Origin of the sequence: Burkholderia pseudomultivorans (genome assembly GCF_902499075.1) — a bacterium.
GTDB classification, from domain to species: domain Bacteria; phylum Pseudomonadota; class Gammaproteobacteria; order Burkholderiales; family Burkholderiaceae; genus Burkholderia; species Burkholderia pseudomultivorans.
In genome coordinates this window covers 1-56,892 of record NZ_CABVPP010000046.1, presented here as the reverse complement: position 1 = coordinate 56,892, position 56,892 = coordinate 1, and the positions used below count along the sequence as shown (strand labels likewise).

The window sequence follows — 56,892 nt, the reverse complement described above, 5'->3', positions numbered from 1 at the left end:
CTCGCCGCCCGAGATGATGATGTCCTTCTTGCGATCCTTGATCCGGATATAGCCGTCCGGCATCAGCACCGCGAGATCGCCGGTATGGAACCAGCCGCCGTGGAACGCTTCGTCGGTCGCATGCGGGTTCTTCAGGTAGCCCTTCATGCAGATGTTGCCGCGGAACATGATTTCGCCGAGCGTCTCGCCGTCGGCCGGCACCTGCGTCATCGTGTCCGGGTCGAGCACGGTCGCGCCCGCTTCCAGGTGATAGCGCACGCCCTGCCGCGCATTGAGCCGCGCGCGCTCGTCGTCGGACAGCTCGTCCCAGTGCGCCTGCTTCGCGCAGACGGTCGCCGGCCCGTACACCTCGGTCAGCCCGTACACGTGCAGCAGGTCGAAGCCGATCTCCTTCATCTTCGCGATCACGGCCGGCGCGGGCGCCGCGCCCGCGACCATCGCATGCACCTTGTGGTCGATGCCCGCGCGCAGCTCGGCCGGTGCGTTCGCGATCGCGCTCTGCACGATCGGCGCGCCGCAGTAGTGCGTCACGCGCTCGCGGCGGATCAGGTCGAACACCGTCTTCGCGTCGAACTTGCGCAGGCAGACGTTCACGCCGCCACGCGCCGCGACGGCCCATGGGAAACACCAGCCGTTGCAGTGGAACATCGGCAGCGTCCACAGGTAGACGGCGTGCTTCGGCATGTCCCATTCGAGGATGTTGCTGATCGCCGCGAGATACGCGCCGCGATGATGGTAGACGACGCCCTTCGGGTCGCCGGTCGTGCCGGACGTATAGTTCAGCGCGATCGCGTCCCATTCGTCGGCAGGCGGCGTCCACGCGTAGTCGGGGTCGCCGCCGGCGAGAAACGTCTCGTAGTCGACCGCGCCGCCGAAGCACGCGGGATCGGCCGGCATCGCGTCGGCGACGCTGACGATCTTCAGCCCCGGCACCTCGAGCGCCGCGCGATGCGCGAGCTCCGCATACTCGGTGTCGACGATCAGCACCTTCGCCTCGCCGTGACGCAGCATGAACAGCACCGACGCGATGTCGAGCCGCGTGTTGATCGTGTTGAGCACCGCGCCCGCCATCGGCACGCCGAAGTGCGCCTCGACCATCGCCGGAATGTTCGGCAGCATCGCCGCGACGGTTTCGCCGCGCGCGACACCCGCGGCGGCCAGCGCGCTCGCGAGGCGGCGCGCACGCGCATAGGTTTCGCGCCACGTGCGCCGCACGTCGCCGTGCACGATCGCCAGGCGCTCGCCATAGACTTCGGCCGCGCGGACCAGGAAGTCGATCGGCGTGAGCGGTACGTAGTTGGCGTCGCGGCGGCCGAGCCCGGCCTCGAACATCTGCGTCATGATCCTGTCTCCCGTGTTCTGCTGACCGGCGCGCGCCGGTCGCGTATCCAGCCGGGGTGCGCGCACCCCGAATCGTTTTGATGTGGTTCAATTGCCGACAGCCTAACGGGCGCTATTGTGAGCCGTCTGTCATCGAAACGACAGAGTGCCTTTCGAGCGCCTCGCGTTATCCCTATCCTCGCAAACCCGCATCCATGCACGACGACATCGCTGCCCCGTCCGACACCGCGCGTCCCGCGTCCGAACCGACGACCGAACCGGGCCCGCTGCCGCCGCCGTCCGTGCTGTTCGGCCAGTGCGCGTGGTTCCGCGCGCTCGCGCCCGAACACCGGGCGCTGGTGCTCGCGCAGTCGCGCGCCGAAGTGCGCGAGGCCGGCGACGTGATCGCACACCGGCTCGCGCCGTCCGAGTACTGGATCGGCGTGCATCGCGGGCTGCTGAAGCTGGCGATCTTCAATGCGTCCGGGCGCGGCTGCACGTTTTCCGGCGTGCCGTCCGGCGGCTGGTTCGGCGAAGGCAGCGTGATCAAGCGCGAGCCGCGCAAGTACGAGGTCGTCGCGATCCAGCGCTCGACCGTGCTGTTCGTGCCGGCCGACACGTTCCATGCGCTGCTCGACACCAGCCTGCCGTTTACGCGCTTCGTGATCCATCAGCTCAACAACCGGATGGGCGAATTCATCGCGTCGATCCAGAACAGCCGGCTGCTCGACGTCGATGCGCGCGTCGCGCAGGCGCTCGCGCAACTGTTCAACCCCGACCTGTATCCGGACACCGGCCCGTCGCTCGCGATCTCGCAGGAAGAGCTCGGCATGCTGGTCGGCGTGTCGCGGCAGCGAATCAACCAGGCGCTGCAGCAGCTCGAGAAGCGCGACGTGCTGCGGCTCGCGTACAACCAGATCGAGGTCGTCGATCTGGCGGCGCTCGCGCGGGTCGGCATGGAACAGATCTGAGCGCAGCCCGATGAGCGAAACCGACGCCGAGGCCGCACCCGGATCCGTTCCGGCAGACGGTTGCGCAACGGCGCATCCGCGCGCATTTCATCTGCGGAATCGCCGGCCGTCCGCCGCGCCCGAAACTGACAATTCCGCCAGTTTCGCGTCAGTAACCCGTTCCAGCTCGACGCCTATCATTCGGGTTCCCTTTACCGCCGCCTGACCACGCCTGCCCCGCTGCCTCCATGTGGATCGTCAACCTCGCGCTCAGGCGCCCCTACACGTTCATCGTGATGGCCATCATGATCGTGCTGGCCACGCCGCTTGCGCTGATGCGCACCCCCGTCGACGTGCTGCCGTCGATCAACATCCCGGTCGTCAGCGTGATCTGGTCGTACACCGGCTTCTCCGCGAAGGAGATGAGCGACCGCATCACGTCCGTGCATGAACGCTCGCTGACGACGACCGTCAACAACATCCAGCACATCGAGTCGACCTCGCTGCCCGGCATCGCAGTCGTGAAGGTGTATCTGCAGCCCGGCGCGAACGTGCAGACGGCGATCGCGCAGACCGTCGCATCGGCGCAGGCGATCGTGCGGCAGATGCCGCAGGGCGCGACGCCGCCGCTCGTGATCACGTACTCGGCGTCGAGCATCCCGGTGATCCAGCTCGGCCTGTCGAGCAAGACGCTCAGCGAGCAGTCCCTCGGCGACGTCGCGCTGAACTTCCTGCGCCCGCAACTGATCACGATCCCGGGCGCGCAGATCCCGTACCCGTACGGCGGCCGCACGCGCGTCGTCGCGATCGACATCGATCCGCAGGCGCTGCGAGCGAAAGGCCTGACGCCGGCCGACATCGTCAACGCGGTCAACGTGCAGAACCTGATCCTGCCGACCGGCACCGCGAAAATGGGGCAGACCGAATACCGGATCGACACCAACGCGTCGGCCGACACGATCGCCGACATCACGCACCTGCCGATCCGCACCGTCAACGGCGCAACGACCTATCTCGGCGAAGTCGCGTCGGTGCGCGACGGCTTCTCGCCGCAGACCAACGTGGTGCGCCAGAACGGCCAGCGCGGCGTACTGGTGTCGATCCTGAAGAGCGGCGACGCGTCGACGCTGAAGGTCGTGTCGGACCTGAAGGCGCTGCTGCCGAAGGTGATCCCGACGCTGCCCGAGGGGCTCACGATCACGCCGCTGTTCGACCAGTCGGTATTCGTCGGTGCCGCCGTGCAGGGCGTGATCCACGAAGCGCTGATCGCGGCCGTGCTGACCGCGATGATGATCCTGCTGTTTCTCGGCAACTGGCGCAGCACGCTGATCATCGCGATCTCGATTCCGCTGTCGATCTTCACGTCGCTGATCGTGCTGTCCGCGCTCGGCGAAACCATCAACATCATGACGCTCGGCGGGCTCGCGCTCGCGGTCGGGATTCTCGTCGACGATGCAACCGTGACGATCGAGAATATCGAGCGCCACCTGCACCTCGGCACCAACCTGCACGACGCGATCCTCGAAGGCGCGGGCGAGATCGCGGTGCCCGCGTTCGTGTCGACGCTGTGCATCTGCATCGTGTTCGTGCCGATGTTCTTCCTGACGGGCGTCGCGCGCTACCTGTTCGTACCGCTCGCCGAAGCGGTCGTGTTCGCGATGCTCGCGTCGTACGTGCTGTCGCGCACGCTCGTGCCGACGCTCGCGATGCTGCTGTTCCGCCCGCAGCAGGCCGGCACCGGGCCCGACCATGCGACCGGGCGCTTCGCGCGCGCGCATCACGCGTTCAACAACGCGTTCGAACGGCTGCGCGCGTGGTACATCGTGCTGCTCAGCATCCTGCTGGTGCGCCGCCGCTTCTACGCGACGTGCTTCCTCGGCTTCTGCGTGCTGTCGACGGGCCTCGTGTTCGTGCTCGGCCGCGACTTCTTCCCGAATGCGGATTCCGGCAACATCCGGCTGCACATGCGCGCGCCGACCGGCTACCGGATCGAGGAAACCGCGCGCCTCGCCGACCAGGTCGAGCGCGTGGTGCGCGAAATCGTCCCGCCCGACGAACTCGGCACGATCGTCGACAACCTCGGGCTGCCGGTGAGCGGCATCAACCTGTCGTACAGCAACACGGGCACGGTCGGCTCGCTCGACGGCGAAATCCTGATCGCGCTGAAGCCCGGCCACCGCGACACGCAGCACTACGTGCAGGCGCTGCGCGCGCAGCTGCCCGAGCGTTTCCCGGGCATCGAGTTCTTCTTCCAGCCGTCGGACATCATCACGCAGATCCTCAACTTCGGCCAGCCGGCCGCGATCGACGTGCAGGTGCTCGGCAACGATCTCGCGAGTAACATGGCAATCGCGAGCAGCCTGATGAAAAAGATCAGGCAAATCCCCGGCGCCGTCGACGCGCACGTCCTGCAGCGCAACGACGAGCCGACCCTGCTGGCCGACATGGACCGTACGCGCATGCAGCAGCTCAACCTGTCCGCACAGAACGTCGCGCAGAACATGCTGATCTCGCTGTCCGGCAGTGCGCAGACCACGCCGTCGTTCTGGATCAACCCGAAGACGGGCGTCCAGTACCCGCTGCAGATCCAGACCCCGCAATACAGCATCGCGTCGGTCGACGACCTGCTCGGCACGCCCGTGTCGGCGAGCGGCGCGGCAGGCACGCCGCTGCAGCTGCTCGGCAACCTCGTGCAGGTGCGCAGCACCGAGAATCCGGCGATCGTCACGCACTACAACATCCGCCCGGCGATCGACCTGTACGTGAGCGTCGAGGGCCGCGACCTCGGCTCGGTCGCCGGCGAGATCGACCGCATCGTGTCGGACGCGCGCGCGACGCTGCCGCGCGGCACCGACCTGACGATGCGCGGCCAGATCGAGACGATGCGCACGTCGTACGTCGGCCTCGGCGCGGGCGTCGCGATGGCGATCGTGCTGGTCTACCTGCTGATCGTCGTCAATTTCCAGTCGTGGCTCGACCCGCTGATCATCATCAGCGCGATGCCGGCCGCGCTCGCCGGCATCGCGTGGATGCTGTTCATCACCGGTACGCACCTGAGCGTGCCGGCGCTGACGGGCGCGATCATGACGGTCGGCGTCGCGACCGCCAACAGCATTCTCGTCGTGTCGTTCGCGCGGCAGCGCCTCGCAGCCGGCGCGCCGCCGCTCACCGCCGCGCTGGAAGCCGGCGCGACGCGGATCCGGCCGGTGCTGATGACGGCGCTCGCGATGATCATCGGGATGGTGCCGATGGCGCTCGGCCTCGGCGAAGGCGCCGAGCAGAACGCGCCGCTCGGCCGCGCGGTGATCGGCGGGCTGCTGTTCGCGACCGTCTCGACGCTGCTGTTCGTGCCGCTCGTATTCGGCGGCGTGCATTCGCGGCTGGCCCGCCGGCGCGAGCGCCGGGCCGCCGGACACTGACCCCTGCTACGCATCCTGACCGGTTGAATTCATGGAAGAGAAACATCACAGCACCGTCGGCATCCACGTGGACGAACACGGCATGCACCTGCCGCCGCGCGCGGCCGTGTCGCGGCGCGGACGCATCGTGCTGATCGTGATCGGCGTGCTGCTGGCGGCCGGCGCCGCGCGCACGATCGTCGTCAACGTGCTGAACCGCGGCCGGCTCGACGCGATCGCCGAGCAGAATGCGCGGCAGTACGTGAACGTCGTGCATCCGGTCGACGCGGCCACCGGCGGCCACCTGACGCTGCCCGGCACGCTGCGCGGCTATGTGGAGGCGCCGATCTACGCGCGCGCGAGCGGCTACCTGCTGCGCTGGCAGGCCGACATCGGCGCGCACGTGAAGCAGGGGCAGCTGCTCGCCGAACTCGACACGCCGGAGCTGAACCAGGAGCTCGCGCAGGCGACCGCGCAGCGCCAGCAGGCGCAGGCGGCGCTCGCGCTCGCGAAGACGTCGTTCGATCGCGCGCAGCAGTTGCGCCAGCGCGATGCCGTGTCGCAGCAGGAACTCGACGACCGGCAAGGCGCATTCAATCAGGGCACCGCGAATCTCGCCGCGGCCGACGCGAACATGCGCCGGCTCACCGAGCTGAAGGGCTTCCAGCGCATCGTCGCGCCGATCGACGGGATCGTCACGCAGCGCAACGTCGACGTCGGCGACCTCGTCAATTCGGGCAACGCGGGCCGCGCGCTGTTTACGGTCGTGCAGGCGGACCGGCTGCGCCTCTACGTGCAGGTGCCGCAGGCCTATGCGCAGCAGGTGAAGGTCGGCCAGCACGTGAGCGTCGCGCAGGCCGAGCTGCCGGGCCAGACCTTCGACGGGACGATCACGCGCACCGCCGAGGCGATCGACGTCGCGACGCGCTCGCTGCAGATCGAGATCACGCTGCCGAACCCCGACGGCCGGCTGCTGCCCGGCGCGTACGTACAGGCGACGCTGCCGATGACGCCGGTCGGCCGCCTGCAGATCCCGGCCAGCACGCTGCTGTTCCGCGCCGAAGGCCCGACGGTCGCGACCGTCGACGCGAACGGCCGGATTCGCCTGAAATCGGTCACGATCGTGCGCACGATCGGGCAGACGCTCGAAGTCGACGGCCCGCTCACGCGGAACGACCGTCTCGTGTCGAACCCGAGCGATTCGCTCGCGAACGGCGACCAGGTCGTCGTGTCGACGCCGGCCGCGAAACCGGCGTCCGCCGCCGCGGGAGCGAAGTCGTGATCGCGATGCACGCGCGCCTGCGCCCCGCCGCGCTCGCTGCGATCGTGACCGCCGCGGCCGCCGTCGCCGGCTGCACGGTCGGCCCCGACTACCGGCGCCCCGCGGTCGACACGCCGGCCGCGTGGCGGCTCGATCCGGCCGACGCGTACTGGCACCCGGCCGCGCCGGCCCGCGCACCGCTCGATCCGGCATGGTGGACCGCGTTCGGCGATCCGCAGCTCGACGCGCTGGAGGCCGAAGCGCTGCGCAACAACCAGAGCCTGAAGGTCGTCGCGGCGCGCTACGACCAGGCGAAGGCGACGCTCGCGTCGGTCGCGTCCGCGCAATACCCGGCCGTCGGGCTGAACGCAAGCGGCCAGCGCTTCAAGATCTCGGCCGACCGGCCGCAGACCAACTACGCGATGCCGAACCAGTCGACCGTGCAGAACGACATCCAGGTCGGCGCGAGCGTCAGCTACGAGCTCGACCTGTTCGGCCGCGTGCGGCGCACTGTCGAATCCGCGCAGGCGAGCACCGAGCAGGCGCGCGACGATTTCGCGAACGCGCGCCTGGTGCTGAGCGCCGATCTCGCATCGAGCTATTTCTCGCTGCGCGAACTCGACACCGAGATCGACGTCGTCAAGCGCTCGATCGACCTGCAGCAAAAGGCGCTCGACTACGTGACGTCGCGCCACGACCTCGGCGCGGTGTCGGGCCTCGACCTGCTGCAACAGCGCGCGCAGCTCGACGCGACGCGCACGCAGGCGCAGCTGCTGATCCAGCAGCGCGCGCAGGTCGAAACCGCGATCGCGACGCTGGTCGGCACGCCGGCGCCCGCGTTCTCGCTGCCGCCGCGCGTGGTGCCGATCAACGCGCCCGCGCTGCCGACCGGCCTGCCGAGCGACCTGCTGCAGCGGCGGCCCGACGTCGCGTCGGCCGAGCGCGCGATGGCCGCCGCCAACGCGCAGATCGGCGTCGCGCGCGCCGCGTATTTCCCGCGCATCGCGCTGTCGCCCGACATCGGCTGGGACGCGACGCGCTTCTCGGGCCTGTTTACGGTGCCGGCGCTGCTGTGGTCGATCGGCGCGTCGGTCAGCCAGCCGCTGTTCGAGGGCGGCAAGCTGAAGGCCGGCGTCGATTTCGCGCAGGCCGGCTATGTCGCCGCGCAGGCGAACTACCGGCAGACCGTACTCACCGCGTTCCAGGAGGTGCAAAATGCGGTGACGGGCCTGTCGGTGCTGGCCGAAGCCGCGCAGCAGGCGTCCGCCGCCGTCGACGACGCGCGCAAGCTCGTGTCGCTCGCGCAGGATCGCTATGCGGGCGGGCTGACGCCGTTCATCGACGTGCTGACGGCCGAACAGCAGTTGCTGACGAGCGAGCGGCAGGCCGTGCAGATCCAGGGCCAGCGTGCGGCGCTCGTCGTGTTTCTCGCGAAGGCGCTCGGCGGCGGATGGGACGGCCGCGCAACGGACGGCGCCGCGCCGTCCGAGGTCGCGGCGGCGGGCCCGCAGCGCGCCGCGGGCGTCAGCCCCTGACCGGTTACGCGGAGAACGGATCCGAACATGAAAGTGCTGATCGTCGAAGACGAACCGAAAGTCGTCGAATACCTGAAGAGCGGCCTGACCGAGGAAGGCTGGGTCGTCGATACCGCGCTCGACGGCGAGGACGGCGCATGGAAAGCCGTCGAATTCGACTACGACGTGGTCGTGCTCGACGTGATGCTGCCGAAGCTCGACGGCTTCGGCGTGCTGCGCGCGCTGCGCGCGCAGAAGCAGACGCCCGTCATCATGCTGACCGCGCGCGACCGCGTCGACGACCGCGTGCGCGGGCTGCGCGGCGGCGCCGACGACTACCTGACCAAACCGTTTTCGTTCCTCGAGCTGATCGAGCGGCTGCGCGCGCTGACGCGCCGCGCGCGCGTGCAGGAATCGACGCTGATCTCGATCGGCGACCTGCGCGTCGACCTGATCGGCCGCCGCGCGACGCGCGACGGCACGCGCCTCGACCTGACCGCGCAGGAATTCCAGCTGCTCGGCGTGCTTGCGCGGCGCAGCGGCGAGGTGCTGTCGAAGACGACGATCGCCGAGCTGGTGTGGGACGTGAACTTCGACAGCAACGCGAACGTCGTCGAGACCGCGATCAAGCGATTGCGCGCGAAGCTCGACGGCCCGTTCGCGGACAAGCTGCTGCACACGATCCGCGGCATGGGCTACGTGCTCGAGGCGCGCGAGGACGGCGACACCGAGAGGCGCGCATGAAACGCTCGATCACGCTGCGGCTGTCGGCGATGTTCGGCATCGTGTCGCTGCTCGTGTTCACGCTGGTGGGCTGCGGGCTGTTCGTGATGATGGAGCGCCAGCTGTTCGCCGAATTGCGCGCGACGCTCGACACGCGCACCAAGGTCGCCGAGATGATCGTGTCGCATGCGCTCACGCCCGAGCGCGGACGCCTGATGAAGGAGAAACTGGCCGACCTCGAACCGCCCGACGGTTCGACGCGCTATCAGGTCGACACGCCGAATTCGGACTTCCGCTTCGGCCATCCCGTCGACGGCGTGCCCGTCGGCGCACCGTTCGGCGCGTTCCAGCGCTACGCGCTCAACGACAGCAGCTACGACGTGATGACGAAAACCGTCACGGTGGCCGGCAGCGGCGCGCGGCCGACGCTGAAGCTGATCGTCGCCAGCTCGTGCGAACGCACGCAGCGGATGCTGCGCCGCTTCGGCTGGACGCTCGCCGCGCTGATCGCGACCGCGACCGTGGTCGCGCTGCTGCTGAGCCGCGCGGTCGCGCGCTTCGGGCTCGCGCCGCTCGATCGCCTGTCGCAGGACGCGGCCGCGGTGAGCCTCGCGAACCGCCGCCAGCGGCTGCATACCGACGCGCTGCCGGCCGAGCTGCGCGAACTCGCCGCGTCGTTCAACGGCGCGCTCGACCGCATCCAGCAGACCTACGCGCGGCTCGAGGCGTTCAACGCGGACGTCGCGCACGAACTGCGCACGCCGGTCAGCATCCTGATCGGCCAGACGCAGGTCGCGCTGACGAGCCGCGATCGCTCGGTCGACCGGATGCGCCAGACGCTGCAATCGAACCTCGAGGAGTTCGAGCGGCTGCGCGTGATCATCAACGACATGCTGTTCCTGTCGCGCAGCGACCGCGGCGAACGCGCGACCGACCTGAAGCGCGTATCGCTCGCCGACGAGGTGCAGCGCATGCTCGACTTCCTCGAAATCCCGCTCGACGAGGCGCAGCTGCGCGCCGAACTGCACGGCGACGCACGCGCGGCGGTCGATCCGTCGCTGTTCCGCCGCGCGATGACCAACCTGCTGATCAACGCGATCCAGCACTCGGCGCCCGGCAGCACGCTGCACGTGACGATCACGCGCCGCGACACGCTGGTCGACGTGTCGGTCGCGAACCCCGGCGAGCCGATCGATCCGGTACGGCGCTCGCACGTATTCGAGCGCTTCTACCGGCTCGAGGAAGCGCGCGCGAACAGCAAGGAGAACCACGGGCTCGGACTGTCGATCGTCAAGGCCGTTGCGGAGATGCATGGCGGCAGCGTGTTCGTCGCGTGCGCGGGCGGCATCAATACGTTCGGCTTCTCGGTGTCGACCGAGCCTTGCGCGGGCGGCCCGCTGCGCGCGTCCGATGCCGCCGACTCACCCGCCCCGGCCGCGCCGCCGGCGCGCGCGACGCGCGTGCTGCATCACTGACGCCGCTCCTGCTCCTGTTCATGGAAGGCGGCCGCGCGCCGCCGAGGGCAGTTTTCTTCAATACGCGTGCGTGCCGCGCCTTTAGTCTCCATGCGAGTTCAGACATTCGCATGGAGACATCCGATGAGCATGCTGGTTTCGATGGCCGCGTTCGCGCTGGCGTCGTCGATCACACCCGGTCCCGTCAACATCGTCGCGCTCGGCGCGGGCGCACGCTACGGGCTGGCCCCGAGCCTGCGCTACGCGGCCGGCGCGACGCTCGGCTTCGTCGCGCTGTTCCTGCTGATCGGCCTCGGGCTGCACGCGGCGCTCGCACACTGGCCCGCGCTGACGACGGCCACCCGCTGGTCGGGGATCGCGTTCCTGCTTTACATGGCGCTGCGGCTCGCGCTCGACGACGGCAGGCTGCCGACCGATGCGAAGGCAGCCGGCCCGTCGGCGGCGACCGGCGCGGCGATGCAGTGGCTGAATCCGAAGGCGTGGCTGGCCTGTGTCGCCGCGATGGGCGCGTATGCGTCCGACGGCGACCGGGCGCAGGTCTGGCAATTCGCGGCGCTGTACCTGGTGATCTGTTTCGCGTCGATCGCGTGCTGGTCGTATGCGGGCGCGTCGTTGCGGCACCGGCTCGCGAACGCGCGGCGCATGCGCGTATTCAACCGCGCGATGGCGCTGCTGCTTGCCGGCAGCGCGTTGTTGCTGCTCGATGTGTAGGCGCTTCCGTTCACGCCGATAACGGGCCGCCGCCCTGCCCGTCAATTCGCCGCGCAGCGATACTGCCCTGGCGTCGCCGCGGCGATCCGCCGGAATGCGCGCTGGAAATGCGCCTGGTCCGCGAAACCCGCGTCGAGCGCGACCTCGGCGATCGGCCGGCCGCGGCGCAGTTCCTTGCGGCCGTACTGCACGCGACGGTCGATCAGGAACGCATGCGGCGTCATCCCGTAGCGCGCGTTGAACGCACGAATCAGGTACGACGGCGACAGATCGGCCGCCGCGCAGATCGCATCGAGCGTGACAGCCTGGCGGCAGTGCGCGGCGATGTAGTCGGCCGCGCGCGCAAGCTTCGCGTTGTCGTCGCCGGGCCGCGCGGCGGGCGGGTCGCGATCGAGCGCGCCGTGCAGCTGCGTGAAGAATTCGACCGCCGCGCTCTCCTTGCCGAGCGCGTCGATGCCGGGCGACACGAGCGTGCGATAGAAACCGCCGAATTGTACGAACAGGTCGCGGCGCTCCGTCAACTTCGGCGAAAAGCCGTGAAAATCGGCGTTCGCGTCGCGCCCGAGCGAATGCTGCAGCCGCGCGAGCCACGGCACGTCCACGTACACCATCCGGTATGCCCACGCATCGGGCCCGTACGGATTGCATGCGTGCACCTGCTCCGGATCGATGATCACGAGCACGCCGCGCCCGACGTGCGCGTTCGTGTTGCCGTTCACGTAGGTGCTGGTGCCGCCGACGATCGCGCCGAGCGAAAACGTGTCGTGCGTGTGCTTCGCGTAGCAGATCGCGCGCCCGTCGTCGACGGTGCGCGCCTCGATGAACGGCAGCGCAGTGTCGCGCCAGAACGGCGACGGCATGGCGGTCTTGCTGGCGGAACGGCTCACGCGGCGGGCTCCCGGAACGGATATCGAACGCACACCGTACAAGACTGCGCGGCGCCGCGCAACCGGCGCACGGCGCTGCGCTGCCGACTCGCGCGGTTTCGCCTAAGCTTGGAGTTCCGGCCGTCGCGGCCAGCGCGGCGGCTTCCGTTCAACCCTCTCCCGTCAAGCTCATGCACATCGATCTGAAAGGCAAGACCGCGGTCGTCACCGCCTCCACCGCCGGCATCGGACTCGCGATCGCCGAAGGGCTCGCGCGCGCCGGCGCGCGGGTCGTCGTCAACGGACGCAGCGATGCGTCGGTGCAGTCCGCGCTCGCGCACCTGCGCGGTGCGGTACCGGGCGCGGACCTCGACGGCATCGCCGCCGACCTGTCCGGCGCGGCCGGCGTCGCGCGCATCGCGCAGCACACGGCGAATGCCGACATCCTCGTCAACAACGCGGGCATCTACGGGCTGAAGCCGTTCTTCGACATCGACGATGCCGAATGGACCCATTACTTCGAGATGAACGTGATGTCGGGCGTGCGCCTCGCGCGGCACTACATGAAAGGGATGCTCGAACGCAACTGGGGGCGCGTCGTGTTCATTTCGTCGGAGTCGGGGCTGAACATCCCGGTCGACATGATTCACTACGGCTTCTCGAAAACGGCGCAGCTGTCGATCGCGCGCGGTCTCGCGAAGCTCGCGGCCGGCACCCGCGTGACCGTCAACTCGGTGCTGCCGGGGCCGACGCTGTCGGAAGGCGTGCGCACGCTGCTGAAGGAGACGGCCGACGAAACCGGCCGCAGCGTCGAGGACGTCGCCGTGGACTTCGTGCGCAACCAGCGCGCCAGCTCGATCATCCAGCGGCCGGCGACGCCCGAGGAAGTCGCGAACCTCGTCGTCTACACGTGTTCGCCGCAGGCCTCGGCGACGACCGGCGCCGCGCTGCGCGTCGACGGCGGCGTGGTCGACACGATCGCGTAACGACGTTCACGCGACGACACGCGCGGGCGCATCGCCGCCGCAGTCGCTACGACGCATCGCCCTTGCCCGTCCGGAACCGGCCGCTGCGGTCGGCGTCCATGCACGTGTCGAAGCCGTACTGCGTGACGACGCCGGCCTTGTCGAACACGACGAAGTAAGGCCGGCGATCGTTGCCGTGCTCGAGCAGATAGTTGTAGCAGACGCCGCTGCCGTTGCGGACCATCCATACGCTGCGCGGGTTGCCGCCCGCGCGCACGACGGCCTCGCGCGTCGCGCCGTGCCGCGACGCGGTCTTCGGCAGCGGCATCCGCGAATAGGAGAAAGGCAGCCACGAGTCGAACCACGCGCAGCCGTGCAGCATCAGGCAGCTCGCCGCCAAAGACAGCGTCGCCGCGGGACGGGACATCGGAATCAATCGCATGCTGGGGAAACTCTGCTGCGCCATGCCGGCGCGACCGAAAGCCCCATGCTACTCGACCTTGGGGTTCGAATCGAAAAGAAATGTTGAGATCTGTGTGCGAGCGGGTGTCCGGCGCAACGTCGATCGGCATGCGTCGCGGCCGGCCCGACGGCTCGCACACGGACGATGCGCACGCCTTCCGGCCGTCGTGCCGATGACGCGCATCGGCGCCGGCGTCCATTTACGCGACCCATTCGGCCCACAGCATCGTCAGCACCGTCATCAGCGCGGGGCCGACGAACAGCCCGATCAGCCCGAAGGTCTCCGCGCCGCCGAGGATGCCGAACAGCACGAGCAGGAACGGCAGCCGCGCCGAACCGCCGATCAGCACCGGCCGCACGAAATGCTCGGCGACGAACACGACCACGAAGCCGGTCACGGCGACCACGACGGCCCAGGTCGTCGCGCCCTGCACGAACAGCCACAGCGCGGCGCCGCAGAATACGACCGGCGCGCAGAACGGCAGCATCGCGGCGACCGCCGTGACGAGACCGAGCAGCGCCGCGTGCGGCACGCCCGCCAGCGCATACGCGACGCCGAGCAGCGCGCCTTCGCCGAGCCCGACGACGACCAGCCCCGTCACCGTGCCGTTCACGGCGCCGACCATCCGTTCGATCAGCTGCGCGCCGTCCGCGCCGAACGCGCGCCGCGCGCCCTGCAGCAGCGCACCCGACAGCTTGTGCCCGGCGCGCAGGATGACGAACAGCGTGACCAGCATGAAGCCGAATTCGAGCAGCGCATGCGCGAGCTTCGTGCCGAACAGCCGGCCGAACGCGATGAACTTCTCGCTGTTGACGCCGTGCATCGCCGACGCCGCATGCAGCGGATGGCCGAGATTGGCCTGCCACCAGTCGGCGATCTGCGCCGAGCCGTACGGCAGCCGGCTGACGACGTCCGGCAGCGGAATGCCGTTGTCCTGGATCGTGCGCAGCCACACGCGCATGTCGTGCGCCTGCGCGATCGCCTGGGTCAGCGCGACGGCTACCGGCAGCACGACCAGCAGCGAGATCGCGACCGTGATGACGGTCGCGACGACCGTCGGCCGGTCGCGGAACAGCCGGTGCGATTCGAAGCGCTTCAACAGCGGCCACATCGCGATGGCGATGACGCAGGCCCATGCGATCGCGGGAATGAAGGCGCGGATCACCCACAGCGCGAGCACCAGCAAGACCGCGTACAGCACGGCGCGGGCAATCCGCTGGGCGCGCGGCCGCGCGGCGGAATCATCGTGAGACGGCGAAGCGTGTGCGCGCATGGCACCTCTGTCGAAAGAAAAATGGCGGTTCGCGCGGGCGAAATGCCTGCGCGAACCGCCATTCTATCCATCGAAACTCGGAACGCACGCCGCGGCGGCCGCGCGCGTCGTGCGCGCGCACCGCGAGCGGACGGCCGATGCGGCCGTCACGCGCGCTTCAAGCCGCGCGACCGGCCGTGTGTCGTCAGGCGGCCTTGTCGGCGACGCGATAGCGTTCGAGCCAGTGCGCATACGGCGCGGGCAGCGTCCACGACGGACGCTCGACGCCGAGCTGCTTCGCCGCGTAGTACGGCCAGTGCGGATCGGCCAGGTGCGCGCGGCCGACCATCACGAGATCGAGCTGCCGGTCCGCGACGACGCGGTTGGCCAGTTGCGGCGTATCGATCCCCCATGCGGACGACACCGGCAGTCCGGCCTCGCGGCGCACGCGCTCGGCGACCGGCGCGAGGAACGCGGGGCCCCACGGAATCTGCGCATCGGGCGTCGAGAAGCCGACCGACACGCTCAGCATGTCGAGCCCTTCCTGCTTCAGCCGCTGCGTGAGCGCAATCGATTCGGCGAGCGTCTCGTCGTCGCGACCGTCGTACTCGATCACGCCGAAACGCGCAGTCAGCGGCAGATGCTCGGGCCACACCTTGCGAACGGCCGCCAGCGTCTCGACAAGGAAACGGCCGCGATTCTCGGCGGAACCGCCGTATTCGTCGTCGCGCCGGTTCGAGTGCACCGAGAAGAAGCTCTGGCCGAGATAGCCGTGCGCGAAGTGCAGTTCGAGCCATTCGAAACCGATGTCGCGCGCGCGCTTCGCCGCCGCGACGAAATCGGCCTGCACGCGCGCGATGTCGTCGCGCGTCATCGCGTGCGGCACCTTCGGCAGATGCGCGCCGAACGGCACGGCCGACGGCGCGATGGTCTGCCAGCCGCGCGGGTCGCCTTCGGCGATATGGTCGTCGCCTTCCCACGGACGGTTCGCACTCGCCTTGCGGCCCGCGTGCGCGATCTGGATGCCGGGCACCGCGCCGGCCGCCTTGATCGCCGCGACCGACGGTGCAAACGCGGCAGCCTGCGCATCGGTCCACAACCCCGCGCAGCCCGGCGTGATGCGGCCTTCCGGCGACACGGCCGTCGCCTCCGCGATCACGAGGCCCGCACCGCCGCGCGCGATGCCGGCCAGATGCACGTGATGCCAGTCGTTGACGACGCCGTCTTCGGCGACGTACTGGCACATCGGCGGCACCGCGATCCGGTTGCGCAACGTGACATCCTTGAGTTTGAACGGTTCGAACAGGGCAGACATCCACGACTCCTTTGCTTGGTTCTGCGAAACGACTGGATGAGCCGCGATGCCGTTGCAGCGCGGCCCGATCCTGGGCGTCGCCGGGGCCTGCGCGCCCGACGACGGAAACGTGACGGCGCGGTCCCGCGCCGTGTGCTTACTGGTGGCCGAGCCTGGCGAGCAGCGCCTCGGCGGCCGGTTCCGACGAAGCGGGGTTCTGCCCCGTGATCAGCAGCCCGTCGGTCACGATATACGGCGCCCAGTCGGCGCCGCGCTCGAACTGCGCGCCGTTGGTCTTCAGCATGTCCTCGACCAGGAACGGCACCACTTCCGTCAACCCGACCGCGGCTTCCTCGCTGTTGGTGAAGCCCGTCACGCGCTTGCCGCGCACGACCGATTCGGCGGTTTTCGGGTCCTTCACGTGACGCAGCACGCCCGGCGCGTGGCACACCGCCGCGACCGGCTTGCCGGCCGCGAGCGCGCGCTCGATCAGGCCGATCGAATGCAGATCCTCGGCGAGATCCCACAGCGGGCCGTGGCCGCCCGGATAGAACACCGCGTCGTAGTCGTCGATCGACACGTCGGCCAGCTTGCGCGTCGCCGCGAGCTCCGCCTTGGCCGCCGCATCGGCGTCGAAGCGGCGCGTCGCGTCGGTCTGCGCGGACGGATCGCTGCTCTTCGGGTCAAGCGGCGGCTGCCCGCCGTTCGGCGACGCCAGCGTCAGCTCGACGCCCGCATCCTTGAACGCGTAGTACGGCGCGGCCAGTTCCTCGAGCCAGAAGCCGGTCTTCTTGCCGGTGTCGCCGAGCGCATCGTGCGAGGTCAGGACAATCAGGATCTTCATGATCGACACTCCTTTCAAATTGACGGGAACAGGGCCGCACGGCGCGGCAGGCTGGCGGGCGCAATGGCCGTGCCGGACGCCGTACCTGTCCGTTAGTCAGCGATCGCGCGTCGACGTGCGGCCTGCGGGCGTCGAAATCTGCGCATTGTCCGGTATTAGACCAGTCGTCTAGGCCGAGGCGCAAAAAAAGATGCCCAAACCTGGCCCGTCAGGCCGCGCTCGCGGGTTTCACGAATCGCCGGCTCCTCGACGGAATCATCAGCATCGCAGCCGCATGTTGCAGTTTCAGGTCCGCGCCGGCTGAACCGGTCCTGCCCTGTCGAGACAACGAATCCGCCTGTCAGCGCGCGGCTTCGTTGCATCACCGGGTCGGATGATAGCCTCGGATTAGACCGGTCGTCTAGTAAACGCGCGTTCGACCATGCGATCCGCATGGGTTTCCTGTCGTTCGGCATGCTACGGAGATATACGACGCGGAAAAGAATTGCAGCGGTCCGGCGATGCGCCTCCTCACCGCCGGATCAAACCGGCGCGGCAGCCGCAGCCCGGGCCGGGCCGGCGCGTGATCGCGCCGCCCGGTCACGCGGCCGCCGCAGCGCGAGGCAGCGTCAGAGCAGCCCCATCCCGCCCGACGCGATGATTTCGGCGCCGACGATGAACGCCGACTCCGGCGCGCTAAGGTGCAGCACCGTCGACGCGATTTCGTCCGGCGTCCCGAACCGGCCGACCGGCACCAGCCCGCGGATCTTGTCCGCCGTCGCGTCAAGCGTCGCCGCGTCGAGCCCGAGCTTGCCGTACAGCGGCGTCTGCACCGGCCCCGGGCTCACGACGTTCACCCGCACGCCGTGCGGCAGCAGCTCCGTCGACAGCGTCTTCGCGAACGAGTTGACGGCCGCCTTGCTTGCCGCGTAGACCGACGAACCCGGCATCCCGACATGCGCGTTGATCGAGCCGTTGATCACGATCGACGCGCCACGGTTGAACAGCGGCACCAGTGCCTGGATCTGGAAATACGGGCCCTTCACGTTGGTGTCGAATACGAGGTCCCACAGCGCCTCGTCTGTATCCGCGAACGGCCCAAGCTTCGCGACGCCCGCGTTGATGAACACTGCGCCGAGCCGCGCGCCGGCGGCGGCGATCGCGTCCGCAAGCGCGCGGGCGCCGGCAACCGTGCCAGCCTCGTTGCGAATCGCGATCGCGTCGGCGCCGAGCGCCTGCCGCGCGGTTTCGAGCGTGTGCGCATCGCGCCCGGTGATGATGACGCGCGCGCCTTCGGCCGCGAATGCCCGGGCTGCCGCCAGGCCGATCCCGCTGTTGCCGCCCGTGACGAGCACGGTTTTTCCTTCGAAGCGTTGCATGATGTTCTCCTGTGAACCGGTGATTGACCGTGAACACAGGATGCGCGCGCAGCCGGCGCGTGCCGTACGACGGGCGTGAAGCACCCGTTCGAAATCGTCGAACGAGTTTCGCCGACGCTGTCGACGGCTTGCGCACCGCAGCTTGCACGCCCCGCCCGATGCATGTAGGCTGCATATATGCATTCCGCATATATCGAGGCGAAGCGATGTCGAAGACCCACCGTGCCGAAAACCTGCTGGGCGTGCTTGCGCTGCTGATCGGCGACGAAATGAACCGGCTCGACGTCGCGGCCGCGCCGTCCGGCCAGACCGCGCGCGCGATGCTCAACGCGATCGCCCAGTACCCGAATGCATCGATCGAACTGATCCGCGATGCGGTCGACCTGTCGCATCCGGCCGCGGTACGCGCGATCGCCGCGCTCGTCGAGGCCGGCCTCGTCGACAAGCGTCCCGGCGCGGACAAGCGCACGGTCTCGCTCGCGCTGACGCCGGCCGGCCGCGCCGAGATGCAGCGGCTGCGCGACGCGCGCGAACAGATGCTGTCGCGCATCACGGGCCGGCTCGACGCGCACGAGCGGACGACGCTCGAGCAGTTGCTGATCAAGATCCTGTGGCACGAGACGCGCGATCCGTCGCATTCGATGCAACTCTGCCGCTTCTGCGACGACGGTCCCTGCATCGCGGCCGGCTGCCCGGTCGAATGCCGGGAAAACGGCGAACCGATGCCGTCCGGCAGCGCATCATGACTTCGCTCTGGCGCACCGTCGCGTCGCTGAACGCGGTCTCGACATGCGCGCAGATCGCGCAGTTCGGCCTCGGCTTCACCGTGTTGCCGGTCTGGCTCGCGGGCCGCGGACTCGCCGCGTCGCAGGTCGGCCTGTTCTCCAGCGCGCAGTTCGCCGGCATGCTCGCCGGCCTCGCGATCGCGCCGATGCTGCTCGCCCGTGTCGGCGCCAAGCGCACGGTGATGCTCGCGCTCGCGACGACGCTCGCCGGATTCGGCGCGATGCCGTTCGCCGGCTGGCCGCTGTGGATCGCACCCGGCGCGCTGATCGGTCTCGGGCTCGGCCTGCGCTGGATCGGCAACGAGACCTGGCTGTACGGGCTGGTGCCGCCGGAAACGAGCGGCCGCGTCGTCGGCGTGCACGAAGCGCTGATCGGCCTGGGCGGCGTCGTCGCGCCGGCGTTCGCCGCCGCGTCGGGTGTCGACGGCCGCGCAACGTTCGCGGCCGGCATCGCGTTTACGCTGCTGGCGGCCGTGCCGCTGACGGCGACCGCCTATGACCCGCGCACGCATGTCCGGGCACGCAGGCCGGACATGCGTGCCCCGCGCGCCCCGCTCGGGCCGCTGGTCGGGCTCGGCATGGTGGTGGCCGCCGTCGCCGGCTTATGCGACGGCGCGCTGTACGGCCTGCTATCGTTTTTCGCCGCGGGGCGCGGCCTGTCCGGCACGCAGGCGGCCACGCTGCTGATGCAGTTCGGCATCGGCGCCATCGCGATGCAGGTGCCGGTCGGCTGGCTCGTCGACCGCGCGGGACTCGCGATCGCGATTGTCGCGACGGCAGCCATCGCCACGGCAGCCGCGCTCGGGCTCGCACTCCCGACGCTGTCGCCGTGGGCAACCACGGTCGCGGCAATCGCGCTCGGCGGCGCGAACAGCGCGTTCCTGACGCTTGCGATGTGCGCCGCCGCGGCCGCCAACGGCGACGCTCCCGGACGCGCGATGCGCGTGATTTCGCTCGCGTTCGGTTTCGCGTCGATCGCGGGGCCGCTCGTCGCGAGCGCGCTGATGAAGGCGTTCGGCAGCGACGTACTCACGACGCTGCTCGCCCTGTCCAGCGCGATGCTGGCGATCTACGTGCTCGGCGTGCAGGCGGGACGCCGCGATGCGACACGCCCGCGGCTCATGCGCTGAAACAGGCCAGCCGTCAGGTCGGCGCGCCGACGCGCCGGATCTCCGCCCGATGCGCATCGTCGGTCACCCGCGCACGTCGATCCCGTCGAGCAACCGTTGCGCGAGTCTCGGCTCGCGCAGCCGCTCCAGCCACCATTGCAGCGCACGGCCGTCGCGCTCACCGCGCCACGCGACATACAGCACGTTCGGCCCGCGCGACTCGGCGGTCCGCTTCTCGACCAGCTCGCCGCGTGCCAGCAGCGACGCCACGCGCCCGCGCGGCACCCAGCCGACGCCGAGCCCGTCGCGCTGTGCGAGGATCTTCGCACGCATCGACGGCACCGCGAGCAACGGCTGCCCGCCCAGCAGCCCGTACACGCGGCCCGCCACCAGCCGCGACGAATCGGCGACGACGACCGCACGATGCGCGCCGATCGCGTCGCGCGACAGCGCATCGTCGATCGCCGCGAGCGGATGGCGCGGCGATACCGCGAAGACCCAGTCCATCACGCCCAGCTCGAACCATTTGAGCCCCGGAATCGCCGGCGGCTCGTTGGTCGCGCCGACCACCAGGTCCGCCCGGCCATCGCGCAGCGCTTCCCACGTGCCGCCGAGCACCTCGTGCGTGAAGCGCAGCGACACGCCCGATTCGAGCGCGTCGAACGCTCGGATCACCGGCAGCATCGTGTCGAACTCCAGCAGTTCGTCGCTGGCGATCCACAGCCGATCCTCCCAGCCGCTCGCGACCTGCTTCACGCGCCGCGTGAGCCGTGCGACGTCGAGCATCAGGCGCGACGCCTCGTCGGCCAGCAATTGCCCGGCCGGCGTGAGTTGCAGCCGGTAGCGGCGCCGGTCGAACAGCAGCGCGTCGAAGCGCGCCTCGAGCTGGCGCGCCGCGTGCGACACCGTCGACGGCGCCTTGCCGAGACGCGCGGCCGCACGCGACAGGCTGCCGGTCGCGCGGATCGCGTCGAGCAGTGCAAGTTCGTCTTCGGACAGCATGGCGTCGCTCCAGTCTCGGGATGTCGCGATCGTAAGGCAGCGGCATGCGGCGGTCCAATCGCCCGCGCGCCGGCCGGCGTGCGCGATGCCGTGTTCCGGCGGCCGTCGGCGGGTGGCCGATCGGCAAACCGACGCTTCCCCGCCGAATCGCGCCGCGTGCGCGAAGCCTCCCCGCCCCGACAATCCGGCGGCATACTGCCGGCATGCCGATCCAGGCAAAATTCCTCCAACTGAGGTAACCACTGCGATGGATATCGCCATCCGCATCGAAGGCCGGCACGACCTGAGCGGCCAGATCTTCCGCCAACTGCGCACCGCGATCGTCGACGGGCGGCTCGAAAGCGGTGCACGGCTGCCGTCGACCCGCGATCTCGCGAAGCAGCTCGGCGTGTCGCGCAAGACCACGCTCGACGCGTTCGAGCGCCTTGCCGCCGAAGGCTACCTGACCACGCGCGCCGGCGACGGCACGTTCGTCGCCGGCGGCCTCGCGCGCGTCCCGCATCGGACCGGCGCGTCGACGCCGTCGCTGGTCGAGGACGCGCCGCGCATCGACGCGGTCGACGCGCGCGCGCTGTGGCGCGAACTGCCCGACGGGCCCGCAATGCCCACGCCGCGGGAAACGCCGGGCTTCGACTTTCGCGGCGGCGTGACCGACAAGACGCTGTTCCCGTTCGATGCGTGGCGGCGCTGCCTGCACCATGCGCTGCGCCAGCAGGCGCGCGGACCCGGCCAGTACCACGACCCGGCCGGCGACCCGCAGCTGCGCGGCGCGATCGCACGCTACGTTGGCTTCAACCGCGCGGTCGCCTGCAACTGGGACGACGTGCTCGTCACGCAGGGCGCGCAGCAGGCGCTCGATTTGATCGCGCGCGTCGTCGTGCGGCCCGGCGACGTCGTCGCGGTCGAGGATCCCGGCTATCCGCCGGCCCGCGCCGCGTTCGCGTCGCTCGGCGCGACGGTGATCGGCGTGCCGGTCGATGCGCACGGCCTCGTCACGACGCGGCTGCCCGACGACGCGCGGCTCGTCTACGTGACGCCGTCGCACCAGTTTCCGCTCGGGATGCCGATGAGCCTGGCGCGCCGCGTCGCGCTGCTCGAATGGGCGCAGCGGCGGCGCGCGGTGATCATCGAGGACGACTACGACGGCGAATTCCGTTTCGAGGGGCGGCCGATGGAGTCGCTGAAAAGCCTCGACCGCACGGGCCTCGTCGCCTACGTCGGCACGTTCTCGAAGACGATCTTTCCCGAGCTGCGGATCGGCTACGCGATTCCGCCCCGCGCGCTGCGCGGCGCGCTGGCCAAGGCTAAGCAGATCGTCGACTGGCACAGCTGCACGCTGACCCAGGTCGCGCTCGCGCGCTTCATGCTCGAAGGCGATTTCGCGCGGCACCTGCGCCGCGTGCAGAAGCACTACGACGCACGCCGCAAGATGCTGATCGCGCACCTGCGCGGCGACCTCGCACCGTGGTTCGACGTGGTCGTGCCGAGCGCCGGCATCCATCTCGTCGCGCACCTGAGGCCGGGGCTCGACGAAGCCGCACTGGTTCGCGCGGCGCGCGCGCACGACATCGGGCTGTACGGGACCGCCGCGTTTCACGTCGGCGTGCCGGTGCGCGCGGGGCTGCTGTTCGGCTATGGCGGCATCGACGCGCTGCGCATCGATGCCGCGCTCGCGACGCTGGCCGCGCTGCTCGGCTCGGGAGCGGCGGGCGCAGCCGAACTGGTTACCTGAATTTTCAGAAAATTGGCCATTCTGAAAGGCCAATCGAATGCTTAAAGTAGGTCCTGTCGCGCCCCCGGGGCGCATCCACCGACAGAGGACCTGCCATGCAACCGCGCCTGAACTTCTATGCCGCCAGCCCGAACGCCATCAAGGTGATGCGCACTGCCGAGGACTTTCTCGCGAAGAGCTCGATCGAAAAGCCGCTCGCGGAACTCGTCCGCCTGCGCGCATCGCAACTCAACGGCTGCGCGTTCTGCGTCGACATGCACACGACCGACGCACGCAACGGCGGCGAAACCGATCGCCGTCTCGCGACCATCGTCGCGTGGCGCGAAACGCCGTTCTTCACCGCACGCGAACGCGCGGCGCTGGAGTGGACCGAGGCGCTGACGCTGATCGCCGACAACCACGTGCCCGACGCCGTCTGGGAAGCCGTGAAGCCGCACTTCAGCGACGAGGAGCTGTTCGACCTGTCGCTGCTGATCGGCACCATCAACTCGTGGAACCGCTTCGCGATCGCGTTCCGCAAGATGCCCGAGTAAGGCGGCGACGATGACCCGCTCCCTGCTCCGGCGCACGGCCCTTTGCACGGCGCTGTCGCTCGGCGCCGCGCTGCTGCCGGCCGGCGCGCACGCGCACGACGCGGCCGATGCCTTGCACGCGATCATGCGGCAGCCGGTGCCCGAGGCGCCCGGCAAGCTGGTCGTCGTCGCGACCGTCGACTACGCGCCGGGCCAGGCATCCGAGCCGCACCGGCATCTCGGCTCCGTGTTCGCGGTCGTGTCGAAAGGCGAAGTGCTGTCGCAGGTCGACGACGGCCCGCTGCGCCGCTACCGCGCCGGCGAAGGCTGGTACGAGCCACCCGGCTCGCGCCATCGGGTATCGCGCAACGCGAGCGCGACCGAGCCCGCGCAGCTCGTCGTGTTCGGGCTGACCGGCGAGCACGCCCCGCTGAAGTCGCCGATCGACCCGTAACGTCGCGCCGCGCGTGCGGACCGGTGCGGTTCGCACGCTTGAGCCGCTGCCTCCATGCCGGGCCTTGCCACGTCCGCGCCCGCCTCCTTTCGCCGCTTTGCTGATCTCGATCAATCCCGGCGAAAACCCTTCCTTGAAATTAACTAACTCATCAATTAGTGTGGTCTGCATGAGCGTGAAACCCACCGTCACCAAGCCGCGCGGGCGCCGCCCGTCGGTGGACGATTTCGACTTGCGCGACCACATGCTCGACGTCGCGATCGCGCTGTTTGCCGAACGCGGCATCGCGGCCACCACGGTCGCGCAGATCGCCGCGGCCGCGGGCGTCACCTCGGCGATGGTCCACTACTACTTCACGAACCGCGAACAACTGCTCGATGCGATCGTCGAGGAACGGCTCGCCCAGGCGATCGCATTCGTGTGGCGGCCGACCGACCGGCGCATCGACGACGATCCGTTCGCGCTCGTCGCCGAACTCGTCGACCGCTTCTTCGACGTGACGCACCGGATGCCGTGGCTGCCGTCGATCTGGCTGCGCGAGATCGTGCACGAAGGCGGGATGCTGCGCGAACGGATGCTCAGGCGCATTCCGCTCGACCATGTCGGGCGGTTCGCCGAGCGCGTGCGCGCCGCGCAGCAGGCCGGCACGCTGAACCCGGCGCTCGAACCGGCCTTCCTGTTCCATTCGATCATCGCGCTCGTGATGCTGCCGCTCGCGACCGCGAAGCTGTGGCAAAGCGCACGCGGGCTTCCGCCGATCGACCGCGACGTGCTGCACCGCCATGTCCGCGCGCTGCTCGGCACCGGGATGCAGCCGCCCGCCGCCAAGCCCCGCGCGCGGGCACGCACGCCGCGGAGGCCATCGTGAACGCGGCGCGCGCGTTGCCGCCCGCGCTGGTCGCGGTCGTCGCGCTGCTCGCCGGCTGCGGCAAACCGGCCGACCGCACGCCGACCTACCAGGGCTATGTCGAGGGCGAGTTCGTGTACCTGTCGTCGTCGCAGTCGGGCACGCTGACGCAGCTGTCGGTCGCGCGCGGCCAGACGGTCGCGGCCGGCGCGCCCGCGTTCTCGCTCGAGGCCGTCAGCGAGACGGCCGCGCTGCAGCAGGCGCAGCACCAGCTCGACGCGGCACGCGCGCAGCTGGCCGACCTGCGCACCGGCAAGCGGCCGCCCGAGGTCAACGTGACGAAGGCGCAGCTCGCGCAGGCCGCCGCGCAGGCGTCGCGGGCCGCCGCCCAGCTCGCGCGCGACGAGCGCCAGTACGCGGCGGGCGGCATCTCGAAGCAGCAGCTCGACGATTCGCGCACGTCCGCGCAAACCACCGCCGCGCAAGTGCGCGAGTTGCAGAACCAGGTCGACGTCGCGCGCCTGCCGGGTCGCGCGCAGCAGGTCGCCGCCCAGGCCGCGCAGGTCGACGCCGCCCAGGCGGCCGTCGCCGAAGCGCAATGGAAACTCGATCAGAAGCGCGTCGCCGCGCCGGCGGCCGGACGCATCCAGGACACGCTGTACCGCGTCGGCGAATGGGTGCAGGCCGGCAATCCGGTCGTGCAGATGCTGCCGCCGCAGAACCTGAAGGTGCGCTTCTTCGTGCCGGAGGCCGCCGTCGGCTCGCTCGCGCCGGGCCGCGCGGTCATGATCCACTGCGACGGCTGCGCGGCCGACGTGCCCGCGCGCATCACCTATGTATCGAACCAGGCCGAATACACGCCGCCCGTGATCTACAGCAACGAGAGCCGGACCAAGCTCGTGTTCATGATCGAGGCGCACCCGGCCGTCGCGGACGCGCCGAAGCTGCATCCGGGCCAGCCCGTCGCCGTGAGGGTGCCGTGAGCGCGCCGCAAGCCCCGTATGCGATCGACGTCGAGCGCCTGAACAAGCGCTTCGGCGACAAGCACGTCGTGAAGGACGTGTCGCTGCGCGTCGCGCGCGGCGAGATCTTCGGCTTTCTCGGGCCGAACGGCAGCGGCAAGACCACGTCGATCCGGATGATGTGCGGGCTGCTGACGCCCGACTCGGGCAGCGGCACCTGCCTCGGCTACGACATCGTGCGCGACAGCGCGCAGATCAAGCGCCGCGTCGGCTACATGACGCAGCGCTTCTCGTACTGGGAAGACCTGTCGATCCGCGAGAATCTCGACTTCGTCGCGCGCGTGTACGGGATGGCCGACCGCCAGGCGGTCGTCGCGCGCGCGCTCGACGGGCTCGGCCTCGCAAGCCGCGCCGACCAGCTGACGGGCTCGCTGTCGGGCGGCTGGAAGCAGCGCCTCGCGCTCGCCGCGTGCATGCTGCACGAGCCCGAACTGCTGCTGCTCGACGAACCGACCGCGGGCGTCGATCCGGCCGCGCGCCGCGACTTCTGGGAGGAACTGCACCGGCTCGCCGCGCAAGGCATCTCGGTGCTCGTCAGCACGCACTACATGGACGAGGCCGAGCGCTGCCACAAGCTCGCGTATATCGCCTATGGCGAACTACTCGCGCAGGGCACGTCGGCCGAGATCGTCGCGTCGCAGCGCTTGTCGACCCGCGCGATCACCGGCGAACGCCTGGCCGAACTGTCCGCGCGGCTGCACGCGATGCCGGGCGTCGACCAGACCGTCGTGTTCGGTTCCGCGCTGCACGTCAGCGGCCACGATCAGGCCGCACTCGACGCGACGCTCGCGCAGGTCGCGCGCGACCCGTCGCTGCGCATCGCGCCGATCGACACCGGGCTCGAAGACGTGTTCATCTACATGATGAGCCGCGCAGCCGGCCCGGCCGGCGGAGCATCGTCATGAGCACGTGGGCGCGCCTGCACGGCTCGTTCTCGGTCGCCCGCTGGTGGAGCATCGTGCTGAAGGAATTCCTGCAGCTGCGCCGCGACCGCGTGACCTTCGCGATGATCGTCGGCGTGCCGATCATCCAGCTCGCGCTGTTCGGCTTCGCGATCAACACCGATCCGAAGCATCTGCCGACCGCGGTGATCGTCGCCGATCCGAGCCCGTTTGCGCGCAGCTTCATCGCCGCAATGCGCAACTCCGCGTACTTCGACATCGTCGAGACGCTGCCCGACGAAGCGGCCGGCCGCGACGCGCTCGCGCGCGGCGACGTGCTGTTCGTGCTGAACGTGCCGGCCGATTTCTCGCGCCGGCTGCTGCGCGGCGAGCGTCCGTCGCTGCTGGTCGAGGCCGACGCGACCGATCCGGTCGCGACCGCGTCCGCGCTCGGCGCGCTGGCGGGCCTCGTGCAGCCCGTCGCCGACAAGGACCTGACCGGCCCGCTCGCGCACCTGAACGGCCGCCCGCCGGCGTTCGACGTCGAGCTGCACCGGCTGTACAACCCCGAAGGCATCACGCAGTACAACGTCGTGCCGGGTCTGATGGGCGTGATCCTGACGATGACGATGGTGATGATGACGGGCCTCGCGATCACGCGCGAACGCGAGCGCGGCACGATGGAGAACCTGCTCGCGACGCCGGTGCGGCCGATCGAGGTGATGACGGGCAAGATCGTCCCGTACGTGTTCATCGGGCTGATCCAGGTGTCGATCATTCTCGCGGCTGCGCGGTTCGTGTTCGAGGTGCCGTTCGTCGGCAGCCTGTTCGCGATCTACCTGGCCGCACTGCTGTTCATCGCCGCGAACCTGACGGTCGGCATCACGCTGTCGTCGCTCGCGCAGAACCAGTTGCAGGCGATGCAGCTCGCGGTGTTCTACTTCCTGCCGAACATCCTGCTGTCGGGCTTCATGTTCCCGTTCGCGGGGATGCCGGCGTGGGCGCGCTTCATCGGCAACCTGCTGCCGCTCACCTACTTCAACCGCCTCGTGCGCGGCATCCTGCTGAAGGGCGACGGCTGGGCCGACCTGTGGCCGTCCGTATGGCCGGTCGCGTTGTTCACCGTCGTCGTGATGGGCGTCGCGCTGCGCTTCTACCGGCGCACGCTCGATTAGGACCGCGCGATGAGGCCCGCCCCGCTCCGCCTGCCCGCCGCCGCTCGCGCGACCGCCATTGCATCGCTCGCGGCCGCGTCGCTGCTGGCCGGATGCGCGGTCGGTCCGGATTTCTACACGCCGGACGCACCGGCGACGCAACGCTACACGCGCGGCGCGCCGCCGCCGGCGACCGCAGCCGCTGGCGGCCCGGCCGGCGACGCGCAGACGTTCGCGCCGAGCGCGCATGCACTCACGCGCTGGTGGACGGCGTTCGGCTCCGAGCCGCTGAACCGGCTCGTCGATACCGCATGGCGCAACAGCCCGACGCTTGCCGAAGCCCGCGCGCGGCTCGACGAAGCGCGGCAGAACTACGTCGCCGAAGCCGGCGCGACGATGCTGCCGCGCGTCGACGCGAACCTGTCCGCGACGCGCGAGAAAGTCGATGTCGCCGCGTTCGGCCTGCCCGCCAGCGTGCCCAATCCGGGGCCGTTTACGCTGTACGACGCGTCGGTGAACGTGTCGTACGCGCTCGACGTGTTCGGCGGCAACCGGCGTGCGCTCGAAGCACTGCTCGCGCAGGTCGACTACCAATCGTATACGGTCGATGCCGCGCGCCTGACGCTCGCCGGCAATGTCGTCGCGACCGCGATCCTGCGCGCTTCGCTGGCCCGGCAGATCGCACTCACGCGCCAGCTCATCGCTGCGCAGGCGCAGCAGCTGCGCATCGTCGACGCGCGCGCCGCGGCAGGCGGCGTTTCGCAGGCCGATGTCCATGCGCAGCGCACGCTGCTTGCGCAAATGCAGGCCACGCTGCCGCCGCTCGCGACACGCGTCGCGCAGGCCGATCATCGGCTCGCGATCCTGCTCGGCACGCCGCCCGCCGAGACCGACCTGCCGGACCTGACGCTCGATGCACTCGCGTTGCCGCGTACCTTGCCCGTCACGCTGCCGTCGACGCTCGCGCGCGAGCGGCCCGACATCCGTGCGGCGGAAGCGCTGCTGCATCAGGCGAGCGCGAACGTCGGCGTCGCGACCGCGAACCTGTATCCGCGCTTCTCGATCTCGGCGGGCATCGGCTCGGAACGCACGCGCATCGCCGATATCGTGAATGGATTGAATATCTGGAACGTGGGCCTCGGCCTCACGCAGCCGCTCTTTCATGGCGGCGAGCTGCGCGCGAAGAAACGCGCGGCGCAGGCCGCGTACGACGCGGCATTCGCGAGTTATCGAGACACGGTGCTGCAAGCGCTGCAGCAGGTCGCCGACGCGATGCGCGCGGTGGAACACGATGCGGCCGAACTGCAGGCAACCGACATCGCCGCGCAGGAAGCGTCGGCGCGCCGCGCAATTGCCGGCAACCGTTACGCGTCGGGCGGAATCAGTACGTTCGACCTGCTCGACACGCAGCGGCAGGTACTGCAGACGGCGCTCGACCGCACGCGCGCGCAGGCCGATCGATTGACCGATACGGCGGCGCTGTTTCAGGCGCTGGCGGGCAATGGAATCGACGATGCCGCGCAGTCGCAGTGAATGACGGGACGGTTTGCGCGCGACCTGCGCCGCCCATGAAAAAACCGGCCCGAAAGCCGGTTTCTTCGATACCGCAGGAGTGACGCGGCGCTCGCGCGCCGCGCGACATCAGAAGCGGTGGATCAGGCCGACGCCGACGCCGATCTGGTTCTGCTTCGAACCTGCGCCCACGCCGTCGCCGATCGACGTCGTCGCGGCAATGATGCCGCCGTTACCGCCGATCGTGTTGCCGCTGGAGTGCTGGTAAGCCTCAAGCGCGTACAGGCCCGTGCGCTTCGACAGGCTGTAGTACTGCGACAGCGTGACCTGGTGGTACTTGGCCGAACTCGAGATGCCGTTCGACTGCGTTGCCGCCGTGTACGAGTAGCCCGCCGCGAAGTCCCACTGCGCCGATGCCTTCCAGTGCAGCACTGCGCCGCCGGTATTGAAGATCGCGGTGTTCGCGAAGCCCGAGTTCGCGCCCGGGATGTACTGGACGTTCGAGTACGACACCGAGATATCCCACGCCGGCGTGAACTGGTAGCCCGCCGTCACGGCCAGGCGTTGCTGCGCCTGTGCGAAGCGGTAGCCGTTGTTGATCGACGACACGGCCGGTTCCGCACCGTTGCCGCTCGAATCGAGGCCGTTCTGGACTGTCGAGTTCGCGCCCCACACGCCGCCGCCATACGTCGAGTTGTTGATGCGCTGGAAGCCGACCGCGACGCCTGCCGGGCCGTTCAGGTACTGGATCGCCGCGCTCCACGTCGAGCCGCGGTTCACGCTGCCCGGCACGCCGCCGAACGAGTACGAACCGCCGACCGTGAAGCCGTAGAACTTCGGCGACATGTAAACGAGCGAGTTGTTCGCGCGGTAGCTGGTATCCAGCGAGTCGATATCGCCCGGGTGCGCGCCGTAATAGCCGGTCAGCCAGGTCGTCGGGCTATACGGCGACAGCAGCGTGTAGTACGCGGTGTACTGGCGGCCGGCCGTCAGCGTACCGTAGACCGGGTTCGTCATCCCGACCCACGCCTGACGCGTGAAGATGCCGCCCGACCACTGCGACGTACCGTTGTTCGCGTTGAAGCCGGCTTCCAACTGGAAAATCGCCTTCGTGCCGCCGCCGAGATCTTCGCTGCCCTTCAGGCCGAAGCGGCTACCTGCCCAGATGCCGGTGGCCATCTGCACCTTCGAGTGACCGCCCGTGGTCGCGCCGGTTGCCGACGAGTTGTTCTGGTAGGCGATGGCGTTATCGACGATACCGTACAGGGTCACGCTGCTCTGAGCGTGGGCGGCGGTAGCGGCCGCAAGGCCGGCTGCCGTCATGGCGACAGCGACGCGCTTTTTCATTGATTCTCCGTCCTCAAAGATTGATTCTTTTCTGGTGTGGTCTTGTGACACATGTGCGAGTACATGCCGGCGCAATTCTGACGGATTACCGATTATTTCCCAACACGCGCAGTCGGTCATCGTATGATCGACGCAACGCGCAGGTTCACCAAATGGTTACATAACACCTGAAAACGCTTATGCGGCGGGCGTTTACGGCATTTCCCGGTGAAAACCCTAGCTTTACATTTTTACTGGTGCACGGCGACCGTCGGAAGTCGTCAGACGCCTTGCGGCCCGGCCGTCTTACACATGCATGACGACGGCGCGCGGCTGCGACGCAGGCAACCGCGCAGGATCGCTGACGATCGTGACACGCGCATTGCGGCAGCCCAAGCATCGTGCGGGCGGGCGGAAATGCTCGGGATAGCGAACGGGAGCGGCCCGACGAACGCGGGCCGAAGGGATGCGGCCGGCGCGGCGCGCCGGCCGGGAATTCAGCGCGATGCGGTGCGGGCGATCCGCGTTTCGACCGCGTCGGCGAGCGTCGAGATGCGCGCGCGGATCGCCGCATTCGAGCCGACCATCGCGAGCGACGACGCCATGATCCGATAGATGCGCTTGCGCGGCACCTTCGACGGCTGCGCCGGGTCGAGCCACGCGTCGTTCGCGGCCAGCAGTTCGAGCGTTTCGAGCCCGATCAGGATCGGCCACAGGCACGCCAGCCGCAGCCGCACGAAGCGGCGCGGGATCGCAAGCGTGTAGCGGCACGCGTCGCGATACTGCGCAAGCGCGACGCGCAGCAGGTCGAACAGCACGCCGCGCGCGCGCGCCGACGCGTCCGGCAACAGCAGGTCGGCCACGCCGAGCCCGTGCGCGCCGAGCACGTCCTCGGGCAGGTAGCAGCGGCCGATGCGCAGATCCTTCGCGCAGTCGCGCAGGATATTGGTCATCTGCAGCGCCTTGCCGAAGCGGATGCCCTTCTCGCGCATGTCCGGCAGGTCCCAGCGCCGCGCCGCCCGCGTATGCATGCCGGTCATGTCGGTCCAGAATTCGCCGACGCAGCCCGCGACCAGATACGTATAGCGGTCCAGCACGTCGCGCGCCGGCAGCGCCGCGACCCGCCCCGACTGCTCGTCGGGGAACGTGCGCAGGTCGAACTCCATCCCCGACGTCAGCGTCGCGACGACCTTGCGGATCGACGCGCGGTCCGCTTCCGGCTGCGCGCGCAGCAGCCCGAGCATCGGCGCCATCGAGCCGAGCAGCACGTGCTCGTGCGAATCGGTCTGCATCCGCGTCACGTCTTCCAGTGCGCGCGACAGCGCCGCGCCGTCGCCGAGCCGTTCGATCTCGTCGCGCAGGTCGGTCAGCAGCGCCGCGCGGCGATCGGGCGCGACGAGCGCCGTGTCCGCGATCGTGTCGGCCGCGCGCGCGAGCAGATACGCGAGGCCGACGGGGTCGCGCATGCCGTCGGGCAGCACGCGCAGCGTCAGGTAGAAGGAGCGGGAAACGTTCTTCAGCAGGTCGCCGAGCAGATAGGCGGGATCGGTACGAGTCGTCATGGGTCGGGAAAAATCGGCCGGCACGCGCGCCCGACGCACGCGGCGCCCGGCGCACGCGCCGGTCCGCGAGTCGCCGCACCGCCGCACGACGGGCGTCCGGCCCGGCGCGGCGATGCAAAAAGTCCCGCAAGTTTAGTGCATCCGGCGCGCGGGCCGCATACGCACACCGCCTTCCTCACAATAAACAAGAAAGGCGAAAGTAATACATATGTAATGATTCGATGCGACGATCGCGTCCCGTTCGATGCGTGGCGGGCCGTCGCGAACGCCGCGCCGCCGCAGCGACCGCCCTTTTCCGATTCCCGTTTCGAAGGTTTCCCGACATGCTCTTCAAGCGCCCGACCGCCGCCCGCCACGTTCCGCTCGCCTGCGCCGCCGCGTTCCTGCTCGCCGCCTGCGGCGGCGACGACACGCTCGTGGCCGACCCGACCCGGCCGATTGCCGCGAAAGTCCAGGTAGTCGGCCATCGCGGCGCGAGCGCGCTGCGTCCCGAGCACACGCTCGCGTCGTACCGCAAGGCGATCGACGACGGCGCGGACGTGATCGAGCCCGACCTCGTCGCGACCCGCGACGGCGTGCTGGTCGCGCGCCACGAGAACGAGATCTCGGGCACCACGAACGTGTCGGCGCTGCCGCAGTTCGCGGACCGCAGGACGACCAAGACGATCGACGGCGCGTCGCTGACCGGCTGGTTCACCGAGGACTTCACGCTCGCCGAGCTGAAGACGCTGCGCGCCCGCGAACGCATCCCGCAGGTCCGCCCCGCGAACACCGCGTACAACGACCGGTTCGAGATCCCGACCTTCGACGAAATCGTCGCGCTCGCGAAGCAGATGTCCGCGCAGACGGGCCGCACGATCCACCTGTATCCGGAAACCAAGCATCCGACCTACTTCCAGTCGATCGGCCTGCCGCTCGAGGACCGTCTTGTCGATGCGCTGCTGAAGGACAGCTACACGGCGCGCACCGCGACCGTCTACATCCAGTCGTTCGAGGTCGCGAACCTGAAGGCGATCCGCAACCGGATCGGCGCGAGCCAGCCGAACTGGAAGCTCGTGCAGCTGATGGACGAAGCCGACCAGCGCCCGTACGACTTCGTGAAGGCGAACGACACGCGCACCTACGGCGACCTGTCGACGCGCGACGGGATGCGCGAGATCGCGACCTATGCGAACGGCGTCGGCCCGTACAAGACGTCGATCATCGCGGTCGGCGCCGACGGCACGCTGCAGCAGCCGACGCAGTACGTGCGGCATGCGCACGAAGCGGGGCTCGTCGTGCATCCGTACACGTTCCGGCCCGAGAACAACTTCCTGCCCGCGTCGCTGAAGGACGGCCGCACGCCGGACGCGCGCAACACCGACGGTTCGGTGCGCGAGATCCAGGCCTACCTGCGCGCGGGCATCGACGGCTTCTTCACCGACGATCCGGCCGTCGGCCGCACTGCCGTCGATACGTTCAGGCGCTGAGCGGCAGCGGCGCGGTGTGCCGCCGCGCCGCCGTCGCCGTATCGCGCCGGCGAACGTCAGATCACGCTGAAGTGGTGCGTGCCGTCCCGCTTCAGCTGATCGACCAGCCCGTATTCCCAGTCGAGATACGCCTGCATCGCCGCCGCCGCGTTGTCGGTGCCCTCGTACGGCCGCCGGTAGCGGTCGACGCGCGGCGATGCGAGCCGCGTCTCGCCGCTTTCGAGCGGCAGGCCCGCATCGATCCAAGCTGCCGTGCCGCCGGTCAGCACCGCAATCTGCGCGGACGCGGGCAACAGCGCCCGCGCGTCGTCGGCCGCGAAGCGCGCGAGCAGGCTCGAACCGCAGGTGAACACGTAGCGCTGCGCGGGCGGGATCGCCGCGAGCGCGTCGCGCAGCTGCGCGCGCACCGCGAACCATGCGCCCGGAATGTGCCGCTTCACATAGTTGGCGCTGGCGGTCACGTCGACGATTGCAACGTCGCCGGGTGCAGCTTCCTTCAACCAGCCCGCCAGCGTCGCGGGCGACAGCTCGGTCGCGGGCGGCGGCGCAGGCACGTCGCGCGGCGGCTGGCCGGCTTCGGTAAACGCCGCGCTGCCCGCCGGCTCGACGACGCGCACGTCCCAGCCCATCTGCGCGAGCCACGACGCGGTCATGTCGGCGCGCACGCCGTCGTCGTCGGCGAGCACGATCCGCGCGCCGCGCACGGCCGCATGATGGTCGGTCTCCTGCACGAGCTGGCCGCCCGGCGTGTTGAGAAAACCCGGCAGATGGCCGGCCTCGTATTCTTCCGGCGTGCGCACGTCGAAGCGGTACAGCGTGCGGCCCGGCTCCTCGAGCGCCGCGACCTCCGCGAGCGCGATGCGCGGCACGCCGGCTCGCTCGGCCACCGCGCGCGCGGCCCGGCGCGCGTCCGCGCGCAGCGCCGGATCGATCTCGTCCGGAAAGCGGCGTGACGCGCCATGATCGAGCGTCTGGCCAGCGAGCGTCCAGCCGATCGTGCCGTTGCGCAGCGCGGCGACCGGATTCGGCAGCCCCGCGTTGACGAGCGACTGCGTACCGATGATGCTGCGCGTGCGCCCCGCGCAGTTGACAATCACCTGCGTCGCGGGATCCGGCGCGAGTGCGCGCACGCGCAGCACGAGTTCCGCGCCCGGCACGCTGGTCGCGGTCGGGATGCTCATCGTGCGGTACTCGTCGAAGCGGCGCGCATCGACGATCACGACGTCGGCCTTCGCGTCTATCAGCGCCTGCACCTCCTGCGCGGACAGCGACGGCGTATGCCGCTCGGCCTCGACCCATTCGCCGAACGACTTGCTCGGCACGTTCACGTCGATGAAGGTTTCGCCGCCCGCGGCGAGCCAGCCCGCGAGGCCGCCGTCGAGCAGCCGCACGTCGGTGTAGCCGAGCCGCGCGAGCGTTTCGGCCGCGCGCGGCGCGAGATCCTCGCCGTTCGCTTCGCCGTAGACGACGATCGGCGTGTCGCGACGCGGAATGCGCGTCCAGGCGTCGAGCTCGAGCTTCGACAGCGGGAAATTGGCGGCCCACAGCGGATGGCCTTGCGCGTACGGATCCTCCTCGCGCACGTCGATCAGCGCGATCTCGTCGCGGGCAAGCAGGCGCGCGCGTACTTGCTGGTACGACGCGGTGGGAAAACGTGAAGTGGAATCGGCGGAGAGCGTCACGGTGAGGTCGGTTGAAGTCGAGGAAAAGGAAACGGAAATGGCATCTTGAGCCGGCACGCGCGCGCCTGCAACGGGCGGTGCGTCATGCCTTCGCGCATCAAGCATTCGAATAGCCGGACACGAACGGCTTCACGGTGCCGTCGTCGAGGTACACCGCGCGCTCGACCTTGCCGATGTTCGCGCCGTACACGTGGATGCTGATCGATACCTGGTCCGCGAACGCGTTGGTCACGCGATGGATGTCGCCGATGCGCGGCGACACGGCCTCGACCTGGCCCGGCGCCAGCCGCGCCGCGTCGCCCGACGGCACGGGCCGGCCCGCTTCGTCGAGCCGGTACGGCTGCGACAGCTCGGCGCCGCGCAGCATCCCGATCAAGCCCCACACCGTGTGATTGTGGATCGGCGTCGTCTGGCCCGGCCCCCACACGAAGCTGACGACCGAGAAGCGCTCGCCGGGATCCAGATACAGCAGGTACTGGCGGTAGCGCTCGGGATCGGGCTGCGCGAACGCGTCGGGCAGCCAGTCGTCGTGCGCGACGAGCGCGGCGAGCAGCGCGCCGCCCTCGTCGAGGATGCGCGCCTCGTTCGCGCCGGACGCGAGCAACGTATCGAGCCCGTCGACGAACGGGCGCAGCGGCGTCTGATGCAACGAAAGCGTACTCATCGGCGGCCTCTTCGAATATGATGGATCGTCATGATGCACCTGAAATACCATGCAGAACAAACATGAAAATTAGCGATATCGACGCTTTTGCAGCAGTCGTCCGCTGCCAGACCCTGAGCCAGGCCGCGGCCGAGCTCGGGATGACGCAGCCCGCGATCACGCGGCGCGTGCAGAATCTCGAGGAAGCGCTCGGCGTGACGCTGCTCGACCGCAACACGAAGCCGCCGCGCCCGACCGACATCGGCCGGCAGGTGTTCGAGCAATGCCGCACGATCCTGCGCGAGGTCGATGCGCTGCGCGAACTGACGGCCGGCGGTCAGCCGCCCGCGGGCGAATTCCGCGTCGGGCTCACGCAGGGGCTCGGCGAGCTGATGCTGCCGGGCCTGATCGCGAAACTGGGCGCGCAGTGGCCCGCACTCGCGACTCAGGTGACGACCGCGTGGGGCGGGATGCTGGTCGAACGCGTCGCACGCCGCGAGCTCGATGCGGCGCTCGTGTTCCTCGCGCGCGAAATGATGCTGCCGCCGCAGGTCGACGGCGACCGGCTGCTCGCCACGCGGCTCGTCGTGGTCGGCCGCCGCGGCGACTGGCCGCGCCGCAGCTACCGGCTCGCCGACTGCCATGCGCGCGGCTGGGTGCTCAATCCGGACGGCTGCGGCTTTCGCGCGGGGCTGCGGCGCGCGCTCGACGCGCAGGGCCTGCCGATGCCGGTCACGCTCGACACGTACGGCCGCGACCTGCAGTTGCAGAGCGTCGCGAACGGCGTCGGCCTCGGGCTGATGCCGTTGCCGCTCGTCGAAGGCAGCCCGCTGCGCGAGGCGCTCGACATCGTGCCGCTCGCCGACTTCAAACCGCAGATCGATCTGTGGCTGCTGCGCCGCCAGGACGCGGCCCGCTTCGCGGCGCCGCTCGCCGCGATCGCCGCGCATGCGCGCACGGCGTTCGACCTGCCGCCGCAAACGCGCGACAAGGCGGCGTGACCGCAAACGACGTACACGCGGCGCTGCGATGTTCATCGTTGTACTGCCGCCGCCATGCGACGCGTGGCGGCACTGCCTCTCATGTATCGCCCGCATCTTCCTGTTCGACCGCCCCGCACGTACCCGCCTACGCTGCCGTTTCGCGCGAACGCGCCGCATCGAGCGCCGCCCGCCCCGCCGCAACCGCGATCGCATCGTCCTGCGGCGTATGCACGCGGCCGCACAGCACGTCGCGATAGTGGCGTTCGAGCGGATTGTGACGGCTTAGCCCGTGATTGCCCGACAGCTTCAGCGCCTGCTCGACCGCCCGGATCGCGTGTTCGGTCACGCTGCGCTTGACGAGGCCGCTCGTCGTGACCGCCGGCGGCGCGCCCGCGTCGGTGCGCGCGATGTGATCGTCGAGCAGCACGCGGTTCGCGTGCAGCCAGCCCTCGATCTCGCCGACGGACTCCTGCACGCGCGGCAGCGTCGCGAGCGGTGCGCCGAGCCCGCTCGGCGCGCGTGTCGTCAGGAATTCGACGAGCCAGTCGCGGGATGCGCGCGCGACGGCGTCGTAAAGACTGCCGAGCAGCGCCACCATCCATGCCTGCTGGTCGGCTTGCGCGTCGGTGTCCGCGTGGCTCGCGGCCGACACGGCCCACGCATCGGGTGCGCGCACGTCCACCGCGTGGTCGGCCGGCAGCCGCACGTCGTCGAACACGACTTCGTGGCTGCCAGACGCGCGCAGCCCCAGGTGGTTCCAGCTTTCGATCACGCGGATGCGCGGATCGTCGGCGTCGGGTTCGCGCGGCACGAGGAACACGCCGACGCGCGGCGCCGGCTCGTCGGTGCGCGCCCAGACGGCGAGCCAGCGCAGCGCCGGAATCCCGGTGCTGTACAGCTTGTGGCCCGACAGCCGCCAGCCGTCGCCGTCGCGGCGCGCGACGGTATCGGGCAGGCCGCCTCGCGACGGCGAGCCGAGCGCGGGCTCGACGCGCAGCGCGTTGATCAGCGCGCCCTGCTCGACCGCACTGCCGAACACGCGGCGCCGCAGCCGCTCGGGCCAGCGGTTGTCGGCGCGGGCGAGCGCGCGATGCTGCAGATACGTCATCGTCAATACCAGCGCGGTCGCCGGATCGGCACGCGCGACCGCCGCGACGATTCGGCTCGCCTGCGCGAGCGTCGCGCCCGCGCCGCCATGTTCGCGCGGCACGACCTGTGCGATCAGCCCAGCGCGCTGCAACCGCGCAAAATTCTCGTGCGGGAAACGGCCGTCGGCGTCGTTGCGTGCGGCATCGACGGCCAGCTCGGGCGCGAGCCGGTCGAGCAGCGCGGCGACGCGCGCGTCGTCGGCAGGCAGATGGCGCAGCAGCGACGACGGCTGCAACGGCGTCGGAACAACGGCGGGACTCGCGGACATCGGGACGGATTCCTTCGGCAATGCAAAAACGGACATCGAGCGGGCGGCAAACCCGGCGCGCTGCGCGCCGGCGCGTCACGCCCGATCGATCGTGAGCCCACAGCGTAGGCGCAACGCCACGCCGCCCAAACCATGCAAATCTGATATTCAAATCGGGATTGATTATTTCCATTCCGCATGATCGCGGCGGTAATCTGCGCTCCATTCCTGCCCGCAGCCGGCCCGTGCGCCGCATCGGGCCGCCCTCAGCCCCGGAGACCCAGATGAGCGTCGAATTCATCGGCATGATCCAGAGTCAGAAGCAGTCGGAAATCCATCCGCCGACCGGCAATGCGGTCGATCCCGACTACGTGCGCGATTTCGCCCGCGCGCACGAAACGGCCGGCTTCGACCGGATCCTCGTCCCGCATCATTCGACCGGCCCGTCGGCGACGCTGACGATCGCGTTCGCGGCCGCCGCGACCGAGCGCATCCACTTCATGCTCGCGCACCGTCCGGGCTTCACCGCGCCGACGCTCGCCGCGCGGCAGATCGCGACGCTCGACCAGTTCAGCCGCGGCCGGCTCGCGGTGCACTTCATCTCGGGCGGCTCGGACAGCGAGCAGCAGCGCGACGGCGACTACCTCGATCACGACGCGCGCTATGCGCGCACCGACGAATACCTCGGCATCCTGCGCCGCATCTGGACCGAAGACCGGCCGTTCGATCATGCGGGCGCCCATTACCGCTTCACGCAGGGTTACTCGGAAGTGAAGCCGTTCCAGCGGCCGCACGTGCCGATCTATTTCGGCGGCGCATCGGAGGCCGCGCTCGCGGTGGCCGGCAAGCACGCGGACGTCTACGCGCTGTGGGGCGAATCGCTGGACCAGGTGCGCGACCTGACCGCACGCGTGCGCGCCGAAGCCGCAAAGCACGGCCGGCAGGTGCGCTTCTCGGTGTCGTTCCGCCCGATCCTCGCGGCGACCGAGGATGAAGCGTGGGCGCGCGCGTACCGGATCCTCGACGAAACGCGCCGGCTGCGCGAAGTGGCCGGCCTCGGCGCCGGCGGCCCGCAGCAGAGCGAAGGCGCGCGCCGGCTGCTGGCCGCGGCCGAGCGCGGCGCGCGCGTCGACAAGCGGCTGTGGACCGAGATCGCGCAGCTCACCGGCGCGCGCTCGAATTCGACCGCGCTGGTCGGCACGCCCGAGCAGGTCGCCGACGCGCTGCTCGACTACTACGACCTCGGCGTGACGACCTTCCTGATCCGCGGCTTCGATCCGCTGGAAGATGCGATCGACTACGGCCGCGAACTGATTCCGCGCGTGCGCAGCGCGGTCGCGGCACGCGACGCGGCCCGCCGCGCAGCCTGACGCCCCACGGAGACCGACCCGATGTCCGCCGTTCTTTCTTCGCCCGTGCGCACCGCATCGGGCCTCGTGCTCGCCGAATCTCCGCGCCAGCATTTCTGGTTCGATCCGCCCGCGCCGCGCAGCGACGTCGCCGCCGAGCGCCGTCACCGGCAGGAGCGGCTCGCGGGCGCGTTCCGGCTGTTCGCGCGCTACGGTTTCGCGTCGGGGCTCGCCGGCCACATCACCGCGCGCGATCCGGAGCTACCCGACCATTTCTGGGTGAATCCGCTCGGCGTGCATTTCTCGCAGATCAAGGTATCCGACCTGCTGCTGGTCAACGCACGCGGCGAAACCGCGATCGGCAGCCGGCCGCTGAACAAGGCCGCGTTCGCGATCCATGCGGCGATTCACGACGCGCATCCGCAGCTGGTCGCCGCCGCGCACACGCATTCGACCTACGGCAAGGCATGGTCGACGCTCGGCCGCACGCTCGATCCGCTGACGCAGGACGCATGCGTGTTCTACGAGGATCACGCGCTGTTCGACGACTTCACGGGGATGGTCGTCGACACCGATGAAGGAGCGCGCATCGCGCACGCGCTGGCGAAGCCCGACGGCGGCACGCACAAGGGCGTGATCCTGAAGAACCACGGCATCCTGACGGCCGGCCCGAGCGTCGAGGCCGCCGCGTGGTGGTACATCGCGCTCGACAACGCCGCGCATACGCAGTTGCTCGCCGAGGCGGCCGGCACGCCGCAACCGATCGACCACGCGACCGCGCGTCACACGCACGGCCAGATCGGCGGGCCCGAAGGCGCGCTGCACGCGTTCGACAGCCTGTTCGCGCGCGTCGTCGCCGACGAACCCGACCTGCTCGATTGAGCATTCCTTCCGCATCAACGGAGACCAGACGATGACCCACTCGCCCGCCACCGCGCCGAACGATGCGCCCGACGACCGGCGCCGCCGGCTGTTGCGCGCCGCCGGCGCGGCCGCGCTCGCCGCGCCCGCGATCACGCTCGGCCGCAAGGCCTGGTCCGCGCCGCCGCTGAAGAAGCTGACCTTCGCGTGGAACCAGAACGCGTTCTGCCTGACGCCGATCGTCGTCGCGCAGGAGCGCGGCTTCTTCGAGAAGAACGGCCTGAAGGTCGACCTGATCAACTACAGCGGCTCGACCGATCAGCTGCTCGAATCGATCGCGACCGGCAAGGCCGACGCGGCGGTCGGGATGATCCACCGCTGGCTGAAGCCGCTCGAAGCCGGTTTCGACGTGAAGATCATCGGCAGCTCGCACGGCGGCTGCGTGCGGCTGGTCGGCGCGAAGGCAGCCGGCGTCACGACGCTGCAGGCGCTGAAGGGCAAGACGGTCGGCGTCAGCGATCTCGCCGCGCCCGGCAAGCATTTCTTCTCGATCCTGCTTGCGAAGAACGGCATCGATCCCGAACGCGACATCACGTGGCGGCAGTATCCGGCCGACCTGCTCGGCGTCGCGGTCGACAAGGGCGAGATCCAGGCGATCGCCGACGGCGACCCGAATCTCTACCTGCTCGAAAAGCGCACGAACGGCGCGTACACGGAACTCGCGACCAACCTGTCGGGCGAATACGCGCGCAAGGTGTGCTGCGTGATCGGCGCGCGCGGCGATCTCGTGCGCAACGACCGGCCGGCCGCCGCCGCGCTCGCGCGTTCGATCGTGCAGGCGACCGAGTTCACGCACGACAACCCGAACGAGGCCGCGACGGTGTTCGCGAAGTATTCGCCGAAGATCAGCCCGGACGACCTGCGCAAGCTGTACGCGACGCTGACCTACACGCATCATCCGACCAACGTCGACCTGCAGCAGGAAATCGCGTTCTACGCGGACGATTTCCGCCGCATCAACGTGCTGAAGAAAAGCACGGACCCGCAGCGCTTCGCGCAGCAGGTCTATGCGAACGTGCTGGGGTAACGCGATGTCGACGCTCGAACCGACCGCCTCGCCGCGCGCCGCGTCCACGCCGGCCCCCGCCCCCGCCGCTTCCCGCGCGGCCTGCACCGCGTGCGAGGCCACGCTCGCGGCCGAAGCGCGCCGCGCACGCAACTGGCCGACCGGCATCGTCGCCGCCCTCGCATGGGGCGCACTCGGCGCGGTGACGCGGCTGTGGCCGAACCGCGTCGTCGGCTTCACCGACTGGGCCTACACCGACACGTTCGGCACGGCCGCGTGGACGATCGCCGCGCTGCTGCTGGTCGCCGCGACGCTCGGCCACCGGCCGGCCGCGTCGCGCGCACGGCTCGCACGCGTGCGGCCGGCCGGGCCGTGGCTGGTCGCGCTGCCGCTCGCGCTCGCCGCGTGGGAAATCCTCACCGCGAAAACCGGCTGGCTGCCGACGCCGTTCTTCGCGCCGCCGCAGGCGCTGATCGAAGTCTACGTCGACGACTGGCCGCGCCTCGCCGGCAGCGCCGGCAACACGCTGAAGCTGCTCGCGCTCGGTTTCGCGTACGGCGTGTCGGTCGGGTTCGCGGTCGGCGTGTCGATCGGCTGGTCGCGCCGGATCGGCTACTGGGTCCATCCCGTGCTGCGCTTGCTCGGCCCGGTGCCCGCGACCGCGCTGCTGCCGCTCACCTTCTATTTCTTTCCGTCGAGCTATTCGGCCGCCGCGTTCCTGATCGCGCTGGCGACCGGCTTTCCGGTCGCGGTGCTGACCTGGTCCGGCGTCGCGAGCGTGAACCGGCAGTACTACGACGTCGCGCGCACGCTCGGCGCGAACGCGCGCTTCCTGGTGCTGCGCGTCGCGATTCCGGCCGCGCTGCCGCACGTGTTCGTCGGCATCTTCATGGGGCTGAGCGCGTCGTTCACGGTGCTCGTCGTCGCCGAGATGATGGGCGTCAAGTCCGGGCTCGGCTGGTATCTGAGCTGGGCGCAGGGCTGGGCGTCTTACGTGAACATGTATGCGGCGCTGCTCGTGATGGCGCTGCTGTTTTCCGGGCTGATCGCGCTGCTGTTCGCGGTGCGCGACCGTGTGCTCGCATGGCAGAAAGGAACCGTCAAATGGTAGGCGCCGCCGCTCTCGAACCCGTCGTTTCGACATCGCCGGCCGGCGCGCCGCCGCGCGGCGCACGCATCGACATCCGCCGCGTGAGCCACGCGTTCGACGGCCCCGGCGGTCCGCTGCCCGTGCTCGACGACGTGACGCTGTCGGTCGCGGCCGGCGAATTCGTCGCGCTGCTCGGCCCGAGCGGCTGCGGGAAATCGACGCTGCTGCGCCTCGTCGCCGGCCTCGACGCCGCGCGGCAAGGCACGATCGCGCAGGACGGCGCGCCGATCGAGCGGCCCGATCCGTCGCGCATCGTCGTGTTCCAGGATCCGACGCTGTACCCGTGGCGCCGCGTGCGCGCGAACGTCGCGCTCGGCCTCGAGGCGCGCGGCGTGGCGCGCGTCGCGCAGCATCGCGTCGACGACGCGCTCGCGCGGGTGGGGCTGCAGGACTTCTCGAACGTGTTTCCGCATCAGCTGTCCGGCGGGATGGCGCAGCGTGTCGCGCTCGCCCGCGCGCTGGTCAACGACCCGCGCCTGCTGATCCTCGACGAGCCGCTCGGCAAGCTCGATTCGCTGACGCGGCTCACGATGCAGGCCGAGCTGACCGCGCTGTGGCAGCGCGACGGCTTCTCGGCGCTGCTGGTTACGCACGATGTCGAGGAAGCGCTGTTCCTCGCGCAGCGCGTGATCGTGTTCGGGCCGCGTCCCGCGCGCATCGTCGCGGAGCTGCAGGTCGACCTGCCGTATCCGCGTCATCGCGGCGATCCGCGTCTCGCCGAGCTGCGCCACGAAGCGCTGCGGCATCTCGGACTCGATGCGAGCTGGTAGATGCGCGGTGCCGGATTCGTCGGTCACGTCGATCGCCGGGCCACGTCGCAACGGCCATTTCGCGCATGAATGCATCGCTGCTCTCCGACTGGACGCTCGCGTTCCTGCAACTGCTGTATCGCGCGCAGGCCGCACTCGCGCGCACGCTGCATGCGCTCGGCCTGAGCGGCGACGCCGACGGTCAGGCCGCATGGCCGTGGGCGCACCGGATCGCGCTCGAAACGCTGCGCATCGACGCGGCGCTGACGCGGCAATTCGCGTTCGCGTGCGCAGCGAGCGTGGTCGCTGCCGTGTTCGCACTGGTCGCGATCGCGTCGCGCAAACGCCGATTCGCCTGCGCGATCGCCGCACTGGCCGCCGCGTGGCTTGCGCCGTGGCCGCCTTCGTCGCTGTGGCTCGCGCCTGCGGTGCCCACCAGTTTCCAGCGCAACCCCGTGCCGTTTTCGGTCGCGAGCGTGATGCACGGCGCGCGGCTGTATGCGAGCCGCTGCGCCGCGTGCCACGGCGCGGACGGCCGCGGCGAAGGGCCGCTCGCCGCCACGCTCGCGCACTGGCCGCCGACCTTCGCCGGCACGCTGCTCGCCCGTCGCCTCGACGGCGAGCTGTTCTGGCGCGTGCGGCACGGCACGCGCGACGCACACGGCGCGCCGTCGATGCCGGGCTTCGCCGCGACGCTCGATCCGCAAGACACGTGGGCCGTGCTCGATTACCTGAAAGCGCTCGCGGCCGGCAGCGGCGCACGGGCGGAAGGTGCGTGGCCGGTGCCGGTCGCGCTGCCCGCGCTCGATGTGCGTTGCGGCCACGCCGCGCCGCAGCCGCTCGCGCGCTGGCGCGACGGACAGCGCGTGCGCATCGTTGCGCTCGCAACTGGTGCAGTGCCGCCGCCCGAGGATCCGCGCTGGCAGACGCTGCTCGTCACGACGCAGGGTGCGCCGATGCCGCCCGCGGCCGACGCGCGCGCGAACTGCGTCGCCGCGACGCCCGACGCGTGGCAGGCATTCGCGACGATCGCGGGCGTCGCGCCCGATGCGCTCGGCGGCACGCAGCTCCTCGCCGATCGCCGCGGCTGGCTGCGGGCGCGCGCGCTGCCGGGCAGCGCCGGATGGTCGGACGCCGACCTGCTGTGCCGCGCCGAGGCCGGCGCACAGCCGCCGCCGCGCACCGGCCCCGGCGATCGCGACCCGCTGACCGCACTGCTGCTGCGCGTCGACGCCGAACCCGTGCGCGACGTGCAGGCGGGCCTGCCGCACTGAATTCCCGAACCCGTTTTTGGACCGAACCGACTTCACGATGAATCCGACCCGACGCCATTTCCTCGCGCAGGCCAGCGCACTCGCCACCCTTGCGACCGTTGCTGCCGCCCCGGCCGCGCTGCACGCGCAATCCGGCACGCGGCCGCTGCTGCGCGCCGGCGACCAGAAAGGCGGGCTGCGCGCGCTGCTGGAGGCTGCCGGCGAACTGAACGGCCTCGCGTACGACATCGCGTGGACCGAGTTCCCGGCCGCCGCGCCGCTCGCCGAGGCGCTGAACGCGGCCGCCGTCGATTGCGGGCCGATCGGCGACGCGCCGGTGATCTTTGCGCTCGCGTCGGGCGCACGCATCAAGGTGATCGGCGCGAACCGCTCCGATCCGTACGGCACCGCCGTGCTCGTGCGGCCCGACGCGACGCTCAGGCGCGCGGCCGACCTGAAGGGCAAGCGCATCGGCACGACGCGCGGCTCGATCGGCCATTTCGTCACGCTGAAGGCGCTCGACGCGGCCGGCCTGCCGCCCGATGCGGTGTCGTTCCGGTTCCTGCCGCCGGCCGACACGATGCTCGCGCTCGCGACCGGCTCGATCGACGCGTGGGCGACCTGGGAGCCCTATACGGCGCTCGCCGAGACGAGCGGCCGCGCGCGCGTGCTGGTCGACGGCCGCGGCCTGTGGTCGGGCCTCAGCTACGTCGCGGCGACCGATGCCGCGATCGCGTCGAAGCGCGACGTGCTGCGCGATTTCCTGCTGCGCGTGGTCCGTGCGCAAACGTGGTCGTACCGCCACGTCGACACCTATTCCGCGACGCTCGCGCGCATCATCGGCATCCCGCCGGCCGCCGCGAAGCTGCAGTTCGAACGACGCCACACGCGCTGGCAGCCGATCGACGCGACGATCGTCGCCGAGCAGCAGCGCACCGCCGATTTCTACCTGAAGGCGGGCCTGCTGCGCCAGCCGCTCGACGTACGCGCGACGTTCGACCACGGCTTTCCGTTGTCCGCGTGACGGCCGCGACGCAACGACACAAACGGGTTCGGACCGTTCTGGCACAATCGCGCTTTGACTATCCGCGCCGCGCGCCGCCAGCGTCATGCCAGCCATCGCCGAACTCTTCGTCTATCCGATCAAATCCTGCGGCGGCATCGCGCTGCCGCGCGCGCAGTTGCTCGACACCGGGCTCGCGTACGACCGTCACTGGATGGTGACCGACGCGAACGGCCAGATGATCACGCAGCGCACGCACGCGCGTCTCGCGCTCGTGCAGCCCGCGTTCGACGGCGACACGCTGGTGCTGAACGCGCCGGGCATGCCGGCACTGCGCACGCCGCTCGAAGGCGATGCGTCGCCCGCCACGCCGAAGATGGCCGCCACCGTGTGGCGCGACACCGTCGAGGCGATCGACACCGGTGCCGAAACGGCTGCGTGGTTCAGCGAATACCTCGGCCTGCCCGCAAAGCTCGCGCGCTTCGCGCCCGAGTCGCGCCGCGCATGCAGCGCGAAATGGACCGGCGACATCGATGCGTCGACCCAGTTCGCGGACGGCTATCCGCTGCTCGTGATCGGCCAGGCGTCGCTCGACGACCTGAACGCGCGACTCGTCGCGAAAGGCGCGCCGGCGATTCCGATGAACCGTTTCCGGCCGAACATCGTCGTCGCGGGGCTCGACGCGTACGAAGAGGACTACGTCGAGCACCTCGACACGGACGCCGGCGGCGCGGCAGCGGTGCGGCTGCGTCTCGTGAAGCTGTGCACGCGCTGCCCGGTGCCGACGATCGACCAGCGCACCGGCGCTCCCGACCCCGCATGGCCGCACGAGCCGACCGACACGATGCAGACCTATCGCGCGCACCCGAACTACGACAACGCGCTGACGTTCGGCAACAACGCGATCGTCGTGCACGGCGCGGGCGCGTGGCTCGAAGTCGGCCAGCCGCTCGACGCGGAGATCGGCTTCGGCGACTGAGCGTGCTGACGGCGGCCCCCTGTCGCCGTCGCGATCGGTCGGCGGCCGGTCGCGTCGACATCGTCAAGTCGCTCAGGCTACTCAGGCCGCACGCACCGCCTCGCCGCTCGCCACCGGCAGTTCGACCGTGACGATCAACCCGCCGCCCGCTGCATCCGCCAGCACGACGCGCCCCTGATGCACGCGCGCGATCTCGCGCACGATCGACAGCCCGAGCCCCGTGCCTTCGACCGTCTGCGTCTTGCTGCCGCGATGAAAGCGCTCGAATACCGCGTCGCGTTCGTCCTCTGGAATCCCCGGCCCGTTGTCGATCACGTCGAGCCGCGCGTGCGCGCCGTCGCGCGACACGCGCACCGTGATCACCGCGCGATCGCCCGCATAGCGGATCGCGTTGTCGATCAGGTTGCCGATCATCTCGCCGAGCAGATCGGGCTGTCCGTGCACATCGACGTCGCCCTCGTGCTCGAAGCCGAGATCGATGCCGCGTGCGCGCGCGACGGGCGACCAGTCGAGCGTCACGCTGCGCGCGAGCCGGTGCAGCGCGACCGGCTGGTGCGCGACCGCATGACCGCTGTCCGAATCGAGCCGCGACAGCGACAGCAATTGCTGGACGATCTTCGCAGCCTGCCGCACCGCGCCGTTCACGCGCCGCAGGTGCACGTTCACGCGCGGCTGCTCGTCGGGCCGCAGCGCAAGCTCGACGCCCGCCTGCACGGCCGCGAGCGGCGTCTTCAGCTGATGGGCGGCATCCGCGAAGAAGCGGCGCCGCGCGACCTGCATCCGCTGCGTGCGGCCGATGTACTGATTGATCGAATCGACGAGCGGCGCCAGCTCGCTCGGCATGCCGCCCGTGTCGAGCGGCGTCGGATCGTCCTCGCTGCGCGCGGCGACCGTCGCCGACAGCCGGTTCAGCGGCCGCAGCCCGCGCCCGACGCCGAGCCACACGATCCCGAGCGCGAGCACGACCAGCAGGCCTTCCTGCAGCAGCGAGCCGGTCAGGATCTCGCGCGCGAGCGCCTGGCGCGCCTCGATCGTCTCGCCGACCATCACCCACACGATGCGCGTCTGCGCGGTCGGCACGTCGTGCACCGGCACGCGCAGCGCGGCCATCCGCAACCGCTCGCCGCGGTAGACGACGTCGTAGTAGCGCGTGACGAACAGCGCGCCGTCGCCCGCGTCGCTGCTCTGCGGCAGCGGCAGGTCCGGATAGCCGGTGACGGTGCGGCCGTTGTCTTCGCGGATCAGGTAGTAGATCTTGCCGCCGTCGCCGGACTCGAACATCTCGAGTGCGAGATACGGCAGGTCGACCTCGATTTCGCCGTCGTTGAGCCGCACTCCTTCGCGGATCGACTTCAGCGACGACGACAGCGTGCGGTCGAACGCGACGTGCGCGGCGCTCATCGCGCGCTGGTACGTGAGCCACGAATCGAGCGCGAGCAGGCCGAGCAGCGGCAGCAGCAGCCACAGCGCGACCTGCGTGCGGAGATTGGGACGGATCGTCATGCGCTGCGCCGCGTCGTCGTACATGGCGCATGCGCCGGCGCGGCCGACGGCCGCTTGCGAGCAGGGCCGCCGTTCATTCCGCTTTCGCTTCCAGCAGATACCCGAGCCCGCGCAGCGTGACGATCGCGACGCCGCTGTTTTCGAGCTTCTTGCGCAGCCGGTGCACGTAGATCTCGATCGCGTCCGCGTTCACCGATTCGTCGAGCCCGAAGATCTTCTCCGACAGCGTTTCCTTGTTGATCGCGCGGCCGTTGCGCAGGATCAGCACCTCGAGCACCGAGCGCTCGCGCGGCGTCAACGGCAGCGGTTCGTCCGCGAGCCGGAAGCTGCGGTCGACGCTGTCGTACGCGAGCGGCCCGCAGGCGACGCGCGAACGCTCGTGGCCGTGGCTGCGCCGGATCAGCGCGCGGGCGCGCGCTTCCAGCTCGGTCAGCTCGAACGGCTTCGCGAGATAGTCGTCGGCCCCGAGATCGAGTCCCTTCACGCGGTCCTCGACCGAACCGTGCGCGGTGAGGATCAGCACCGGCACCGGATTGCGGCGCGCGCGCAGCCGCCGCAGCACCTCCAGCCCGTCGAGCTTCGGCAGGCCCAGATCGAGGATTACCAGCGCGTAGTCCTGCGTGCGCAGCACGTGGTCCGCCGCCTCCCCGTCCGCCATGTGATCGACCGCGAAGCGCGCGGCGCTCAGCGCGTCGTTCAGCGACTGCGCCAGATTGGGGTTGTCTTCGACAAGCAGCACACGCATGGGGACCTCGGGAAATCCATGACACAAAGGACGCTATTGTGAACCGAAATGAAAGCGGGCTGAAAGTGCTCCGCAATTACCATCCGCTGCACTCGAACAACACACAAGCGTAACTGGAGGAAGACATGCCGTTCGTACCGAAGCACCTCGCCGCCGCGCTGGCGGTCGTCCTGGGCAGCGCCGCCGGCACGGCCGCCGCCCAGGTTCCGGGCGGGTATCCGGGTAACTACCAGGGCGTGATCGACGCCGCGAAGCAGGAAGGCCGGCTGATCGTCTACTCGACGACCGACACCGGCCTCGTTCGGCCGCTGATCAAGGACTTCGAAAGCCTGTACGGCGTCAAGGTCGAATACAACGACATGAACAGCACCGAGCTGTACAACCGCTACATCAGCGAGAACGCGGCGAGCAGCACCAGCGCCGACGTGCTGTGGAGTTCGGCGATGGACCTGCAGGTCAAGCTCGTGAACGACGGCCTGATGGCGTCGTACGACTCGCCCGAAAGCGCGCACGTGCCGCAATGGGCGCAATACCAGAAGCAGGCGTACGGCACGACGTTCGAGCCGCTGTCGATCGTCTACAACAAGCGGCTGATTCCCGAGAACGAAGTGCCGAAGACGCGCGCCGACCTGATCCGGCTGCTCACCACGCAGGCCGACAAGTTCAAGGGCAAGGTCACGACCTACGACATCGAGAAATCGGGCGTCGGCTTCAACTACCTGACGCAGGACGCGCACGTGAACGAGAAGGTCACGTGGGAACTGGTGAAGGCGATCGGCGCGACCGGCCCGAAGCTGCAATCGAGCACCGGCGCGATGATGGAGCGGATCTCGTCCGGCGAGAACCTGATCGGCTACAACATCATCGGCTCGTATGCGTACGCGAAGGCGAAGAAGGACAAGTCGATCGGCTACGTGTTTCCGAAGGACTACACGCAGGTCGTGAGCCGCCTCGCGACGATCTCGAAGAAGGCGAAAAACCCGAACGCCGCGAAGCTGTGGGTCGACTATCTGCTGTCGAAGCGCGGCCAGACGCTGATCGCGAACCAGGCGAACCTGTATGCGATCCGCGCGGACGTGAACGGCGAAACCTCGGCCGCGGGCCTCACGAAGGAACTCGGCGATTCGCTGAAGCCGATCCCGATCGGCACGGGCCTGCTCGTCTATCTCGACCAGTCGAAGCGGCTCGCTTTCCTGAAGCAGTGGCAGCAGGCGATCAAGCGCTGACCGACTGACCGACCGGCCGCCCGTTTCGCGGGCGGCCCTTCCCCTTGTTGACGTCCTGGAGGCGGCCATTCGGATGGCCGCAGGGGTACACGCATGCTTTCAACCCGCACACGCGGAACGGCGCCGGCCGTTCCGTCCACCACCGGCAGCGGCGGCACGATTCCCGCGCTGCCGGCCGGCAGCCTGCAGCCGTTCGCCGGCATGCTGCGCTGGATCGTCGTCGCGGTGCTGACCGTCGCGGTCGCGCTGCCGCTCGGCTTCATCCTGTTCCAGAGCCTGCTGTCCGCGCCGTTCTTCGACGCGAACAAGACGCTCGGCATCGAAGGCTTCCGCTTCATCTTCAGCGATCCCGACTTCTGGTCGGCCGTGAAGAACTCGTTCGTCATCGCCGGCGGGATGCTGTTCATCTCGATTCCGCTCGGCGGCATCCTCGCGTTCCTGATGGTGCGCACCGACCTGCCCGGCCGCCGCTGGCTCGAACCGCTGCTGCTGACGCCGGTGTTCGTGTCGCCGATGGTGCTCGCGTTCGGCTACGTGGTCGCGGCCGGCCCGGTCGGCTTCTACTCGGTGTGGCTCAAGGAACTGTTCGGCGTCGAAAGCGTGCCCTGGAACGTCTATTCGATCTTCGCGATCACGGTGATCGTCGGCCTCACGCACGTGCCGCACGTGTACCTGTACTCGTCGGCCGCGCTGCGCAACCTCGGCTCGGACGTCGAGGAAGCCGCACGCGTATCGGGCGCGCGACCGTTCCGCGTCGCGCTCGACGTGAGCCTGCCGATGACGATGCCCGCGCTGCTGTTCGCCGGCGTGCTGGTGTTCTTCCTCGGCTTCGAGGTGTTCGGGCTGCCGCTCGTGCTCGGCGATCCGGAAGGCCATCTCGTGCTCGCGACCTACCTGTACAAGCTGACCAACAAGCTCGGCGTGCCGTCGTATCACCTGATGGCCGCGGTCGCGGTGTGCATCGTCGCGATCACGTTCCCGCTCGTGCTGCTGCAGCGCCGGCTGCTGAAGACCGCGAACCGCTTCGTCACCGTGAAAGGCAAGGCCGGCCGCTCGACCGTGCTGCCGCTCGGCGTGTGGCGCTGGGTCGCGCTCGCGATCGTCGCGCTGTGGCTCGCGCTGACCGTGATCGTGCCGATCTCCGGCATCGTGCTGCGCGCGTTCGTGACCAACTGGGGCGAAGGCGTGGCGCTCGCGGAAGTGCTGACGCTGTCGAACTTCGTCGAGCTGTTCGAACAGGACAACCTGGTGCGCGCGATCGTCAACACGCTCGGCATCGGCGTGATCGGCGGCGCGCTCGCGATCGGCTTCTACTCGCTGGTCGCGTTCGCCGGCCATCGCCGCCACGACTGGGCAACGAAGCTGCTCGACTACCTCGTGCTGCTGCCGCGCGCGGTGCCGGGCCTGCTCGCCGGTCTCGCGTTCCTGTGGATCTTCCTGTTCGTGCCGGGCCTGCGCGAGCTGAAGAACTCGATGTGGAGCATCTGGATCGCGTACACGGTCGTGTGGCTCGCATACGGGATGCGGCTGATCCAGAGCGCGCTGCTGCAGGTCGGCCCCGAGCTCGAGGAAGCCGGCCGCAGCGTCGGCGCAACGCGCCAGCGCGTGTCGCTCGACGTGACGCTGCCGCTGGTGCGCTTCGGCCTGCTCGCCGCGTGGCTGCTGATCTTCATGATCTTCGAGCGCGAGTATTCGACCGCCGTCTACCTGCTGTCGCCCGGCACCGAAGTGATCGGCGCGCTGCTCGTGTCGCTGTGGGCGACCGGCGCCGTCGACCAGGTCGCCGCGCTTTCTGTCATCAACATTGCGATGGTCGGCGTCGGTCTCGGCGTGGCCCTGCGTTTCGGAGTGAAACTTCATGGATAAGCTCATCGTCGACGATCTGCACCTCAGCTACGGCGCCAACCCGATCCTCAAGGGCGTGTCGTTCGAACTGAAGGCCGGCGAAGTCGTATGCCTGCTCGGCGCGTCGGGTAGCGGCAAGACCACGCTGCTGCGCGCGGTGGCCGGCCTCGAACAGCCGTCCGACGGCCGCATCCAGCTCGACGACCGCGTGTTCTTCGACGGCGCGCAGCGCGTCGACCTGCCGGTCGAGCAGCGCTCGCTCGGCCTCGTGTTCCAGTCGTACGCGCTGTGGCCGCACCGCACCGTCGCCGACAACGTCGGCTACGGGCTGAAGCTGCGCCGCGTCGCGGCGGCCGAACAGAAGCGCCGCGTGCAGACCGCGCTCGACCAGCTCGGCCTCGGCCATCTCGCGGAACGCTTTCCGCACCAGCTTTCCGGCGGCCAGCAGCAGCGTGTCGCGATCGCGCGCGCGCTCGTCTACAACCCGCCGGTGATCCTGCTCGACGAACCGCTGTCGAACCTCGACGCAAAGCTGCGCGAGGAAGCGCGCGCGTGGCTGCGCGAGCTGATCGTGTCGCTCGGGCTGTCCGCGCTGTGCGTGACGCACGACCAGACCGAGGCGATGGCGATGTCCGACCGCATCCTGTTGCTGCGCAACGGCCGCATCGAGCAGGAAGGCACGCCGGCCGAGCTGTACGGCGCGCCGCGCTCGCTGTACACGGCCGAGTTCATGGGCAGCAACAACCGGATCGACGCGCGCGTCGCGGCAATCGACGGCGAATGCGTGACGCTCGCCGGCGACGGCTGGGAAATCCGCGCGCTCGCGCGCGACACGCTCGCGCCGGGCCAGGATGCGCAGGCCGTGATCCGTCTCGAACGCGTGCAGGTCGCCGACGGCCCCGGCGCCAACCGGCTGCAGGCCGACCTCGTCACGTCGATGTATCTCGGCGACCGCTGGGAATACCTGTTCCATTGCGGCGACATGCGGCTGCGCGCGTTCGGCCACGTGCCGCGCACGGCCGGCAAGCACTGGATCGAGTTCCCGACCAACGACTGCTGGGCATTCGCGAAAGCGGGCTGACCCGGGCGGCGGCCAGTGCGCCGCATCTGTTTCACCTCACCCACAAGAACCAAGGAGACACCGTCAATGAAGTCACGTTCCCTTCGCGCCGCCGTCCTGACCGGCTCGGCCGCCGTCGCCGGTCTCGCGGCCGGCGCCGCGCACGCGCAATCGTCGGTCACGCTGTACGGGATCATGGATGCCGGCATCGAGTACACGAACCACGCGGCACCGGAAGGCGGCAGCTCGGTCAAGCTGAAGTCGGGCAACAAGAACACGTCGCGCTGGGGTCTGCGCGGCGTCGAGGATCTCGGCGGCGGCCTGAAAGCCGTGTTCCGCCTGGAAAGCGGGATCGATCTCGCGAACGGCGCACTCGACGACGGCCCCGACTCCATCTTCGCGCGCCGCGCGACGGTCGGCCTGAAAGGCAAATGGGGCGAGCTGACGCTCGGGCGCAACTACACCGTCACCTACGACTACCTGCTGCCGTTCGACCCGATGGGTTATGCGCAGAACTACTCGTGGGCGACGTCGTCGATGGCGACCGGCGGCCGCAAGGACGGCATGTTCACGCGCTCGTCGAACGCGGTGCGCTACGACGGCGAGTTCAGCGGCTTCAAGTTCGGCGCGATGTACGGCTTCGGCAACGTGCCGGGCAGCGTGAAGACCAGCTCGAAATACGACTTCGCGCTCGGCTACGAGACCGGCCCGTTCGCGGCGGTGATCACGTTCGATCGGCAGAACGGCGCAGCCGACAGCGTGACGCCGGCCGACACGGTCAACTACATCCAGGGGATCCACGCAGGCTTGAGCTACGACTTCGGCAACCTGAAGACGATGGCCGGCTACCGCAACTATCGGCGCACGTATCACACGAGCGCCGCGAACCAGTTGAGCGACACGTACTGGGTCGGCGGATCGTACCAGTTCACGCCGACGTTTTCGCTGATCGCGGCCGTCTATCACCAGGACATCAAGGGCGGCACCGACGCCGATCCGACGCTGGTGTCGATGCGCGCGAATTACGCGCTGTCGAAGCGCACGGTGCTGTATCTGTCCGGTGCGTTTGCGATCGCGAAACACGACCAGAAGGTCGGCGTGTCGCGCGATTTCGCCGGGTATGGGACGACGCAGGTGGGGGTGACGGCGGGGATTCAGCAGCGGTTCTAACGACTCGCTTGACGACGCGAGCGACGGCATGCACGTCGCCCGTGCCTCCATGCGGTGCAGTCACTTGCGCAGGAGCGCCCCCCCCACTACGGCAATATGGCCTTGAATCGATCAAACCCGGTGGGCGGCAGCCTGATTTCTCCGTCATAGTCGACGGCGGTATCGAATATCAGCGATTCCTTGGTCCATATCAAGCGAACAGCATCCGGGTACGCGTACGTGCGCTCGGCAAGCAATCGCATATCGGAGGTCCGATAGAGCCGCAAAAGAATTCGCTCCCCTCCGAGGTACGCATATCGCGCGGTGTAGCGCCCCCCGTCGCCCCGGGAAAGTTCGGTGACGAACTGCGTCGCGCGTGCGCGTAAGCGAGCGTCCTTGTAGTAGACGCCGGCGCAGAACAGCAAGATGACAATTGCCAGAGCGGAACAGAGCGCTTTCATTCCCGACTTCATTCGTTCGAGGCGTCCCTCATGGCGCGAGAAGCTGTATAGGACGACGATCAGCAGACCTACCGTGATTCCGAGCAGGACGACGGCCGCGAGTACGATCATGCCGGCCGCTTGCACACCTATCGCCAATCCGTTCATTCGAAATGCACCGTTATGGGTTCGGCCAGCATGATCGCCTGTCGTCGGGAATGTGATGAAGTCACCGGCTCGATGGTGCCTCGCTTGTAATGGTCGACACAATCGAATCCCGAATGTAAGTCGTTCCAGCTCCGCATACAGGAATCGCACATACGCTCGTCCGTTCCGGGCGGAAACGCGCTGCCTGATGCATCTCGTAGACAAGCTAGCGGCGCAGCGTGACGCGCGCAGCATTGTTGACGACTGCAAACAGTGAACTCGCCATTGGGCGCGCGCCCGGCGCATTCGCGATCGCGAAGCACGTGCGCAAGGTCTACGTGTCGCGCGATTTCGCCGGATATGGCACGGCCCGGGTTGGCGTGACGGCGGGGATTCGGCAGCGGTGTTGACGCCCGATCGCTGTCGCGCGGGCGACGACACGCGCCCACGGCGCCGCACGGCGGTCAGCGTTCCGCTCCCATCGTGAACACCGTACGAACGGCACTGCTCGTATCGTTCCAGTGTTCGCCGACCGCCGACAGCGGCACCACGCGTGTGTCGAGCGTCAGCCGCGCGAGTGCGGCGGCGTCGAACACGCGGCGCGCGACCGAAGTCAACCGGGGCAGCGGCACGCTGCCGAGCCCGCTGCCCATCAGTTCGATTGCGGCGGCGCGCAGCACGGCGCCCGGCAGCGACACGTCCGCTCCGCCGATCGAGCCGATCTGCACAAAGCGCAGCGGGCGTCCCGCCGGCAGGTTCGGCGCGGCGCTCACCAGCAGCGTGCGCGCGGTATCGCCCCACAGATAATCGAGCACGACGTCGACGCCCGCGCGCCAGTGCGGTTCGAGCGCACGCGCGAGCGCGGCGGCGTCCTGCTGCAGCGGCACGACGGCATCCGCGCCGGCGTCCAGCAGCGCGTGCAGCGCAGCCGGGTTGCGTCCCGTCGCGATCACCGTCGCGGCGCCGAGGTGCTTCGCGATCCGCACCGCGAGGCGGCCCGACGCGCCCGTCGCGCCGTTGACGAGCACCGTCTGGCCGCCCGCAATGCGTGCGCGCTCGGTCAGCGCGGCCCACGACGACATCGCCGGGATCGCGATCGCGGCGGCCGTGACGTCGTCGAGATCGTCCGGCAGCGGCACCCATTGCGTATCGGGCACGATCGTGCGTTCGGCCATCGCGCCGAACGGCGCCGCGGCGCTGAAGAAGTAGACGCGCTGCCCGTCGTCGAGCCGACCGACGCCGTCAACGCCGACGACGGACGGGTAGCGCCCGTCGAACGAATAGTGCGCGCCGGACGCCCGCCCCTGCGCCAGCCGACTCAGCGCCGACGCCGTCACGTCGATCAGCCGGTGACCCGGCTGCGCGTGCGGCGCTTCGAATTCCGTAAAGACCGGACCTTCACCGCGCCCCTTCACGACTGCTGCCTTCATGTCGACTCCTCGAATCGGCTGATGTGAATACCCGGCTTGGGCACGCGTACGCGTGACGTCGCGGTGCCGCGCAATGGTCAATGCGCGTCGAGCCACGCGCGCAGCGCGCCATCGCGCACCTCGAGCACATCGAAGAGCCCGAGCGCGCGCAGCGCCGGCAACGCGTCGAGCACGTCCGCTTCCGCGCGGGCGCGTTCGGCCGTCGACGCATGCGGATCGGTCAGCACGCGCGCATTGACGAGAAACGCACCGACGGTGCCCTTGCGGATCGTCGTGTCGCCGGCGTCGATCCGGTCCTGATCGTCGGGAAGCAATTGTTCGGCTCGCATCGTTTGGCTCCGTGTCTTTGATCGACGCACACAATTTACGCGTGCGATCGATGTCGATCTCCGGTATAAGAAGCTCTAACACAATGAGTTTTGCAGCTGTCGCCAGCAGATGATGCAAGCGGCGATTTTCATGAACGCCTCGT

Annotated in this window: 50 protein-coding genes and 1 pseudogene (1 of these 51 only partly in view); 33 read left to right on the top strand and 18 right to left on the bottom strand. The window is 69.5% G+C overall.

All coding sequences use genetic code 11. The features are described from left to right. Positions 1-1,341, bottom strand: the 5' portion of a protein-coding gene (locus tag BST28156_RS25045; RefSeq protein ID WP_174903624.1) for an acyl-CoA synthetase. The gene continues 312 nt to the left of window position 1, outside the view; 1,341 of the gene's 1,653 nt are visible here — the first part of the coding sequence; its start codon is at positions 1,339-1,341; its stop codon lies beyond the left edge, outside the window. Positions 1,342-1,535: 194 nt separating this feature from the next. Between BST28156_RS25045 and BST28156_RS25040 the strand changes: the two genes are divergently transcribed. From BST28156_RS25040 to BST28156_RS25010, 7 genes are all read left to right on the top strand, one after another. Further along, positions 1,536-2,291: a Crp/Fnr family transcriptional regulator gene (locus tag BST28156_RS25040; RefSeq protein ID WP_244131500.1), complete on the top strand. Its 756-nt coding sequence runs from the start codon at positions 1,536-1,538 to the stop codon at positions 2,289-2,291. A gap of 227 nt (positions 2,292-2,518) precedes the next feature. Next, a complete protein-coding gene (locus BST28156_RS25035) occupies positions 2,519-5,689 on the top strand; it encodes an efflux RND transporter permease subunit (RefSeq protein ID WP_174903622.1) in 3,171 nt (1,056 codons plus the stop codon). Positions 5,690-5,720: 31 nt separating this feature from the next. Next, positions 5,721-6,950, top strand: a complete 1,230-nt coding sequence (locus BST28156_RS25030) for an efflux RND transporter periplasmic adaptor subunit (RefSeq protein WP_060238209.1) — start codon at positions 5,721-5,723, stop codon at positions 6,948-6,950. A 5-nt stretch (positions 6,951-6,955) separates the two neighbouring features. Next, positions 6,956-8,464: an efflux transporter outer membrane subunit gene (locus BST28156_RS25025; protein WP_060239076.1), complete on the top strand. Its 1,509-nt coding sequence runs from the start codon at positions 6,956-6,958 to the stop codon at positions 8,462-8,464. Between the two features lie 27 nt (positions 8,465-8,491). Next, positions 8,492-9,187, top strand: coding sequence for a heavy metal response regulator transcription factor (locus BST28156_RS25020; RefSeq protein WP_009688307.1), 696 nt, complete (start codon positions 8,492-8,494; stop codon positions 9,185-9,187). Beyond that, positions 9,184-10,641, top strand: a complete 1,458-nt coding sequence (locus BST28156_RS25015) for a heavy metal sensor histidine kinase (protein WP_174903621.1) — start codon at positions 9,184-9,186, stop codon at positions 10,639-10,641. Before BST28156_RS25020 ends, BST28156_RS25015 begins: the two co-directional genes overlap by 4 nt. A 123-nt stretch (positions 10,642-10,764) precedes the next feature. Then, positions 10,765-11,352, top strand: coding sequence for a LysE family translocator (locus BST28156_RS25010; protein ID WP_174903620.1), 588 nt, complete (start codon positions 10,765-10,767; stop codon positions 11,350-11,352). Positions 11,353-11,393: 41 nt separating this feature from the next. On the opposite strand, the gene BST28156_RS25005 is transcribed toward BST28156_RS25010, so the two are convergent. Beyond that, entirely contained in the window at positions 11,394-12,212 is an 819-nt protein-coding gene (locus tag BST28156_RS25005) for an AraC family transcriptional regulator (protein WP_060238214.1), read from the bottom strand. 197 nt (positions 12,213-12,409) lie between these two features. Here BST28156_RS25005 and BST28156_RS25000 point away from each other — a divergent pair, with 197 nt between their 5' ends. Further along, positions 12,410-13,204 carry an SDR family NAD(P)-dependent oxidoreductase gene (locus BST28156_RS25000; protein ID WP_174903619.1) on the top strand — a complete coding sequence of 265 codons (795 nt, stop codon included), beginning with the start codon at positions 12,410-12,412 and terminating at the stop codon, positions 13,202-13,204. 46 nt (positions 13,205-13,250) lie between these two features. Here the strand turns inward: BST28156_RS25000 and BST28156_RS24995 are convergent, their stop codons facing one another. From BST28156_RS24995 to BST28156_RS24975, 5 genes are all read right to left on the bottom strand, one after another. Further along, complete coding sequence (locus BST28156_RS24995) at positions 13,251-13,625, bottom strand: hypothetical protein (protein ID WP_174903618.1); 375 nt, start codon at positions 13,623-13,625, stop codon at positions 13,251-13,253. A gap of 220 nt (positions 13,626-13,845) precedes the next feature. After that, positions 13,846-14,919, bottom strand: a complete 1,074-nt coding sequence (locus BST28156_RS24990) for an AI-2E family transporter (RefSeq protein WP_174903617.1) — start codon at positions 14,917-14,919, stop codon at positions 13,846-13,848. Positions 14,920-15,103: 184 nt separating this feature from the next. Beyond that, positions 15,104-16,213 (bottom strand): NADH:flavin oxidoreductase/NADH oxidase, encoded by a 1,110-nt coding sequence (locus BST28156_RS24985; protein WP_174903616.1) that lies wholly within the window; start codon positions 16,211-16,213, stop codon positions 15,104-15,106. Between the two features lie 136 nt (positions 16,214-16,349). Then, on the bottom strand, positions 16,350-17,036 hold the full coding sequence (locus BST28156_RS24980; RefSeq protein ID WP_060238223.1) for a type 1 glutamine amidotransferase domain-containing protein: 687 nt from the start codon (positions 17,034-17,036) through the stop codon (positions 16,350-16,352). 608 nt (positions 17,037-17,644) lie between these two features. Next, on the bottom strand, positions 17,645-18,394 hold the full coding sequence (locus BST28156_RS24975) for an SDR family oxidoreductase (RefSeq protein WP_174903615.1): 750 nt from the start codon (positions 18,392-18,394) through the stop codon (positions 17,645-17,647). Positions 18,395-18,600: 206 nt separating this feature from the next. Here BST28156_RS24975 and BST28156_RS24970 point away from each other — a divergent pair, with 206 nt between their 5' ends. Both BST28156_RS24970 and BST28156_RS24965 read left to right on the top strand, forming a co-directional pair. Then, positions 18,601-19,140, top strand: a complete 540-nt coding sequence (locus tag BST28156_RS24970) for a MarR family winged helix-turn-helix transcriptional regulator (RefSeq protein WP_174903614.1) — start codon at positions 18,601-18,603, stop codon at positions 19,138-19,140. After that, positions 19,137-20,309 (top strand): MFS transporter, encoded by a 1,173-nt coding sequence (locus BST28156_RS24965; protein ID WP_174903613.1) that lies wholly within the window; start codon positions 19,137-19,139, stop codon positions 20,307-20,309. Before BST28156_RS24970 ends, BST28156_RS24965 begins: the two co-directional genes overlap by 4 nt. Positions 20,310-20,372: 63 nt before the next feature. Here the strand turns inward: BST28156_RS24965 and BST28156_RS24960 are convergent, their stop codons facing one another. Beyond that, on the bottom strand, positions 20,373-21,290 hold the full coding sequence (locus tag BST28156_RS24960; protein WP_174903612.1) for a LysR family transcriptional regulator: 918 nt from the start codon (positions 21,288-21,290) through the stop codon (positions 20,373-20,375). 247 nt (positions 21,291-21,537) lie between these two features. Here BST28156_RS24960 and pdxR point away from each other — a divergent pair, with 247 nt between their 5' ends. The 8 genes from pdxR to BST28156_RS24920 all read left to right on the top strand — a co-directional run bounded on the left by pdxR (position 21,538) and on the right by BST28156_RS24920 (position 29,425). Further along, positions 21,538-23,022: a MocR-like pyridoxine biosynthesis transcription factor PdxR gene (gene pdxR, locus BST28156_RS24955; protein ID WP_174903611.1), complete on the top strand. Its 1,485-nt coding sequence runs from the start codon at positions 21,538-21,540 to the stop codon at positions 23,020-23,022. Between the two features lie 95 nt (positions 23,023-23,117). Beyond that, positions 23,118-23,555, top strand: coding sequence for a carboxymuconolactone decarboxylase family protein (locus BST28156_RS24950; protein WP_174903610.1), 438 nt, complete (start codon positions 23,118-23,120; stop codon positions 23,553-23,555). A 10-nt stretch (positions 23,556-23,565) separates the two neighbouring features. Then, on the top strand, positions 23,566-23,988 hold the full coding sequence (locus BST28156_RS24945) for a cupin domain-containing protein (RefSeq protein WP_174903609.1): 423 nt from the start codon (positions 23,566-23,568) through the stop codon (positions 23,986-23,988). A 169-nt stretch (positions 23,989-24,157) separates the two neighbouring features. Then, the gene (locus BST28156_RS24940) at positions 24,158-24,856 is read left to right on the top strand and encodes a TetR/AcrR family transcriptional regulator (protein ID WP_174903608.1); all 699 of its coding nucleotides are present in this window, start codon (positions 24,158-24,160) and stop codon (positions 24,854-24,856) included. Then, positions 24,853-25,818 (top strand): HlyD family secretion protein, encoded by a 966-nt coding sequence (locus BST28156_RS24935; RefSeq protein ID WP_174903607.1) that lies wholly within the window; start codon positions 24,853-24,855, stop codon positions 25,816-25,818. Before BST28156_RS24940 ends, BST28156_RS24935 begins: the two co-directional genes overlap by 4 nt. Further along, positions 25,815-26,762 (top strand): ABC transporter ATP-binding protein, encoded by a 948-nt coding sequence (locus BST28156_RS24930; RefSeq protein ID WP_174903606.1) that lies wholly within the window; start codon positions 25,815-25,817, stop codon positions 26,760-26,762. The genes BST28156_RS24935 and BST28156_RS24930 overlap by 4 nt, the downstream gene beginning before the upstream one ends. Continuing rightward, on the top strand, positions 26,759-27,913 hold the full coding sequence (locus tag BST28156_RS24925; protein ID WP_060238242.1) for an ABC transporter permease: 1,155 nt from the start codon (positions 26,759-26,761) through the stop codon (positions 27,911-27,913). The genes BST28156_RS24930 and BST28156_RS24925 overlap by 4 nt, the downstream gene beginning before the upstream one ends. Before the next feature lie 9 nt (positions 27,914-27,922). Then, positions 27,923-29,425, top strand: a complete 1,503-nt coding sequence (locus BST28156_RS24920; RefSeq protein WP_174903605.1) for an efflux transporter outer membrane subunit — start codon at positions 27,923-27,925, stop codon at positions 29,423-29,425. 108 nt (positions 29,426-29,533) lie between these two features. Here the strand turns inward: BST28156_RS24920 and BST28156_RS24915 are convergent, their stop codons facing one another. Together BST28156_RS24915 and BST28156_RS24910 are read right to left on the bottom strand one after the other, a co-directional pair. After that, positions 29,534-30,751: a porin gene (locus tag BST28156_RS24915; RefSeq protein WP_060238250.1), complete on the bottom strand. Its 1,218-nt coding sequence runs from the start codon at positions 30,749-30,751 to the stop codon at positions 29,534-29,536. A gap of 476 nt (positions 30,752-31,227) precedes the next feature. After that, entirely contained in the window at positions 31,228-32,292 is a 1,065-nt protein-coding gene (locus tag BST28156_RS24910; RefSeq protein ID WP_174903604.1) for a phytoene/squalene synthase family protein, read from the bottom strand. 323 nt (positions 32,293-32,615) lie between these two features. On the opposite strand from BST28156_RS24910, the gene BST28156_RS24905 reads away from it, so the two are divergent. Next, positions 32,616-33,761 (top strand): glycerophosphodiester phosphodiesterase, encoded by a 1,146-nt coding sequence (locus BST28156_RS24905; RefSeq protein WP_174903603.1) that lies wholly within the window; start codon positions 32,616-32,618, stop codon positions 33,759-33,761. A 56-nt stretch (positions 33,762-33,817) separates the two neighbouring features. Here BST28156_RS24905 and BST28156_RS24900 read toward each other — a convergent pair whose 3' ends face one another. Both BST28156_RS24900 and BST28156_RS24895 read right to left on the bottom strand, forming a co-directional pair. Further along, positions 33,818-35,443, bottom strand: a complete 1,626-nt coding sequence (locus BST28156_RS24900) for a rhodanese-related sulfurtransferase (RefSeq protein ID WP_174903602.1) — start codon at positions 35,441-35,443, stop codon at positions 33,818-33,820. A 97-nt stretch (positions 35,444-35,540) separates the two neighbouring features. Then, positions 35,541-36,107 (bottom strand): cysteine dioxygenase family protein, encoded by a 567-nt coding sequence (locus BST28156_RS24895; protein ID WP_174903601.1) that lies wholly within the window; start codon positions 36,105-36,107, stop codon positions 35,541-35,543. Between the two features lie 62 nt (positions 36,108-36,169). Between BST28156_RS24895 and BST28156_RS24890 the strand changes: the two genes are divergently transcribed. After that, the gene (locus BST28156_RS24890) at positions 36,170-37,087 is read left to right on the top strand and encodes a LysR family transcriptional regulator (RefSeq protein WP_174903600.1); all 918 of its coding nucleotides are present in this window, start codon (positions 36,170-36,172) and stop codon (positions 37,085-37,087) included. Between the two features lie 127 nt (positions 37,088-37,214). On the opposite strand, the gene BST28156_RS24885 is transcribed toward BST28156_RS24890, so the two are convergent. Next, positions 37,215-38,486: an acyl-CoA dehydrogenase family protein gene (locus tag BST28156_RS24885; protein ID WP_174903599.1), complete on the bottom strand. Its 1,272-nt coding sequence runs from the start codon at positions 38,484-38,486 to the stop codon at positions 37,215-37,217. Between the two features lie 263 nt (positions 38,487-38,749). On the opposite strand from BST28156_RS24885, the gene BST28156_RS24880 reads away from it, so the two are divergent. From BST28156_RS24880 to BST28156_RS24845, 8 genes are all read left to right on the top strand, one after another. After that, positions 38,750-39,835: an LLM class flavin-dependent oxidoreductase gene (locus BST28156_RS24880; protein ID WP_174903598.1), complete on the top strand. Its 1,086-nt coding sequence runs from the start codon at positions 38,750-38,752 to the stop codon at positions 39,833-39,835. 21 nt (positions 39,836-39,856) lie between these two features. Next, entirely contained in the window at positions 39,857-40,696 is an 840-nt protein-coding gene (locus tag BST28156_RS24875) for a class II aldolase/adducin family protein (protein WP_174903597.1), read from the top strand. A gap of 31 nt (positions 40,697-40,727) precedes the next feature. Beyond that, on the top strand, positions 40,728-41,762 hold the full coding sequence (locus BST28156_RS24870; protein WP_174903596.1) for an ABC transporter substrate-binding protein: 1,035 nt from the start codon (positions 40,728-40,730) through the stop codon (positions 41,760-41,762). A 4-nt stretch (positions 41,763-41,766) separates the two neighbouring features. After that, positions 41,767-42,852, top strand: a complete 1,086-nt coding sequence (locus tag BST28156_RS24865; RefSeq protein WP_174903595.1) for an ABC transporter permease — start codon at positions 41,767-41,769, stop codon at positions 42,850-42,852. Continuing rightward, the gene (locus BST28156_RS24860; RefSeq protein ID WP_174903594.1) at positions 42,846-43,661 is read left to right on the top strand and encodes an ABC transporter ATP-binding protein; all 816 of its coding nucleotides are present in this window, start codon (positions 42,846-42,848) and stop codon (positions 43,659-43,661) included. Before BST28156_RS24865 ends, BST28156_RS24860 begins: the two co-directional genes overlap by 7 nt. A 65-nt stretch (positions 43,662-43,726) precedes the next feature. Continuing rightward, positions 43,727-44,914, top strand: coding sequence for a c-type cytochrome (locus tag BST28156_RS24855; protein ID WP_174903593.1), 1,188 nt, complete (start codon positions 43,727-43,729; stop codon positions 44,912-44,914). Between the two features lie 37 nt (positions 44,915-44,951). Then, complete coding sequence (locus BST28156_RS24850; protein WP_174903592.1) at positions 44,952-45,917, top strand: ABC transporter substrate-binding protein; 966 nt, start codon at positions 44,952-44,954, stop codon at positions 45,915-45,917. An 85-nt stretch (positions 45,918-46,002) separates the two neighbouring features. Beyond that, positions 46,003-46,875 (top strand): MOSC domain-containing protein, encoded by an 873-nt coding sequence (locus BST28156_RS24845; RefSeq protein ID WP_174903591.1) that lies wholly within the window; start codon positions 46,003-46,005, stop codon positions 46,873-46,875. A gap of 81 nt (positions 46,876-46,956) precedes the next feature. Here BST28156_RS24845 and BST28156_RS24840 read toward each other — a convergent pair whose 3' ends face one another. After that, positions 46,957-48,378 (bottom strand): sensor histidine kinase, encoded by a 1,422-nt coding sequence (locus tag BST28156_RS24840; protein WP_060238297.1) that lies wholly within the window; start codon positions 48,376-48,378, stop codon positions 46,957-46,959. Between the two features lie 73 nt (positions 48,379-48,451). Continuing rightward, positions 48,452-49,123, bottom strand: a complete 672-nt coding sequence (locus BST28156_RS24835) for a response regulator (protein WP_174903590.1) — start codon at positions 49,121-49,123, stop codon at positions 48,452-48,454. 125 nt (positions 49,124-49,248) lie between these two features. On the opposite strand from BST28156_RS24835, the gene BST28156_RS24830 reads away from it, so the two are divergent. The 4 genes from BST28156_RS24830 to BST28156_RS24815 all read left to right on the top strand — a co-directional run bounded on the left by BST28156_RS24830 (position 49,249) and on the right by BST28156_RS24815 (position 54,424). Further along, positions 49,249-50,349, top strand: coding sequence for an ABC transporter substrate-binding protein (locus tag BST28156_RS24830; RefSeq protein ID WP_060238303.1), 1,101 nt, complete (start codon positions 49,249-49,251; stop codon positions 50,347-50,349). Positions 50,350-50,442: 93 nt separating this feature from the next. After that, positions 50,443-52,215: an ABC transporter permease gene (locus BST28156_RS24825; protein ID WP_174903589.1), complete on the top strand. Its 1,773-nt coding sequence runs from the start codon at positions 50,443-50,445 to the stop codon at positions 52,213-52,215. Beyond that, positions 52,208-53,275, top strand: a complete 1,068-nt coding sequence (locus BST28156_RS24820) for an ABC transporter ATP-binding protein (RefSeq protein ID WP_060238309.1) — start codon at positions 52,208-52,210, stop codon at positions 53,273-53,275. Before BST28156_RS24825 ends, BST28156_RS24820 begins: the two co-directional genes overlap by 8 nt. A 66-nt stretch (positions 53,276-53,341) precedes the next feature. Next, positions 53,342-54,424, top strand: coding sequence for a porin (locus BST28156_RS24815; protein ID WP_174903588.1), 1,083 nt, complete (start codon positions 53,342-53,344; stop codon positions 54,422-54,424). An 86-nt stretch (positions 54,425-54,510) separates the two neighbouring features. On the opposite strand, the gene BST28156_RS24810 is transcribed toward BST28156_RS24815, so the two are convergent. After that, on the bottom strand, positions 54,511-55,011 hold the full coding sequence (locus tag BST28156_RS24810; protein WP_244131499.1) for a hypothetical protein: 501 nt from the start codon (positions 55,009-55,011) through the stop codon (positions 54,511-54,513). Between the two features lie 272 nt (positions 55,012-55,283). Here BST28156_RS24810 and BST28156_RS34845 point away from each other — a divergent pair. Next, positions 55,284-55,400, top strand: a pseudogene (locus BST28156_RS34845) (porin); the annotation flags it as partial. 54 nt (positions 55,401-55,454) lie between these two features. Here BST28156_RS34845 and BST28156_RS24805 read toward each other — a convergent pair. Together BST28156_RS24805 and BST28156_RS24800 are read right to left on the bottom strand one after the other, a co-directional pair. Further along, on the bottom strand, positions 55,455-56,420 hold the full coding sequence (locus BST28156_RS24805) for a quinone oxidoreductase family protein (RefSeq protein WP_174903587.1): 966 nt from the start codon (positions 56,418-56,420) through the stop codon (positions 55,455-55,457). A 77-nt stretch (positions 56,421-56,497) separates the two neighbouring features. Continuing rightward, positions 56,498-56,749, bottom strand: coding sequence for a hypothetical protein (locus BST28156_RS24800; RefSeq protein WP_174903586.1), 252 nt, complete (start codon positions 56,747-56,749; stop codon positions 56,498-56,500). Positions 56,750-56,892: the final 143 nt, after the last annotated feature.

Excerpts from the sequence above, each read along its gene's own strand:
- BST28156_RS24805 (WP_174903587.1), bottom strand. The coding sequence starts at position 56,420 with ATGAAGGCAGCAGTCGTGAAGGGGCGCGGTGAAGGTCCGGTCTTTACG.
- BST28156_RS24980 (WP_060238223.1), bottom strand. The coding sequence starts at position 17,036 with ATGAAGATCCTGATTGTCCTGACCTCGCACGATGCGCTCGGCGACACC.
- BST28156_RS24810 (WP_244131499.1), bottom strand. The coding sequence starts at position 55,011 with ATGAACGGATTGGCGATAGGTGTGCAAGCGGCCGGCATGATCGTACTC.
- BST28156_RS24940 (WP_174903608.1), top strand. The coding sequence starts at position 24,158 with ATGAGCGTGAAACCCACCGTCACCAAGCCGCGCGGGCGCCGCCCGTCG.
- BST28156_RS25025 (WP_060239076.1), top strand. The coding sequence starts at position 6,956 with ATGCACGCGCGCCTGCGCCCCGCCGCGCTCGCTGCGATCGTGACCGCC.
- BST28156_RS24945 (WP_174903609.1), top strand. The coding sequence starts at position 23,566 with ATGACCCGCTCCCTGCTCCGGCGCACGGCCCTTTGCACGGCGCTGTCG.
- BST28156_RS24825 (WP_174903589.1), top strand. The coding sequence starts at position 50,443 with ATGCTTTCAACCCGCACACGCGGAACGGCGCCGGCCGTTCCGTCCACC.
- BST28156_RS24960 (WP_174903612.1), bottom strand. The coding sequence starts at position 21,290 with ATGCTGTCCGAAGACGAACTTGCACTGCTCGACGCGATCCGCGCGACC.
- BST28156_RS24895 (WP_174903601.1), bottom strand. The coding sequence starts at position 36,107 with ATGAGTACGCTTTCGTTGCATCAGACGCCGCTGCGCCCGTTCGTCGAC.
- BST28156_RS24905 (WP_174903603.1), top strand. The coding sequence starts at position 32,616 with ATGCTCTTCAAGCGCCCGACCGCCGCCCGCCACGTTCCGCTCGCCTGC.
- BST28156_RS24890 (WP_174903600.1), top strand. The coding sequence starts at position 36,170 with ATGAAAATTAGCGATATCGACGCTTTTGCAGCAGTCGTCCGCTGCCAG.
- BST28156_RS24860 (WP_174903594.1), top strand. The coding sequence starts at position 42,846 with ATGGTAGGCGCCGCCGCTCTCGAACCCGTCGTTTCGACATCGCCGGCC.
- BST28156_RS25030 (WP_060238209.1), top strand. The coding sequence starts at position 5,721 with ATGGAAGAGAAACATCACAGCACCGTCGGCATCCACGTGGACGAACAC.
- BST28156_RS24875 (WP_174903597.1), top strand. The coding sequence starts at position 39,857 with ATGTCCGCCGTTCTTTCTTCGCCCGTGCGCACCGCATCGGGCCTCGTG.
- BST28156_RS24800 (WP_174903586.1), bottom strand. The coding sequence starts at position 56,749 with ATGCGAGCCGAACAATTGCTTCCCGACGATCAGGACCGGATCGACGCC.
- BST28156_RS24995 (WP_174903618.1), bottom strand. The coding sequence starts at position 13,625 with ATGCGATTGATTCCGATGTCCCGTCCCGCGGCGACGCTGTCTTTGGCG.
- BST28156_RS24840 (WP_060238297.1), bottom strand. The coding sequence starts at position 48,378 with ATGACGATCCGTCCCAATCTCCGCACGCAGGTCGCGCTGTGGCTGCTG.
- BST28156_RS25005 (WP_060238214.1), bottom strand. The coding sequence starts at position 12,212 with ATGCCGTCGCCGTTCTGGCGCGACACTGCGCTGCCGTTCATCGAGGCG.
- BST28156_RS24870 (WP_174903596.1), top strand. The coding sequence starts at position 40,728 with ATGACCCACTCGCCCGCCACCGCGCCGAACGATGCGCCCGACGACCGG.
- BST28156_RS24885 (WP_174903599.1), bottom strand. The coding sequence starts at position 38,486 with ATGTCCGCGAGTCCCGCCGTTGTTCCGACGCCGTTGCAGCCGTCGTCG.
- BST28156_RS25010 (WP_174903620.1), top strand. The coding sequence starts at position 10,765 with ATGAGCATGCTGGTTTCGATGGCCGCGTTCGCGCTGGCGTCGTCGATC.
- BST28156_RS24820 (WP_060238309.1), top strand. The coding sequence starts at position 52,208 with ATGGATAAGCTCATCGTCGACGATCTGCACCTCAGCTACGGCGCCAAC.
- BST28156_RS24915 (WP_060238250.1), bottom strand. The coding sequence starts at position 30,751 with ATGAAAAAGCGCGTCGCTGTCGCCATGACGGCAGCCGGCCTTGCGGCC.
- BST28156_RS24845 (WP_174903591.1), top strand. The coding sequence starts at position 46,003 with ATGCCAGCCATCGCCGAACTCTTCGTCTATCCGATCAAATCCTGCGGC.
- pdxR (WP_174903611.1), top strand. The coding sequence starts at position 21,538 with ATGGATATCGCCATCCGCATCGAAGGCCGGCACGACCTGAGCGGCCAG.
- BST28156_RS24985 (WP_174903616.1), bottom strand. The coding sequence starts at position 16,213 with ATGTCTGCCCTGTTCGAACCGTTCAAACTCAAGGATGTCACGTTGCGC.
- BST28156_RS24920 (WP_174903605.1), top strand. The coding sequence starts at position 27,923 with ATGAGGCCCGCCCCGCTCCGCCTGCCCGCCGCCGCTCGCGCGACCGCC.
- BST28156_RS24880 (WP_174903598.1), top strand. The coding sequence starts at position 38,750 with ATGAGCGTCGAATTCATCGGCATGATCCAGAGTCAGAAGCAGTCGGAA.
- BST28156_RS24830 (WP_060238303.1), top strand. The coding sequence starts at position 49,249 with ATGCCGTTCGTACCGAAGCACCTCGCCGCCGCGCTGGCGGTCGTCCTG.
- BST28156_RS25000 (WP_174903619.1), top strand. The coding sequence starts at position 12,410 with ATGCACATCGATCTGAAAGGCAAGACCGCGGTCGTCACCGCCTCCACC.
- BST28156_RS25040 (WP_244131500.1), top strand. The coding sequence starts at position 1,536 with ATGCACGACGACATCGCTGCCCCGTCCGACACCGCGCGTCCCGCGTCC.
- BST28156_RS24975 (WP_174903615.1), bottom strand. The coding sequence starts at position 18,394 with ATGCAACGCTTCGAAGGAAAAACCGTGCTCGTCACGGGCGGCAACAGC.
- BST28156_RS24835 (WP_174903590.1), bottom strand. The coding sequence starts at position 49,123 with ATGCGTGTGCTGCTTGTCGAAGACAACCCCAATCTGGCGCAGTCGCTG.
- BST28156_RS24970 (WP_174903614.1), top strand. The coding sequence starts at position 18,601 with ATGTCGAAGACCCACCGTGCCGAAAACCTGCTGGGCGTGCTTGCGCTG.
- BST28156_RS24910 (WP_174903604.1), bottom strand. The coding sequence starts at position 32,292 with ATGACGACTCGTACCGATCCCGCCTATCTGCTCGGCGACCTGCTGAAG.
- BST28156_RS25020 (WP_009688307.1), top strand. The coding sequence starts at position 8,492 with ATGAAAGTGCTGATCGTCGAAGACGAACCGAAAGTCGTCGAATACCTG.
- BST28156_RS24865 (WP_174903595.1), top strand. The coding sequence starts at position 41,767 with ATGTCGACGCTCGAACCGACCGCCTCGCCGCGCGCCGCGTCCACGCCG.
- BST28156_RS25015 (WP_174903621.1), top strand. The coding sequence starts at position 9,184 with ATGAAACGCTCGATCACGCTGCGGCTGTCGGCGATGTTCGGCATCGTG.
- BST28156_RS25035 (WP_174903622.1), top strand. The coding sequence starts at position 2,519 with ATGTGGATCGTCAACCTCGCGCTCAGGCGCCCCTACACGTTCATCGTG.
- BST28156_RS24855 (WP_174903593.1), top strand. The coding sequence starts at position 43,727 with ATGAATGCATCGCTGCTCTCCGACTGGACGCTCGCGTTCCTGCAACTG.
- BST28156_RS24990 (WP_174903617.1), bottom strand. The coding sequence starts at position 14,919 with ATGCGCGCACACGCTTCGCCGTCTCACGATGATTCCGCCGCGCGGCCG.
- BST28156_RS24815 (WP_174903588.1), top strand. The coding sequence starts at position 53,342 with ATGAAGTCACGTTCCCTTCGCGCCGCCGTCCTGACCGGCTCGGCCGCC.
- BST28156_RS24850 (WP_174903592.1), top strand. The coding sequence starts at position 44,952 with ATGAATCCGACCCGACGCCATTTCCTCGCGCAGGCCAGCGCACTCGCC.
- BST28156_RS24925 (WP_060238242.1), top strand. The coding sequence starts at position 26,759 with ATGAGCACGTGGGCGCGCCTGCACGGCTCGTTCTCGGTCGCCCGCTGG.
- BST28156_RS24950 (WP_174903610.1), top strand. The coding sequence starts at position 23,118 with ATGCAACCGCGCCTGAACTTCTATGCCGCCAGCCCGAACGCCATCAAG.
- BST28156_RS24965 (WP_174903613.1), top strand. The coding sequence starts at position 19,137 with ATGACTTCGCTCTGGCGCACCGTCGCGTCGCTGAACGCGGTCTCGACA.